Source organism: Streptomyces cyaneofuscatus (genome assembly GCF_033109485.1).
Lineage (GTDB): Bacteria > Actinomycetota > Actinomycetes > Streptomycetales > Streptomycetaceae > Streptomyces > Streptomyces cyaneofuscatus.
In genome coordinates, this window is the sequence record NZ_CP137002.1 from 5,140,001 (window position 1) to 5,197,671 (window position 57,671).

General features: G+C 71.6%; 36 protein-coding genes and 2 rRNA genes (2 of these 38 running past the window's edge). 20 read left to right on the forward strand and 18 right to left on the reverse strand.

Annotation, left to right across the window (positions count from 1 at the left end; translation table 11 throughout):
- Together R2B67_RS22700 and rrf are read left to right on the forward strand one after the other, a co-directional pair.
- Positions 1-2,298, forward strand: a 23S ribosomal RNA gene (locus R2B67_RS22700) (it extends 827 nt beyond the left edge of the window).
- Positions 2,299-2,376: 78 nt separating this feature from the next.
- Positions 2,377-2,493: ribosomal RNA gene (gene rrf / locus R2B67_RS22705) — 5S ribosomal RNA — on the forward strand.
- A gap of 136 nt (positions 2,494-2,629) precedes the next feature.
- Here rrf and R2B67_RS22710 read toward each other — a convergent pair.
- From R2B67_RS22710 to R2B67_RS22730, 5 genes are read right to left on the reverse strand one after another with little or no spacing between them, the layout of a single operon-like run.
- Entirely contained in the window at positions 2,630-3,943 is a 1,314-nt protein-coding gene (locus R2B67_RS22710; protein ID WP_317820628.1) for a DUF58 domain-containing protein, read from the reverse strand.
- Between the two features lie 10 nt (positions 3,944-3,953).
- Complete coding sequence (locus tag R2B67_RS22715; RefSeq protein ID WP_317820630.1) at positions 3,954-4,973, reverse strand: AAA family ATPase; 1,020 nt, start codon at positions 4,971-4,973, stop codon at positions 3,954-3,956.
- Positions 4,970-6,220, reverse strand: a complete 1,251-nt coding sequence (locus R2B67_RS22720; RefSeq protein ID WP_317820631.1) for a DUF4350 domain-containing protein — start codon at positions 6,218-6,220, stop codon at positions 4,970-4,972. The genes R2B67_RS22715 and R2B67_RS22720 overlap by 4 nt, the downstream gene beginning before the upstream one ends.
- Positions 6,217-6,906 carry a DUF4129 domain-containing protein gene (locus tag R2B67_RS22725; RefSeq protein ID WP_317820632.1) on the reverse strand — a complete coding sequence of 230 codons (690 nt, stop codon included), beginning with the start codon at positions 6,904-6,906 and terminating at the stop codon, positions 6,217-6,219. Before R2B67_RS22725 ends, R2B67_RS22720 begins: the two co-directional genes overlap by 4 nt.
- 4 nt (positions 6,907-6,910) lie before the next feature.
- Complete coding sequence (locus R2B67_RS22730) at positions 6,911-8,110, reverse strand: DUF7847 domain-containing protein (RefSeq protein WP_317820633.1); 1,200 nt, start codon at positions 8,108-8,110, stop codon at positions 6,911-6,913.
- Positions 8,111-8,250: 140 nt separating this feature from the next.
- On the opposite strand from R2B67_RS22730, the gene mtnA reads away from it, so the two are divergent.
- From mtnA to R2B67_RS22765, 7 genes are all read left to right on the forward strand, one after another.
- Positions 8,251-9,393 carry an S-methyl-5-thioribose-1-phosphate isomerase gene (gene mtnA / locus R2B67_RS22735; RefSeq protein ID WP_317820634.1) on the forward strand — a complete coding sequence of 381 codons (1,143 nt, stop codon included), beginning with the start codon at positions 8,251-8,253 and terminating at the stop codon, positions 9,391-9,393.
- A 4-nt stretch (positions 9,394-9,397) separates the two neighbouring features.
- A complete protein-coding gene (mtrA, locus tag R2B67_RS22740) occupies positions 9,398-10,087 on the forward strand; it encodes a two-component system response regulator MtrA (RefSeq protein WP_007448372.1) in 690 nt (229 codons plus the stop codon).
- A 1-nt stretch (position 10,088) separates the two neighbouring features.
- Positions 10,089-12,116 carry an MtrAB system histidine kinase MtrB gene (gene mtrB / locus R2B67_RS22745; protein ID WP_043185134.1) on the forward strand — a complete coding sequence of 676 codons (2,028 nt, stop codon included), beginning with the start codon at positions 10,089-10,091 and terminating at the stop codon, positions 12,114-12,116.
- 34 nt (positions 12,117-12,150) lie between these two features.
- Positions 12,151-13,980 carry an LpqB family beta-propeller domain-containing protein gene (locus tag R2B67_RS22750; protein WP_317824937.1) on the forward strand — a complete coding sequence of 610 codons (1,830 nt, stop codon included), beginning with the start codon at positions 12,151-12,153 and terminating at the stop codon, positions 13,978-13,980.
- A gap of 84 nt (positions 13,981-14,064) precedes the next feature.
- Positions 14,065-14,793 (forward strand): ComF family protein, encoded by a 729-nt coding sequence (locus R2B67_RS22755; RefSeq protein WP_317820638.1) that lies wholly within the window; start codon positions 14,065-14,067, stop codon positions 14,791-14,793.
- A gap of 330 nt (positions 14,794-15,123) precedes the next feature.
- Positions 15,124-15,813, forward strand: a complete 690-nt coding sequence (gene hpf / locus R2B67_RS22760) for a ribosome hibernation-promoting factor, HPF/YfiA family (protein WP_018512285.1) — start codon at positions 15,124-15,126, stop codon at positions 15,811-15,813.
- A 186-nt stretch (positions 15,814-15,999) separates the two neighbouring features.
- The gene (locus tag R2B67_RS22765) at positions 16,000-16,752 is read left to right on the forward strand and encodes a response regulator (protein WP_237326196.1); all 753 of its coding nucleotides are present in this window, start codon (positions 16,000-16,002) and stop codon (positions 16,750-16,752) included.
- Between the two features lie 24 nt (positions 16,753-16,776).
- Here R2B67_RS22765 and R2B67_RS22770 read toward each other — a convergent pair whose 3' ends face one another.
- Together R2B67_RS22770 and R2B67_RS22775 are read right to left on the reverse strand one after the other, a co-directional pair.
- On the reverse strand, positions 16,777-17,964 hold the full coding sequence (locus R2B67_RS22770) for a winged helix-turn-helix domain-containing protein (RefSeq protein ID WP_317820642.1): 1,188 nt from the start codon (positions 17,962-17,964) through the stop codon (positions 16,777-16,779).
- A 78-nt stretch (positions 17,965-18,042) separates the two neighbouring features.
- On the reverse strand, positions 18,043-18,654 hold the full coding sequence (locus tag R2B67_RS22775; protein WP_317820643.1) for a GNAT family N-acetyltransferase: 612 nt from the start codon (positions 18,652-18,654) through the stop codon (positions 18,043-18,045).
- A gap of 239 nt (positions 18,655-18,893) precedes the next feature.
- On the opposite strand from R2B67_RS22775, the gene secA reads away from it, so the two are divergent.
- Entirely contained in the window at positions 18,894-21,710 is a 2,817-nt protein-coding gene (gene secA / locus R2B67_RS22780; protein ID WP_317820645.1) for a preprotein translocase subunit SecA, read from the forward strand.
- Between the two features lie 110 nt (positions 21,711-21,820).
- On the opposite strand, the gene R2B67_RS22785 is transcribed toward secA, so the two are convergent.
- Positions 21,821-22,276, reverse strand: a complete 456-nt coding sequence (locus tag R2B67_RS22785) for an Rv3235 family protein (RefSeq protein WP_317820646.1) — start codon at positions 22,274-22,276, stop codon at positions 21,821-21,823.
- Positions 22,277-22,551: 275 nt separating this feature from the next.
- Between R2B67_RS22785 and R2B67_RS22790 the strand changes: the two genes are divergently transcribed.
- Together R2B67_RS22790 and R2B67_RS22795 are read left to right on the forward strand one after the other, a co-directional pair.
- Complete coding sequence (locus tag R2B67_RS22790) at positions 22,552-23,058, forward strand: DUF6912 family protein (protein ID WP_317820647.1); 507 nt, start codon at positions 22,552-22,554, stop codon at positions 23,056-23,058.
- Between the two features lie 53 nt (positions 23,059-23,111).
- A complete protein-coding gene (locus R2B67_RS22795; protein ID WP_317820648.1) occupies positions 23,112-23,789 on the forward strand; it encodes an HAD family hydrolase in 678 nt (225 codons plus the stop codon).
- Positions 23,790-23,918: 129 nt separating this feature from the next.
- Here the strand turns inward: R2B67_RS22795 and R2B67_RS22800 are convergent, their stop codons facing one another.
- On the reverse strand, positions 23,919-24,494 hold the full coding sequence (locus tag R2B67_RS22800) for a DJ-1/PfpI family protein (protein WP_317820649.1): 576 nt from the start codon (positions 24,492-24,494) through the stop codon (positions 23,919-23,921).
- Positions 24,495-24,908: 414 nt separating this feature from the next.
- Between R2B67_RS22800 and R2B67_RS22805 the strand changes: the two genes are divergently transcribed.
- On the forward strand, positions 24,909-29,921 hold the full coding sequence (locus R2B67_RS22805; RefSeq protein ID WP_317820651.1) for an NAD-glutamate dehydrogenase: 5,013 nt from the start codon (positions 24,909-24,911) through the stop codon (positions 29,919-29,921).
- A 73-nt stretch (positions 29,922-29,994) separates the two neighbouring features.
- On the opposite strand, the gene R2B67_RS22810 is transcribed toward R2B67_RS22805, so the two are convergent.
- On the reverse strand, positions 29,995-30,798 hold the full coding sequence (locus R2B67_RS22810) for an ABC transporter ATP-binding protein (RefSeq protein ID WP_317820653.1): 804 nt from the start codon (positions 30,796-30,798) through the stop codon (positions 29,995-29,997).
- Positions 30,791-31,696 (reverse strand): ABC transporter permease, encoded by a 906-nt coding sequence (locus tag R2B67_RS22815; protein ID WP_317824938.1) that lies wholly within the window; start codon positions 31,694-31,696, stop codon positions 30,791-30,793. The genes R2B67_RS22810 and R2B67_RS22815 overlap by 8 nt, the downstream gene beginning before the upstream one ends.
- A gap of 187 nt (positions 31,697-31,883) precedes the next feature.
- Between R2B67_RS22815 and R2B67_RS22820 the strand changes: the two genes are divergently transcribed.
- Positions 31,884-32,495: a TetR/AcrR family transcriptional regulator gene (locus tag R2B67_RS22820; RefSeq protein ID WP_018512297.1), complete on the forward strand. Its 612-nt coding sequence runs from the start codon at positions 31,884-31,886 to the stop codon at positions 32,493-32,495.
- Between the two features lie 46 nt (positions 32,496-32,541).
- Here R2B67_RS22820 and R2B67_RS22825 read toward each other — a convergent pair whose 3' ends face one another.
- Positions 32,542-33,774, reverse strand: coding sequence for a hypothetical protein (locus R2B67_RS22825; protein WP_317820655.1), 1,233 nt, complete (start codon positions 33,772-33,774; stop codon positions 32,542-32,544).
- Between the two features lie 92 nt (positions 33,775-33,866).
- Positions 33,867-37,334: a bifunctional glycosyltransferase/CDP-glycerol:glycerophosphate glycerophosphotransferase gene (locus tag R2B67_RS22830; RefSeq protein ID WP_317820656.1), complete on the reverse strand. Its 3,468-nt coding sequence runs from the start codon at positions 37,332-37,334 to the stop codon at positions 33,867-33,869.
- Positions 37,335-37,456: 122 nt separating this feature from the next.
- On the opposite strand from R2B67_RS22830, the gene R2B67_RS22835 reads away from it, so the two are divergent.
- From R2B67_RS22835 to R2B67_RS22860, 6 genes are all read left to right on the forward strand, one after another.
- Complete coding sequence (locus tag R2B67_RS22835) at positions 37,457-38,644, forward strand: CDP-glycerol glycerophosphotransferase family protein (protein WP_317824939.1); 1,188 nt, start codon at positions 37,457-37,459, stop codon at positions 38,642-38,644.
- Positions 38,645-38,684: 40 nt separating this feature from the next.
- Entirely contained in the window at positions 38,685-39,449 is a 765-nt protein-coding gene (locus R2B67_RS22840; protein WP_018512301.1) for a methyltransferase domain-containing protein, read from the forward strand.
- An 11-nt stretch (positions 39,450-39,460) separates the two neighbouring features.
- A complete protein-coding gene (locus R2B67_RS22845; RefSeq protein WP_237326184.1) occupies positions 39,461-40,345 on the forward strand; it encodes a TylF/MycF/NovP-related O-methyltransferase in 885 nt (294 codons plus the stop codon).
- A gap of 235 nt (positions 40,346-40,580) precedes the next feature.
- Positions 40,581-44,066, forward strand: coding sequence for a bifunctional glycosyltransferase/CDP-glycerol:glycerophosphate glycerophosphotransferase (locus tag R2B67_RS22850; protein ID WP_317820659.1), 3,486 nt, complete (start codon positions 40,581-40,583; stop codon positions 44,064-44,066).
- Positions 44,063-46,912, forward strand: coding sequence for a bifunctional glycosyltransferase/CDP-glycerol:glycerophosphate glycerophosphotransferase (locus tag R2B67_RS22855; protein WP_317820661.1), 2,850 nt, complete (start codon positions 44,063-44,065; stop codon positions 46,910-46,912). Before R2B67_RS22850 ends, R2B67_RS22855 begins: the two co-directional genes overlap by 4 nt.
- Positions 46,909-48,051: a glycosyltransferase gene (locus tag R2B67_RS22860; protein WP_317820662.1), complete on the forward strand. Its 1,143-nt coding sequence runs from the start codon at positions 46,909-46,911 to the stop codon at positions 48,049-48,051. The genes R2B67_RS22855 and R2B67_RS22860 overlap by 4 nt, the downstream gene beginning before the upstream one ends.
- A 59-nt stretch (positions 48,052-48,110) precedes the next feature.
- On the opposite strand, the gene R2B67_RS22865 is transcribed toward R2B67_RS22860, so the two are convergent.
- The 5 genes from R2B67_RS22865 to R2B67_RS22885 form a co-directional block, all read right to left on the reverse strand.
- Positions 48,111-50,333 (reverse strand): bifunctional glycosyltransferase/CDP-glycerol:glycerophosphate glycerophosphotransferase, encoded by a 2,223-nt coding sequence (locus R2B67_RS22865; protein WP_317820663.1) that lies wholly within the window; start codon positions 50,331-50,333, stop codon positions 48,111-48,113.
- A 218-nt stretch (positions 50,334-50,551) separates the two neighbouring features.
- Positions 50,552-51,451 carry a carbohydrate ABC transporter permease gene (locus R2B67_RS22870; protein ID WP_317820664.1) on the reverse strand — a complete coding sequence of 300 codons (900 nt, stop codon included), beginning with the start codon at positions 51,449-51,451 and terminating at the stop codon, positions 50,552-50,554.
- Positions 51,448-52,833: a carbohydrate ABC transporter permease gene (locus tag R2B67_RS22875; RefSeq protein ID WP_317820665.1), complete on the reverse strand. Its 1,386-nt coding sequence runs from the start codon at positions 52,831-52,833 to the stop codon at positions 51,448-51,450. The genes R2B67_RS22870 and R2B67_RS22875 overlap by 4 nt, the downstream gene beginning before the upstream one ends.
- Positions 52,834-52,837: 4 nt before the next feature.
- Complete coding sequence (locus tag R2B67_RS22880) at positions 52,838-54,208, reverse strand: ABC transporter substrate-binding protein (RefSeq protein ID WP_317820666.1); 1,371 nt, start codon at positions 54,206-54,208, stop codon at positions 52,838-52,840.
- Positions 54,209-54,475: 267 nt separating this feature from the next.
- Positions 54,476-57,671, reverse strand: the 3' portion of a protein-coding gene (locus R2B67_RS22885; RefSeq protein ID WP_317820667.1) for an FHA domain-containing protein. The gene runs 698 nt beyond the window's last position; the window shows 3,196 of its 3,894 coding nt (coding positions 699-3,894); the start codon falls outside the window, past its right edge; the stop codon is at positions 54,476-54,478.

Sequence of the window (57,671 nt, forward strand, 5' to 3'; positions counted from 1 at the left end):
GTGGAGGACCGAACCCACCAGGGTTGAAAACCTGGGGGATGACCTGTGGTTAGGGGTGAAAGGCCAATCAAACTCCGTGATAGCTGGTTCTCCCCGAAATGCATTTAGGTGCAGCGTCGTGTGTTTCTTGCCGGAGGTAGAGCACTGGATAGGCGATGGGCCCTACCGGGTTACTGACCTTAGCCAAACTCCGAATGCCGGTAAGTGAGAGCGCGGCAGTGAGACTGTGGGGGATAAGCTCCATGGTCGAGAGGGAAACAGCCCAGAGCATCGACTAAGGCCCCTAAGCGTACGCTAAGTGGGAAAGGATGTGGAGTCGCAGAGACAACCAGGAGGTTGGCTTAGAAGCAGCCACCCTTGAAAGAGTGCGTAATAGCTCACTGGTCAAGTGATTCCGCGCCGACAATGTAGCGGGGCTCAAGCGTACCGCCGAAGTCGTGTCATTCATACACATATCCCCAACGGGAGTATGGATGGGTAGGGGAGCGTCGTGTGCCGGGTGAAGCAGCCGCGGAAGCGAGTTGTGGACGGTTCACGAGTGAGAATGCAGGCATGAGTAGCGATACACACGTGAGAAACGTGTGCGCCGATTGACTAAGGGTTCCTGGGTCAAGCTGATCTGCCCAGGGTAAGTCGGGACCTAAGGCGAGGCCGACAGGCGTAGTCGATGGACAACCGGTTGATATTCCGGTACCCGCTTTGAAACGCCCAGTACTGAATCAGGCGATGCTAAGTCCGTGAAGCCGGCCCGATCTCTTCGGAGTTGAGGGTAGTGGTGGAGCCGATGAACCAGACTTGTAGTAGGTAAGCGATGGGGTGACGCAGGAAGGTAGTCCAGCCCGGGCGGTGGTTGTCCCGGGGTAAGGGTGTAGGACGCACGGTAGGCAAATCCGTCGTGCATATAAGTCTGAGACCTGATGCCGAGCCGATTGTGGTGAAGTGGATGATCCTATGCTGTCGAGAAAAGCCTCTAGCGAGTTTCATGGCGGCCCGTACCCTAAACCGACTCAGGTGGTCAGGTAGAGAATACCGAGGCGTTCGGGTGAACTATGGTTAAGGAACTCGGCAAAATGCCCCCGGGGGGGGGGGGGGGGGGGGCCATCACTGGTGATCCGATTTACTCGGTGAGCTGGGGGTGGCCGCAGAGACCAGCGAGAAGCGACTGTTTACTAAAAACACAGGTCCGTGCGAAGCCGTAAGGCGATGTATACGGACTGACGCCTGCCCGGTGCTGGAACGTTAAGGGGACCGGTTAGTGCACTTTCGGGTGTGCGAAGCTGAGAACTTAAGCGCCAGTAAACGGCGGTGGTAACTATAACCATCCTAAGGTAGCGAAATTCCTTGTCGGGTAAGTTCCGACCTGCACGAATGGCGTAACGACTTCTCGACTGTCTCAACCATAGGCCCGGTGAAATTGCACTACGAGTAAAGATGCTCGTTTCGCGCAGCAGGACGGAAAGACCCCGGGACCTTTACTATAGTTTGATATTGGTGTTCGGTTCGGCTTGTGTAGGATAGGTGGGAGACTTTGAAGCGGCCACGCCAGTGGTTGTGGAGTCGTCGTTGAAATACCACTCTGGTCGTGCTGGATGTCTAACCTGGGTCCGTGATCCGGATCAGGGACAGTGTCTGATGGGTAGTTTAACTGGGGCGGTTGCCTCCTAAAGAGTAACGGAGGCGCCCAAAGGTTCCCTCAGCCTGGTTGGCAATCAGGTGTTGAGTGTAAGTGCACAAGGGAGCTTGACTGTGAGACCGACGGGTCGAGCAGGGACGAAAGTCGGGACTAGTGATCCGGCAGTGGCTTGTGGAAGCGCTGTCGCTCAACGGATAAAAGGTACCCCGGGGATAACAGGCTGATCTTCCCCAAGAGTCCATATCGACGGGATGGTTTGGCACCTCGATGTCGGCTCGTCGCATCCTGGGGCTGGAGTCGGTCCCAAGGGTTGGGCTGTTCGCCCATTAAAGCGGTACGCGAGCTGGGTTTAGAACGTCGTGAGACAGTTCGGTCCCTATCCGCTGCGCGCGTAGGAATATTGAGAAGGGCTGTCCCTAGTACGAGAGGACCGGGACGGACGAACCTCTGGTGTGCCAGTTGTCCTGCCAAGGGCATGGCTGGTTGGCTACGTTCGGAAAGGATAACCGCTGAAAGCATCTAAGCGGGAAGCCTGCTTCGAGATGAGTATTCCCACCAACTTGATTGGTTAAGGCTCCCAGTAGACGACTGGGTTGATAGGCCAGATGTGGAAGCCCTGTAAGGGGTGGAGCTGACTGGTACTAATAGGCCGAGGGCTTGTCCTCAGTTGCTCGCGTCCACTGTGTTAGTTCTGAAATAACGAACAGCTGTGATTGCACCGGTTGTTCAGAATTTCATAGTGTTTCGGTGGTCATTGCGTTAGGGAAACGCCCGGTTACATTCCGAACCCGGAAGCTAAGCCTTTCAGCGCCGATGGTACTGCAGGGGGGACCCTGTGGGAGAGTAGGACGCCGCCGAACAATTTTTGTGGGAAAGCCCCGCACCCTTGTGGTGCGGGGCTTTTCTGCGTTCTGGAGATGTCCGAAGCCTTGGGCCTCTGGTGAGCGAGTGACAAGCGTGGTCCATTCGCTCACCAGAGGCCGACCTCGAAGAGCCTCAGAGGCGGCCTGCGGCCTTGAGGGCCAGATAGGCGTCGGCGAGGGCGGGGGCGATGGTGTCCGGGGTGGCGTCCACGACGACGACGCCATGGCGCTGGAGTTTCTCCGCCGTGCTGCGGCGTTCTGCCTGGGCCTGGGTGCCGGCGGCGGCGTCGTACACCGCGTCCACCGTTCCCCGGGCCTTCGCCATCTCCTCGATCCGTGGATCGGACACGGCGGCCAGCAGAACCGTGTGGCGCTGGGTGAGCTGAGGGAGCAGCGGGAGGAGGCCCTCTTCGGTAGGCGCGGCCTCCAGGGATGTCAGGAGAACGATCAGGGAGCCGCGGGGGGCGGCGGAGAGTGCTGCGGTGCTGAGACCCCTGGCGTCCGTCTCGACGAGCTCGGGCTCCAGTGAGGCGAGGGTGTCGACGACCGTCGCCAGGACGTCGCCTGCGGAGGTCCGGCCCTGTACACGGGCTCGGACACGGCGGTCGTAGGCGAGGAGGTCCACGCGATCGCCGGCGCGCGTCGCGAGCGCGGTGAGGAGCAGGGTGGCGTCCATCGCCGCATCGAGGCGGGGGACGTCGCCCACGCGGCCTGCGGAGGTGCGCCCGGTGTCCAGGACGATGAGGATGTGGCGGTCGCGCTCGGGGCGCCATGTTCGGACCGCGACGGCCGACTGGCGTGCCGTTGCCCGCCAGTCGATGGAACGGGTGTCGTCTCCCGGCACATACGCCCGCAGGCTGTCGAACTCCGTGCCCTCGCCCCGCGTCAGAACGCTGGTGCGGCCGTCGAGTTCGCGGAGGCGGGCGAGCCTGGACGGCAGGTGCTTCCGGCTGGTGAACGGGGGCAGCACCCGCACGGTCCAGGGGACGCGGTGGTTGCCCTGGCGGGCGGCGAGGCCGAGCGGGCCGTACGAGCGGACCGTGATGCGCTCGGCTTGGCGGTCGCCGCGGCGGGTGGGGCGCAGAACGGTGGTCAGGCGCCGCTGTTCGCCGGGAGGGACCGTCAATGTGTGGCGGGACGCGGCCTGTTCGGTGCCGGTGGGCCAGCTGCTCGGCGGCCAGGCATCGCGGAGCTGGGCCCGGAGCCGCCGCCGCGAGCTGTTGGTCACGGTGAGTTGCACATCGGCCGCGTCACCAAGTCGAACAGATGTATCACCGGATCGGGTGAATCGGAGCGTTCGCACTGGCGCTGCCAGGGCGTAGTCGCACAGAATCGCTAGTGAGAGCGGTGCATTGACCGCGAGCATCCCGGTCCAGCTCGGAGCGAGGATGCCTACGGGGAGTGATCCCAGCGCGGCCAGCAGTGCGGTACGTCCGGTGAGGGCCATGGTCACCGCCTCATCGGGGTACGGGGACGTGGGCGAGCACCGAGGTGATGACGGAGTCGGGGGTGACTCCCTCCATTTCTGCCTCGGGCCGCAGGTGGATGCGATGACGGAGTGTGGGGAGCGCCAAGGCCTTCACGTCGTCCGGGGTGACGTAGTCCCGGCCGGTGAGCCAGGCCCAGGCGCGTGCGGTCGAGAGCAGTGCGGTGGCGCCTCGGGGGGAGACGCCCAGAGCGAGCGAGGGGGATTCGCGCGTGGCACGACAGATATCCACCACATAGCCGGCGATCTCGGGGGAGACCGTGGTCTTCGCGACGGCCGCGCGGGCCGCTTCCAGATCGGCGGGGCCTGCGACGGGCCGTATGCCTGCTGCCTTGAGGTCGCGGGGGTTGAAGCCGTCGGCGTGACGGGTGAGGACGTTGATCTCGTCCTGGCGGGAGGGCAGAGGCACGGTCAGCTTGAGCAGGAAGCGGTCCAGCTGGGCTTCCGGCAGCGGGTAGGTGCCCTCGTATTCGACAGGGTTCTGGGTCGCGGCGACGAGGAAGGGGTCCGGCAGCGGGCGGGGGGTGCCGTCGACGGTGACCTGACGCTCTTCCATCGCTTCCAGGAGGGAGGCCTGCGTTTTGGGAGGGGTGCGGTTGATCTCGTCGGCGAGCAGCAGATTGGTGAAGACCGGGCCGGGCTGGAAGGAGAACTCGGCGGTACGGGCGTCGTAGACGAGGGAGCCGGTCACGTCGCTCGGCATCAGATCGGGGGTGAACTGGACGCGCTTGGTGTCGAGTTCGAGCGAGGCGGCGAGGGCCCGGACCAGGAGGGTCTTGGCGACGCCGGGGACGCCTTCGAGAAGTACGTGTCCGCGGCAGAGCAGCGCGACGACGAGTCCGGTGACAGCCGGGTCCTGGCCGACCACGGCCTTGGCGATCTCGGAGCGGAGGGCTTCCAAGGACGCGCGGGCGCCGTCGGCGGGCTCCGGAGCCGCAGGGGTCGCGGGGACCGCTGTGGGGTCGGTCGGCTCGGGGGTCGGGGCGCTCATGAAGTGCGTACCTCTCTTTCGAGGGCGTCGAGGTGCTCGGCCAGCAGGACAAGGGCCGCGTCGTCGGCGGGGGCCGGGCCGAAGAGCAGGGTGCTCAGGTCGTCGCCAGTGGTGGTGGTGCGGGCGGACACGGCAGGGAGGAGAACGTCGGAGGTGTGCGCCTCGCGGGCGGTTACGCCAGCGAGGCGGGCGATGCGGGTCCGGGCGGCGGCCCGGAGTGATTCGGCTGCTCGTTCACGGGCGTTGGCCTTGCGGTAGAGGCCGGCGCGGCCTTCGGCGGACTCCGATGCGCGGATGGAGACCGGCAGCCGCTCCACGACCAGGGGGCCGAGGCGGCGGCCTCGCCAGATCGCGGCGAGGACTGCGGCGAGCGTGAGTTGGAGCGTTCCCCAGAGCCAGCCGGAGGGGATCAGGTCGAGGAAGTCGCTCTCCTCGCCCGCAGCCTCCCCGCCGTTGCCGCCGCCGTTGGTGTCGTTGTTGTTGTCGGGGGAGCCGTCGTCGCTGGTGGCGGACGGATCGGCCAGAGAGGGGAGGTACCAGACGAGATGGGGTCGCGAACCGAGGAGTTGCAGGGCGAGAGAGGCGTTTCCCTGTTGGTCGAGACGCTCGTTGTGGAGGAAGTCGGGGGAGCCGAGGAGGACGGTGTCACTGTCTCCGCGGCCCTTGAGGATCAGCAGGCTGGGGGTGCCGTCGCTGGGGTAGCAGGCGGTGGCGGTGGAGTCCGGTGCCGTGTAGCGGACGCCGCCCATGTCCGCTGTTCCGGCGCTGCGGGCGGCGGGGAAGGCGCACGACGGGGGAAGGGGGATCACCAGGCGGTGGGGCTCGGTGCGTACGCCGGGGGAGAGGCGAGACGCGGCTGCCGGGCCCGGGGCGATCAGGACGGTGCGGCCGGTGGAGGCGCTGGTTGCCTCGTGGAGCCGGCGCTGTTGTGCGGGGGTGAGGAGGTTGGGGCCGGTGACCAGGAGGGTGGTGTCGGGTCCTGCCGCGGTGGTGGCTTCGTCGAGGGTCGTCGCCACGGTGACGGATATTCCGCGTGCCTTGAGGAGCTCGGCTGCGGCGCGGCTGCCCTTCGCGTCGGCGGAGCGGGGGTCGAGGTGCCCGTAGTTGGTGCCGGAGCGGACGGCGGCGAACGTGACGCCTGCGATCACGAGGATGAGCAGGGCGATCAGCAGTCCTCGTGCGCGCTTCCAGACCTGGTGCGGGGTGGGCGCCGTCGAGGTGGGGGAAGGGGCGGTGGCCGTGGTCATCCGGCGGCTCCTCGGGAGGCTCCGGGCAGTACGGGCTTCGCCTCGTCGAGTTCGGTGTCCAGGGTGCGCAGGGCCAGGTATGTGGGTTGGCCCGCGGTGCGGCCGCCGTATGTGACGTCGTCGAAGTCCCGGGCGGCGGAGCGCAGCCGGGTGGCGTGGCCGGGCAGGGCGCGGCCCGCTTCCGTCGCGGCTTCGTCGGCCGTGCGGCCGGGGCGGGGGTCGAGCAGGGCGCGTTCCTCCAGCGACCGGACGATGGCCCGCATGCGTTCCTGGACGGCTTCGGTCCAGCGGAGAGCGGCGGCGTGCGCGTCGGCTGCGGCACGGTGCTGGGCGGCACTGCGGGGGCCGTCGCTCTCGAAGAGGGCGTCCGGGGTCCGGGAGGAGCGTTGGGGGGTGCCTAGCCGCCACCAGAGGGCGGCGGCTAGGCCGATGAGGATGAGGGCCAGGACGGCGAGCCCGGCCGGGCCGCCGGGGGCGGCGCCCGCAGCGGCGTCGAACACGCCGGCGACCCAGTCCCAGAAGCGGTTCAGGCCGCGTTGGAGAATGTTCGGATCGTTCTCGTGGTACATCGGCTTCGACAGCTCGCTCTCAGCCGCCTCCCGGGCGGGGACACGTGGAGTGTCCACGGGTATGTCCCCCGCGCCGGTCGCCTGCCGTGCTGCTGCGGTGCCCCCCGCCCCCGACACCGCATCAGCTCCTGGGGGTGTCGGCGTCGTGGCCGGGGAGGCCTGCGGCCCGGGCGAGGTCGAGGTCGAGCGCCTCGCGGCGGATGCGCTGGTCCACGTAGAGCAGTGCCATCACACCGGCGACGAAGGGGTACAGCAGCGTGGAGACGACCACTTCGCCGATGCCCGTGATGATCAGGAAGGGCCAGCCGAGGGAGGGACCGCCGCTTTCGAAGAACTCGCTGATGTCGGTCCCGTCGGCGATGACCCCGACGACGCCGAAGGGGATGGAGACGAGGAAGCTCACCAGGAAGACGAGCAGGTAGGTCAGCGCGAGGATGCCGAACGTGCGCCACCAGGCACCGCGGACCAGCTTCGCCGACCTGCGCAGCGCGGCAAGGATGCCCTGCCGTTCGAGCATCAGGGCGGGGGCGGCGAGGGCGAGGCTGACCTGGAGCCAGAGGATCACGACGCAGGCGGCGGTGAAGCCGAGGAGCGCCAGCGCCGCGCCGGCCTCGGCGCCCACCAGCAGTCCGGGACCGACACCGACGGTCATGACCGTGGCGGCGATCAGGGCCACCAGCAGGGTCAGCCCGATCAGGGGGAGGATCCGCGGACGGGCTTCGGCCCAGGCGTCGGAGAGCGTGACGGGGCGGCCCAGTACCGAGCGGCTGATCACCACGGTGACGATGGACGCGGTGAAGAGCGTGGCGATCATCGTGAGGAGGGACGCCGGGGCGAGGGAGAGCAGCGTTGTCCGGGCGGATTCGGAGGCCTGGCGAAGGGCTTCGGTGCCCTCGGCGTTCGGGTCGACGGTGGTCGGCTTGGGCAGGAGGTAGCGCTGCATGAGGGTGACGGCGATCTGGACGACCACGGAGACCGCGAGGCTGAAGCCGAGTGCCGTGCGCCAGTGGGCGCGCAGGGCCGAGACCGAGCCGTCGAGGATTTCGCCGAGGCCCAGGGGGCGCAGCGGGATGACGCCGGGCTTCGCCGCCGGTGGCCTCATGCCCCAGTCCGGTCGCTGCGGACCGCCGCCCCAGCCGGGGGCGGGCGGGCGGTTGCCGGGGTTGCTCGGCGGGGACCACTGCCCGGGAGGCGGCTGCTCGGGGGACCACTGTCCCGTCGGTGCGCCTCCGTCCTGGGGGGCGGAGGGGCGGGGAATGGCCGCCTCCTGGCCGTCCGAGGGGGCAGATCCGGGCGTCGCCCAGCCCGGAGAGTCGTTCATTCTCGCTCCTTCACCGTCCTGTCCGCTCATCGGGGCGGCAGGTTGGCAGCCATCGTGCCACGGGCCGGTGCGGTGCGGGCCGGGAGCCTTCTCTCCTTCGTGCCTTCATTTGTGGGCGGCTCACCGGGCAGACTGGGTGGATGGCTGATCAGGACGTGCAAACGCCGGTGGGCAGCGAGCCTTCCGCGCTTTCCGTACTTCGTTGGGACGAGCTTCCGGAAGGTCCCGTACTGGTGCTCCTCGACCAGACGCGGCTGCCCGCGGAGGAGGTCGAGCTGGTCTGTACGGATGTGCCCGCGCTGGTGCGGGCGATCCGGGCGCTGGCGGTACGGGGGGCACCGCTGCTCGGGATCGCCGGGGGGTACGGGGTGGCGCTCGCGGCGGCGCGGGGCTACGACGTGGCGGAGGCGGCCGGGCTGCTGGAGGGGGCGCGGCCCACCGCGGTGAATCTCGGTTACGGGGTGCGACGGGTGGCCACGGCCTACTGGGCGGCCGCCGAGAGGGGGGCGGGGGTCGCCGAGGCCGCGGCTGTGGCCTTGGCCGAGGCCCGGGCGCTGCACCGGGAGGACGCCCGGGCCAGCGAGCGGATGGCGGAGTACGGGACGGCGCTGCTGGAGGAGCTGCTGCCGGGGCAGGGCTATCAGCTGCTGACCCACTGCAACACCGGGGCGCTGGTCTCCGGGGGCGAGGGGACGGCGTTCGCGGTGGCTCTGCGGGTGCACCGGCAGGGGCGGCTGCGCCGGCTCTGGGTGGACGAGACCCGGCCGCTGCTCCAGGGGGCGAGGCTGACGGCGTACGAGGCGGCGCGCAACGGGATGGCGTACAGCCTGCTCACGGACAGTGCGGCGGGCTCCCTGTTCGCCGCGGGGGAGGTGGATGCCGTACTCATCGGGGCGGACCGCATTGCCGCAGACGGCTCGGTGGCCAACAAAGTGGGGAGCTATCCGTTGGCTGTGCTCGCGAAGTACCACCATGTGCCGTTCATCGTGGTGGCGCCGACGACGACCGTGGACATGGAGACGGCCGAAGGCACATCGATCATCGTCGAGCAGCGTTCCGGGCAAGAAGTGACGGAGGTCACATCGCCAGGAGGCGCATCGGAGGGCGCCGGGGGTGGGAAGGTCGTCGCACCCCTCGGGGCCCCGGTGTACAACCCGGCTTTCGACATCACGCCGTCCGAATTGATCACGGCGATCGTCACCGAGGAGGGCGTCATTTCCCCGGTCACGGGGGTCGGACTGGCAGAGCTGTGTGCCAGGTCATCGCAGGTAACGATTAGCTAATGGGATGATGTCGATTATGAAGGGACGCGTCCTTGTCGTCGACGACGACACCGCACTGGCCGAGATGCTCGGGATTGTGCTGCGTGGAGAAGGTTTCGAGCCGTCGTTCGTAGCGGACGGCGACAAGGCACTGGCCGCATTTCGTGAGGCCAAGCCGGACCTGGTGCTGCTCGACCTCATGCTGCCCGGAAGGGACGGCATCGAGGTGTGCAGGCTGATCAGGGCCGAGTCCGGTGTGCCGATCGTCATGCTCACTGCCAAGAGCGACACCGTCGATGTCGTGGTCGGCCTGGAATCAGGGGCCGACGACTACATCGTCAAGCCGTTCAAACCTAAGGAGTTGGTCGCCCGGATCAGGGCCCGCCTGCGGCGGTCCGAAGAGCCCGCGCCGGAGCAGTTGACCATCGGTGACCTGGTCATCGACGTGGCTGGTCACTCCGTGAAGCGGGAGGGGCAGTCCATCGCCCTGACGCCGCTGGAGTTCGACCTGCTGGTCGCCCTCGCCCGCAAGCCGTGGCAGGTCTTCACCCGTGAGGTCCTGCTGGAGCAGGTCTGGGGCTACCGGCACGCGGCCGACACCCGGCTGGTGAACGTGCACGTCCAGCGGCTGCGCTCCAAGGTCGAGAAGGACCCGGAGCGGCCGGAGATCGTCGTGACCGTCCGAGGGGTCGGTTACAAGGCCGGGCCGAGCTGATATGGCCGAGGGCAGCGCTGCTCCGAACCCCGGGGAGCCGGGAGTCCGTGCGGAGCGGGCTGCCGGTCCGGGACGGAAGGCTTCTCGTATGAGCCGTTTCCTGCAGGGCGGCCGGTTGTTCCAGGACCGGACGCCCGGCGGGCCCGTACCGCGTCTGCTGATGCGGTGGGTCCGCCGTCCGTTGCTGCCCGCCGTGCGGTTGTGGCGCCGCAATCTGCAGCTCCGCGTCGTCGCGGGCACGCTGCTGATGTCGATCGGCGTGGTGCTGCTGCTCGGCTTCGTCGTGATCGGGCAGGTCCGCAACGGTCTGCTCGACGCGAAGGGCAAGGCCGCCCAGACCCAGGCCGCCGGTGGTTTCGCCGCGGCCCAGGAGAAGGCGAACGCTTCCCTGGCGCCGGGCGGACAGGGCACCGAGGGGCCCGACGGGATGACCGCCAACACCTCGTGGCGCACCGAGCTCGTCGACCAGCTGGCCAGTGGCGGGAAGAACGCCTTCAACGTGGTCGCGCTCAGCGCGGACTCGGTGGGCGAGGGGGCGGGCAGCCGTGCCCCGCGTGGTTCGGGCAGCGTCGAGGCCGCCAGCGTGCCCGAGCGCCTGCGCCAGGACGTGGGCAAGGGGCAGGGCGCCTTCCAGACGTACTCCCTGATCCGCTACTCCAACGGCAACGAGTCCCAGCCGGGCCTCGTCGTGGGCAAGCGGCTCTACGACATCGACCAGCAGGCCTACGAGCTCTACTACCTCTTCCCGCTCACGCAGGAGGAGAAGTCCCTGACACTGGTCAAGACGACCCTGGCGACCGCCGGACTCTTCGTCGTCGTGCTGCTCGGAGCCATCGCCTGGTTCGTGGTGCGGCAGGTCGTCACACCGGTGCGGATGGCGGCCGGTATCGCCGAGCGGCTCTCCGCCGGGAAGCTCCAGGAACGCATGAAGGTCACCGGCGAGGACGACATCGCCCGGCTCGGTGAGGCCTTCAACAAGATGGCGCAGAACCTTCAGCTGAAGATCCAGCAGCTGGAGGAGCTCTCCCGGATGCAGCGGCGTTTCGTCTCCGATGTCTCCCACGAGCTGCGGACCCCGCTCACGACCGTACGGATGGCCGCCGACGTCATCCATGAGGCGCGTGCCGACTTCGATCCGGTCACCGCGCGCTCCGCCGAGCTGCTCGGCGACCAGCTCGACCGCTTCGAGTCGCTGCTCTCGGACCTGCTGGAGATCAGCCGGTTCGACGCGGGCGCGGCCGCGCTGGAGGCCGAGCCGATAGACCTGCGGACCGTGGTGCACCGGGTGATCGGCGGTGCCGAACCGCTCGCCGAGCGCAAGGGCAGCCGGATCCTGGTCATCGGCGACGACCAGCCGGTGATCGCCGAGGCCGATGCCCGGCGCGTCGAGCGGGTGCTGCGCAACCTCGTGGTCAACGCCGTCGAGCACGGCGAGGGCCGGGACGTCATCGTGCGGATGGGCGTGGCCCAGGGCGCCGTCGCCGTGGCCGTACGGGACTACGGGGTCGGGCTCAAGCCCGGCGAGGCGACCCGCGTCTTCAACCGGTTCTGGCGCGCCGACCCGGCGCGGGCCCGGACGACCGGCGGGACCGGCCTCGGACTCTCCATCGCCGTCGAGGACGCCCGGCTGCACGGCGGCTGGCTCCAGGCGTGGGGCGAGCCGGGCGGCGGCTCCCAGTTCCGGCTGACCCTGCCGCGTACGGCGGACGAGCCGCTGCGCGGTTCGCCGATACCGCTGGAGCCCGAGGACTCCCGGCGCAACCGGGAGAGCCGGGAGCGCGACGAGGCGTCGGCGGGCGACAACCGGCTGGTGTCCGTGCCGAACCAGTCCGGTGCGGCGAAGCGCTCGCCGCTGCCCGTGCCGGCCCGCTCCTCCACGGTTCCGCACCCGGCCCCCGCCTCGGTGCACCCGGCGGCGCTGCCCGGCAACGGGGCCCGGGTGGTGGCACGCCCGGCACCGGAGCGTTCCGGCGGTGCCGGTTCCCCGGCGCCCCATTCCGACCAGGAGGACACCACTCGTGGGTACTGACCGCCGTCGTGGTGGCCCCGGACGCGGCGTGCGGATGTCCGCGCTGCTCGGCTGCTCCGTCATCGTCCTCGCCGGCTGCGGGTCGATGCCGATGACCGGTGACGTCAAGGCGGTCGACGCCTCGCAGCCGGGTGACTCCCAGGTGCAGGTGTACGCGGTCGAGCCCCGTGAGGGCGCGGCGCCCAGCGAGATCGTCGACGGGTTCCTGGAGTCGATGACCAGCGACGACCCCGGTTTCCGGACCACGCGCAAGTACCTGAGCAAGGACGCGGCCGATACCTGGCAGCCGGGCGAGGGCACCACGGTGCTCACCCAGGCCCCCAACCGCAGCGGTCCCTCGCTCCAGGACGAGGAGCGCCGGGACTCCGAGACCTCCTACACGCTGACCGGCGAGAAGGTGGCGGCGGTCGACGCCCAGAGCTCCTACCAGCCGCTCGCCCCCACCGACTACTCCCAGGTGCTGCACCTGGTGCGGGAGAAGGTGGCGGACGGGAAGACCGAGTGGCGCATCGACACCGTGCCGGACGGTCTGGTCCTCGGGCAGTCCGACTTCAAGCGGCTCTACCGCTCGGTGAACAAGTACTACTACGCCACCGGGCGGACGACCGGACAGCCGACGCTCGTCGCTGACCCCGTCTACGTACGTACCGGCACCGATCCGGTCACGCGGATGAGCACGGCGACGCAGACGGTCAGGACGCTGCTGGAGGGGCCGACGAACTGGCTGCGGCCCGTGGTCGACTCCCGGTTCCCCACCGGGACCGCCCTGCGCAAGGACGTCGTCGCGCTGGCCCCCGACGACCAGAACGTGCTGAAGGTGCCGCTCAACGGCAAGGCCGACAAGGCGGGCCGGGCGGCCTGCCGGATGATGGCCGCCCAGGTGCTCTTCACCCTGCGGGATCTGACCTCCGCGCGGGTCGAGCAGGTGGAGCTGGAGGGCGGGCGTGGCCGGCTCTGTGCGCTGGACGCGGACGAGGCGGCGAAGTTCTCCTCCGACAGCAGCTCCGACGGGCCTGACAGCCAGTACTTCATCGACGCCAAGGGGCGCCTCCAGCGGCTCCCCGGCGCGCAGGAGGGCAACGGCACACCCGAGGTGGTGCGCGGCCCGCTGGGCGTCGGCACGGTCGCGATGGGTGCCGTCGGGGTGGCCCGGGACGAACGGCGGGCCGCCGCGGTCTCGGCCACCGGGCAGAACCTGTACGTCGCGTCCCTGGACGAGGAAGGTGAGCTGGCCGCTCCCGCGGTGACCAGCGCCGGCAAGAAGACCGCCGACCGGCTGTCCTCGCCGAGCTGGGACGGGCGGGGTGACCTGTGGGTCGCCGACCGCGACAGGGCGCGCCCGAGGCTGCTGCGGCTGGTCGAGGGTGAGGGCGAGCCGCAGGAGGTCCGGGTCCCGGGCCTGGACGGCGGGCGGATCGAGGAGCTGCGGCTGTCGGCCGACGGGGTGCGGATCGCCCTGCTGGTGACGGAGGACGGGCATACGACGCTCAAGATCGGCCGGGTCGAGCGGCGCGGGACCGACGAGGCGCCCGAGCTCTCGGTCGAGGACCTGCGCCAGGCCGCGCCCCAGCTCACGGACGTCACGGCGATCTCCTGGTCGGGCCGCAGCCGTCTCGTGGTGGTCGGCAAGGAGGCGGGCGGTGTCCAGCAGGTGCGGTACGTGCAGGCGGACGGTTCCACGCCGTCCTCCGGGGCCTCCGGGGTGCTGCCCGGGGTGAACCAGGTCCAGGCGGTCGCCGCGGCGGACGACGAGCTGCTCCCGCTCATGGCGGAGACCGAGGGCGACGGCATAGTGAAGCTCTCGCCGGGTGACAACTGGCAGACGGTGCTGGAGGAAGGCACCTCGCTGGTCTACCCGGGCTGATGCCGGTGCCGGTCGGGGGCTGGCGCGTCACGGCGGTTTTCCACAGGGGTGGACCGTTGCCCGGCGGCCGGGCACGGTGGATCCATGCGGGATTGGTGGCGGGAGTTCTCCGGACTGGTCCTGCCGGTGGCCTGTGCGGGCTGCGGCAGGCCGCGTACGGAGCTGTGCCCGGTGTGCGGGGCCGCACTGAACGGGGTGGAGGCCCGCAGGGTGCGGCCCTCGCCCCGGCCCGCGGGGCTTCCGGCGGTGCACGCGGTGGCGCCCTACGAGAACGCCGTACGCGCGGTGCTGCTGGCCCACAAGGAGCGCGGGGCACTCGGGCTCGCCGGACCCCTCGGACGGGCCCTGGCGGCGTCCGTACGGGCCGGGACGGGGCAGACGGGAGCCGTGGGGCCCCTGCTGCTGGTGCCCATCCCCTCCGCGCGCTCCGCGACCGCGGCACGCGGCCATGATCCGGTGCTGCGGATCGCCCGGGCGGCCGCCGGTGAGCTGCGCCAGACGGGGCGGCCGGCCCGGGTGATCCCGGTGCTGCGGCAGCGCCGCGCGGTCGCCGATCAGTCGGGGCTCGGGGCCCACCGGCGGCGGGTGAATCTCGCCGGGGCGCTGGGAGTGGCCGGAGGCGGAGCGCGGCTGCTCGCCCCCGGGAGGGTGGTCCTGGTGGACGACCTGTTGACGACGGGATCGACGCTGGCCGAGGCGGCGCGGGCCGTCACCGAGGCGCTCGGGAGCGACGGGAGACCCTCCGGCCGCAGGGTGTGCGCGGCGGCGGTCGTCTCTGCTTCTCCGTCCGCCTTCGAAATAAACCGGAACTGACCGAGAACTTGCATCGTTGCAGGTAATGGCAGGGCAAAAGCCCCTGAACGGAGGTAAGTGCCGGTAGCGGGTGCCGATACCCCGGTGCGCAGGCTATGTTCAGTTGTGAGGAGCGGTGAAGGCCGAACCTCGATGAATGCACCGTGAGGTTTCGGGCAGGTAACTCACCGATGGACCGGAAGCGATGAAGCCGGTGGGGTAGTGACCTCTCCGACGGGGGAGGAGGAGGCGAAAGTCACCGAGTCCGAGGCCCCTGGGGATCACCGGGGGCTGGTGCAAAAGGGAGATGCCCCGCCGCCGAAGCGGGGCGATCCGGGAACGGAGTTCTGCGTGGACATCGTCGTCAAGGGCCGCAAGACCGAGGTGCCCGAGCGGTTCCGCAAGCACGTGGCCGAAAAGCTGAAGCTGGACAAGATCCAGAAGTTCGACGGCAAGGTGATCAGCCTCGACGTCGAGGTGTCCAAGGAGCCGAATCCCCGTCAGGCCGACCGTTCCGACCGGGTGGAGATCACGCTCCGTTCGCGCGGCCCGGTCATCCGGGCGGAAGCGGCGGCGGGCGACCCTTACGCAGCGCTCGACCTGGCCACCGGCAAGCTGGAGGCCCGGCTGCGCAAGCAGCACGACAAGCGCTACAGCCGCCGGGGCAACGGCCGTCTGTCGGCCGCCGAGGTCGGGGACGTGGTGCCGGGTGTCGCCTCGTTCGACGAGGACGGCGAACTGGTCGGCGAGCAGCCGTCGGAGCCCGTACCGACCACGAAGGTCGGATCGATCGAGGTGCAGGGCGAAGGGCCTCTCGTGATGCGCGAGAAGACCCACACCGCCGCACCCATGGCGCTCGACCAGGCGCTCTACGAGATGGAACTGGTCGGGCACGACTTCTACTTGTTCGTCGACTCCGAGACGAAGGAGCCCAGTGTCGTCTACCGGCGGCACGCCTACGACTACGGCGTCATCCACCTGAGGACCGACCCGCTCGCCGCTGATGAGGCAGGCGGCGCGGGTGGTGCGCTCGGCGGCTGACGCCACACCGTCACCGGTGCCCCTGGAGCGTTTTCACGCCACCAGGGGCACCTGCGCGCGATCACAGGATCACCGCTCGGGCGGCCCGGCATGGAATCATGGCGTTCCGAGCCAATCGGGGTTCGGTGAAACGCCGTTGGCGGACGACTGATGACTATCAGGCCGTGGCCTTCAGGGGGAGGAACGATGGTGGACACCTTCGGGCCCGTGCGCGGTGCGAGTGGTTCCGACGACGCCGGTGCCCGCACCGACGACGACCCGGACGGCCCCTCGCGCAAGGAGCCCATCCGGGTCCTCGTGGTCGACGACCACGCGCTCTTCCGCAGGGGTCTGGAGATCGTCCTCGCGCAGGAGGAGGACATCCAGGTCGTCGGTGAGGCCGGGGACGGCTCGGAGGCGGTCGACAAGGCCGCCGACCTGCTGCCCGACATCATTCTGATGGATGTGCGGATGCCCAAACGCGGGGGCATCGAGGCCTGTACCGCCATCAAGGAGGTGGCCCCCAGCGCGAAGATCATCATGCTGACGATCAGCGACGAGGAGGCCGACCTCTACGACGCGATCAAGGCGGGCGCCACCGGATACCTCCTCAAGGAGATCTCCACCGACGAGGTGGCGACGGCCATTCGCGCTGTCGCGGACGGGCAGTCGCAGATCAGCCCGTCCATGGCCTCCAAGCTGCTCACCGAGTTCAAATCGATGATCCAGCGCACGGACGAGCGCCGGCTCGTCCCCGCCCCCCGGCTCACCGAACGGGAACTGGAAGTCCTCAAGCTCGTGGCGACCGGCATGAACAACCGGGATATCGCCAAGGAGTTGTTCATTTCCGAGAACACGGTGAAGAACCACGTCCGCAATATTCTGGAGAAGCTCCAGCTGCACTCCCGCATGGAGGCCGTGGTCTATGCCATGCGGGAGAAGATCCTGGAGATCAGGTAGGCGCCGTCGCGCCTGCCCGGCCCCTCAGCGGTAGGCCCGTTGCAGCGCCCGGCCGATCTCGTCCCTGAGCGGGTCGCGCAGCTCCGGGGCGTCGATCCGCTCCAGCCGGATGTCCGTACAGCCCACCCAGGCCGTCGCCTCCACCAGGGCCTCGGCCATCGGGACCACCGCCTTCGGACCGGCCAGGGACGCCTGCCGGGCGATCAGCGTGGTGCCCTCGCGCGCCGGGTCGACGCGGCCCTGGAGCTTCCCGCCCGCCAGCAACGGCATCGCGAAGTAGCCGTGGATCCGCTTCGGCTTGGGGACGTACGCCTCCAGCCGGTGCGTGAAGCCGAAGATCCGCTCGGTGCGCGCCCGCTCCCAGACCAGCGAGTCGAACGGCGACAGCAGCGTCGTACGGTGACGGCCGCGCGGCTCCGTCGCCAGCGCCTCGGGGTCCGCCCAGGCGGGCTTGGCCCAGCCCTCCACCGCCACGGGGACCAGGCCCGAGTCCGCCACCACCTCGTCGAACTCCTCGCCCCGCAGCCGGTGGTAGTCCGCGATGTCGCTGCGGGTGCCGACCCCCAGGGACTTGCCCGCCAGCGCGACCAGCCGCCGCCGGCACTCGGTATCGCTCAGGTCGTCGTGGAGCACGGCGTCCGGGATGGCGCGCTCGGCGAGGTCGTAGACCCGCTTCCAGCCGCGCCGCTCGGTGCAGACCACCTCGCCGTACATCAGGGCCCGTTCGACGGCGACCTTGGAGGCCGACCAGTCCCACCACTCCCCGCCGTTTTTCGCGCCGCCGAGCTCGGTCGCCGTCAACGGGCCCTCGGCGCTCAGCTGCTTGATCACCGTGTCGTAGGCGCCGTCGGGCAGATCGTGGTGCCAGTGCGGGCGGGCGCGGTAGGCGCGGCGGCGGAACGCGAAGTGGGGCCACTCCTCGACGGGCAGGATGCACGCGGCGTGCGACCAGTACTCGAAGGACCGGCCGCCCGACCAGTACGCCTCCTCCACCGTGCGCCGGCCGACCGCACCGAGCCGGGCGTAGGGGATCAGCTCGTGCGAGCGGGCCAGCACCGAGATGGTGTCCAGCTGGACGGCGCCGAGGTGGCGCAGCACCCCCGGCACCCCTGCCCTGCGGTCCGGCGCCCCCAGGAAGCCCTGGGCGCGCAGCGCTATGCGGCGGGCCTGGTCGGCGGAGAGTTCGACTGCGGGAGGAGGCACAGGCGTCATACGTGGAACCCTAGACGGCACCACTGACAACGGGTGAGGGGATCCGGCCACGGCCGCACCCTCCACCCTCGCCCCGCCTCACCGCCCGGAGTCCGGGACTCCACCGGGCCGTTCGGCGTGCCGCTCGGGCAGATACGGGTGGGCGCCGGGCAGCCCCAGGTCGGACGGGAGCAGCGCCGCCGTCCAGGCGTCGCGCCGCACCCCCTTGTTGAGCAGCCCGGACCGCTGGTCGCCCTCCAGATGGAACCCCGCGCGCAGGGCGACGGCACGGGAGGCCAGGTTGCCGATCTCGGCCCGCCACTCCAGCCGGTCCGCCCGGAGCGCGCTGAAGGCCCAGCGGGCGGAGCCGAGCACCGCCTCGGTGACGTACCCGCGACCGCGGTGCTCCTTGGTGGACCAGTAGCCCACCTCGTACGTCCCCGGACGGCTGCGGCGGTCGATGGAGAGCGCCCCGACGAGGGTCCCGGTCTCCGGCAGCACCAGGGCGAAGCTGTACGCGGAGTCGTCCCGCCACCCGGCCGGGGCGAGCTGGGCGATGAACAGTTCCGCGTCGGTGAGCCGGTACGGGGAGGGGATCACCGTCCAGCGCTGGATGTCCGGGTCCTGGCAGGCCGCGTGCACCTTGTAGGTGTCCTGCGGGCCGAACGGCCGCAGGAGAAGGCGTCGCGTGGTGAGAGTGGTCGGCTCCATACAGTGATTCTCATGAGCCGGGAGCCGCGATGCGAGCACTTTCGGGGCTTCCCGGCACCTTCCGAGCCTCTCAGCCGTTGTCCCTGGAGGGTGCGGCGAGGTCCACGCGGCGGCAGCCCTCCCGGCGCGGTGGGGTCCTCGCTTACGATGGCCGTTGCGGTGGGGCCCACCTGCCGTGCCCGCGCCAGCGTCCATCACACGACCAGTGCCAGGCCCGACCGGCAAGGAGACCAGCCTCAGTGTCCGTCTTCAACAAGCTCATGCGTGCAGGCGAAGGCAAGATCCTGCGCAAACTGCACCGCATCGCGGACCAGGTCAGCTCCATCGAAGAGGACTTCGTCAACCTCTCCGACGCCGAGCTGCGGGCGCTCACCGACGAGTACAAGGAACGGTACGCGGACGGCGAGAGCCTGGACGACCTGCTCCCCGAGGCGTTCGCCACGGTCCGCGAGGCCGCGAAGCGCGTCCTCGGACAGCGCCACTACGACGTACAGATCATGGGCGGAACCGCCCTGCACCTCGGCTATGTGGCCGAGATGAAGACCGGTGAGGGCAAGACCCTCGTCGGTACCCTGCCCGCGTATCTCAACGCGCTCTCCGGCAAGGGCGTGCACCTGATCACGGTCAACGACTACCTCGCCCAGCGCGACTCCGAGATGATGGGCCGGGTCCACAAGTTCCTGGGCCTGACCATCGGCTGCATCGTCTCCAACATGACGCCGGCGCAGCGCCGCGAGCAGTACGCCTGCGACATCACGTACGGCACGAACAACGAGTTCGGTTTCGACTACCTCCGCGACAACATGGCGTGGTCCAAGGACGAGCTCGTCCAGCGCGGCCACAACTTCGCCGTGGTCGACGAGGTCGACTCGATCCTGGTCGACGAGGCCCGTACGCCGCTGATCATCTCCGGCCCGGCCGACCAGGCCACCAAGTGGTACGGCGACTTCGCCAAGCTGGTCACGCGTCTCACCAAGGGTGAGGCGGGCAACCAGCTCAAGGGCATCGAGGAGACCGGCGACTACGAGGTCGACGAGAAGAAGCGGACCGTGGCCATCCACGAGGCCGGTGTCGCCAAGGTCGAGGACTGGCTCGGCATCGACAACCTCTACGAGTCGGTCAACACCCCGCTCGTCGGCTACCTGAACAACGCCATCAAGGCGAAGGAACTGTTCAAGAAGGACAAGGACTACGTCGTCATCGACGGCGAAGTCATGATCGTCGACGAGCACACCGGCCGTATCCTCGCCGGCCGCCGCTACAACGAGGGCATGCACCAGGCGATCGAGGCGAAGGAAGGGGTGGACATCAAGGACGAGAACCAGACCCTCGCCACGATCACCCTGCAGAACTTCTTCCGCCTCTACGACAAGCTCTCCGGCATGACCGGTACGGCGATGACCGAGGCCGCCGAGTTCCAGCAGATCTACAAGCTCGGCGTGGTGCCGATCCCGACGAACCGGCCGATGGTCCGGGCCGACCAGTCGGACCTGATCTACCGCACCGAGGTCGCCAAGTTCGCGGCCGTCGTCGACGACATCGCGGAGAAGCACGAGAAGGGCCAGCCGATCCTGGTCGGCACCACCTCGGTCGAGAAGTCCGAGTACCTCTCGCAGCAGCTCTCCAAGCGCGGTGTCCAGCACGAGGTCCTCAACGCCAAGCAGCACGACCGGGAGGCGACGATCGTCGCCCAGGCCGGCCGCAAGGGCGCCGTCACGGTCGCCACGAACATGGCCGGCCGAGGCACCGACATCAAGCTCGGTGGCAACCCGGACGACCTCGCCGAGGCGGAGCTGCGCCAGCGCGGACTCGACCCGGTGGAGAACGTCGAGGAGTGGGCGGCGGCTCTGCCCGCCGCGCTGGAGTCGGCCGAGCTGGCCGTGAAGGCGGAGTTCGAAGAGGTCAAGGAGCTCGGCGGGCTGTACGTGCTCGGCACGGAGCGGCACGAGTCGCGCCGTATCGACAACCAGCTGCGCGGTCGTTCCGGCCGTCAGGGCGACCCGGGCGAGTCCCGCTTCTACCTGTCGCTGGGCGACGACCTGATGCGCCTGTTCAAGGCCCAGATGGTCGAGCGCGTGATGTCGATGGCGAACGTCCCGGACGATGTGCCGATCGAGAACAAGATGGTCACCCGTGCCATCGCCTCCGCCCAGTCGCAGGTCGAGCAGCAGAACTTCGAGACGCGTAAGAACGTCCTGAAGTACGACGAGGTGCTCAACCGGCAGCGCGAGGTCATCTACGGCGAGCGCCGCCGCGTTCTGGAGGGCGAGGACCTCCAGGACCAGATCCGGCACTTCATGGACGACACGATCGACGACTACATCGCGCAGGAGACCGCCGAGGGCTTCGCCGAGGAGTGGGACCTGGACCGGCTGTGGGGCGCCTTCAAGCAGCTCTACCCGGTGAAGGTCACCGTCGACGAGCTGGAGGAGGCGGCCGGCGACCTGGCGGGCGTCACCGCCGAGTTCATCGCCGAGTCGGTCAAGAACGACATCCACGAGCAGTACGAGGAGCGCGAGAAGACCCTCGGCTCCGACATCATGCGTGAGCTGGAGCGGCGCGTGGTCCTCTCCGTGCTGGACCGCAAGTGGCGCGAGCACCTCTACGAGATGGACTATCTCCAGGAGGGCATCGGCCTGCGGGCCATGGCGCAGAAGGACCCGCTGGTCGAGTACCAGCGCGAGGGCTTCGACATGTTCAACGCCATGATGGAGGGCATCAAGGAGGAGTCCGTCGGCTACCTGTTCAACCTGGAGGTCCAGGTCGAGCAGCAGGTCGAAGAGGTTCCCGTGCACGACGCGGCCGAGCGCACCTCGCTCTCCAAGGAGGGTGCTCCCGCCGCGCGTCCGGAGATCCGCGCCAAGGGCCTGGAGGCCCCGCAGCGTCCGGACCGGCTGCACTTCTCCGCCCCCACGGTGGACGGCGAGGGCGGTGTCGTCGAGGGCGACTTCGCCACCGACGGTGCGCAGTCCGGTTCCTCGGACGGGCTGACGCGTGCCGAGCGCCGCAAGGCGCAGAAGAGCGGTGGCGGCGGCGGTCGCCGTCGCAAGAAGTAGCACCAGCAGCGCCGCATCGGCCGGGGCCGGACACCGCAGGGTGTCCGGCCCCGGCCGCTTTGTGGGCGCCACCTGCCGCTTTGTGGGTTCCACCGGCCGCGTTGTGGGCGTCACCGCGGCCCCGGACCGGTGTTTCCGGCCGGGACGAGGCGTTCGCCGCCCAGCTCCACGGCCGCGCAGCGCCAGCGCTGGTCGGGGCCCTGCTCCAGGCGGAAGGCCATGGCCTGGACCCGGTCGCCCGCCGCGATGCTGGCGAACGCCTCCACCACCCCGGTGGCGGGCTGGGCGCCGTGGCAGTGGCGCAGGACCGGGCGGTGGCCCCGGGTGGCCCCGAGCGGGGTGCTGGGGGCCAGTTCGGCGAGCTGGTCGTAGGCGTCGCCGATGGTGTGGCCGAGCATCCAGTGGACCGGGCGCTGGCCGCTGAGGACCGCGAGCAGCCGTTCGGCGAACCACTGGTGGGGCCGCGGCGGGCGGTGCGGCTGGAGCCGTCGGGACCGCTGCGGAGGTACGGCCTGGGGCCGGCGCTGGTCGCGGCGGTTGGTAGGCCTTGTGCTGTTCATGCTCATGTTCGACGCCCCCGTGAACCGGGCCCGGAAATACCGGGCGGTAACTTGTGCTGGGGATCTTCTACGGGGACGGCCGACAACACCGCAAGGGGCTCCCGTGCCCGGTCAGGGGCTCGGCGGGATTCACCTATCCGGGGTGCGGGCCAGGTGCCGCAAGGGCCGGCGCGGGGGTGACGGAGCGTCGTGGGTGGACGTGGGCCCCCGGTTGCCGAAACCCGAAAGGGGACGGTCCCCACGTATCCTGAAGGCGTTTCCGACTACGAAAGCGGCCTGCCATGCGCGTGTACGTCCCCCTGACCCTCTCCGGTCTCGCAGCGGCACACGCGTCCGGTGAGGTCGGCCCGGGGCCGCTGACGGCCTACGCGGTCACCCCCGGGCTACGCGAGTGGTACGTCTCCGACGACATCGAGGAGCTGGAGTACGCGGCGCTCAACCGGGCCGCCGCCGCCTCTCTCCGGCTGATCGCCGGGGCCCCGGACGAGGCCCGGCGCCGGATCGTCGTCGCCGTCGACGTCCCCGACGGGGCCGCCACCGCCGACCCCGACCACGGGCTGAGCGCGGCCTCGCTCGGCGAGGTGCGCCTCGCCGCCGCCCTGCCGCTGGCCAAGGCCGCCGCGGTGCACGTGGACGCCGACGAGGCCGAGAAGGACGTGGCGGCGGCCGCGGCGGCCCTGGGGGCGGCGGACCTCGGCGACGACGACGCGCAGTTCACGGTGGACGGGGCGGAGGACCACGAGCTGCTCTGGTTCGGTGTCCAGGAGATTCCGCAGCTCATCGGCTGAAGCTCACAGGCCGAGGCCTCGGCGTTGTCAGACCCGGCGGGTACTTTTTCTGTATGACACCCGGGAAGACACGCACGCATCTGGTCTGGGACTGGAACGGCACACTGCTCGACGACATCCACGCCGTCATCCACGCGACGAACGCCGCGTTCGCCGAGGTGGAGCTGGCGCCGCTCACGCTGGAGCAGTACCGGGAGATGTACTGCGTGCCCATACCCCGCTTCTACGAGCGGCTCCTGGGCCGGCTGCCCACGGAGGCCGAGTGGGAGCGGATGGACGACATCTTCCACCGGTACTACGCGGAGCGCCGGGTCGCCTGCGGGCTGACCGCCGGGGCGGAGGACCTGCTGGCGCAGTGGAAGCTGGCCGGGCACAGCCAGTCGCTGCTGAGCATGTACGGGCACGAGCACCTCGTGCCGGTCGTGCGCGGGTACGGGATCGAGTCGCACTTCGTCCGCGTGGACGGGCGGACGGGGCCGTCGGGCGGGAGCAAGGCGCTCCACATGGAGCGCCACTTCGAGGCGCTGGCCGGGGTGGGCGGGATATCCCCGGAGAACTCGGTGGTCATCGGGGACGCGGTGGACGACGCGGTGGCGGCGGCGCATGTGGGGGCGCGGGCGGTGCTGTACACCGGGGGGTCGCACAGCCGGAGCAGTCTGCTGGCGGCGGGGGTGCCGGTGGTGGACAGCCTGGGGGAGGCGGTTGCCCTGGCGGAGACGTTCTCCGCGTGACGGCCTGAAGGACGTCCTCAAGCGCCGGACAGGCTGAAAAGATGTCCTCAAACGCCGGACGGGCTGGATCTTGCCGGGCGAGCTGGTTCGGTTCGGTGGCTGGGCAACTGGGCGCGTGAAAAGACGTCCTCAAGCGCCGGACGGGCTGGATGAGCGCAGCACCTTCAGGAACTCGCGCATCCAGGCCGGGTGGTCCGGCCAGGCCCTTGACGAGATCAGGGGGCCGTCCACCACCGCCTCCGTGTCCTGGAACGTCGCGCCCGCGCTCTGCATGTCCGGCTCCAGGGCGGGGTACGCCGTGACGCGGCGGCCGCTCAGGTTGCCGGTGGCGGCGGTGATCAGGGGGCCGTGGCAGATCTGGGCGACCGGGCGGTCGGCGGAGAAGAAGGCGCCGATGATCTTGCGCAGTTCGGCGTTGTTCCGGAGGTACTCGGGGGCCCGGCCGCCGGGGATCACCAGGGCGATGTACGCCCCGGGGTCCACCTCGGAGAAGGCCAGGTCGGCGGGGAAGGTGTAGCCGGGCTTCTCCGTGTACGTGTCGTAGCCGGGCTCGAAGTCGTGGACCACGAAGCGCAGCGTCTTGCGTTCGGGGGCCGCGATGTGGACGTCGTACCCCTCCTCCAGCAGCCGCTGGTAGGGGTAGAGCACTTCGAGGGACTCGGCGGCGTCGCCGGTGACGATGAGGATCTTCTCGGGCTCAGGCATGGTGCGCTCCTCGGGGCTCTCGGGACCTGCTCGCGTCCCCCGGTATCAGGTTGCCCCCGTTCCGTGCATGCGCCAAGGCGATACGCCGCACTGTCCGAAGTGTCAAAGTTCGATGTCTTCTTTTGTACACATGCGGCTCATGACGGGGTGGGGTGCGGGGGCGATAGCCTGGTGCCGTGATCAGCGCGATACGCCTCGGGGGCAGCGAAGCCCCCGGCCGCCGCCCGGAGTGCCACCGCACCCGGGCGATCCGCGATCTCCCGACCCCGGACCGGCCGTCACAAACGGCCCATGTGGTCCCGGGTGACTCTCGAAGCGGCATAGCGTCGACCCAGACCGGAAACCCCGTGTCGTGGCGGTACGTCGTTTTTCTCACCTACGTCACGCAACGGCGCGCGACAGGAGCCAGAGGACATGCAGACCAAGCTGGACGAAGCCAAGGCCGAGCAGCTCGCACGGGCCGCCCAGGTAGCTGACCACAGCCCGGGCGGTGGTGTCGGTGGCCCGGGCGGTATTCCCCGGGTGCGGGTCGCCGCCTCCGGGGCCGACGAGGACGCCCGTCCGGGTCAGGACGCGGTGCTCGCCTACCTTCAGCGCTACTACCTGCATACGGCTCCCGAAGACCTCGGCGGCCGGGACCCGGTCGATGTCTACGGCGCCGCCGCCTCGCACTACCGGCTGGCCGAGAACCGCCCGCAGGGCACCGCCAACGTCCGCGTGCACACCCCGACCGTCGAGGAGAACGGCTGGACCTGCAGCCACTCCGTCGTCGAGGTCGTCACCGACGACATGCCGTTCCTGGTGGACTCCGTCACCAACGAGCTGTCCCGGCAGGGCCGCGGCATCCATGTCGTGATCCACCCGCAGGTCACCGTCCGCCGCGACGTCACCGGCAAGCTCATCGAGGTCCTCTCCGGCGGCCCCGGCACCCCGAAGACCTCCAAGGGCCGCAAGGACAAGGGCGGCAAGGACGCCCCGGCCGAGCTGCCGCACGACGCGCTCGTCGAGTCCTGGATCCACGTCGAGATCGACCGCGAGACCGACCGCGCCGACCTCCAGCAGATCACCGCCGACCTGCGCCGCGTCCTGTCCGACGTACGGGAGACCGTCGAGGACTGGGGGAAGATGCGCGACGCCGCCCTCCGGATCGCCGACGACCTGCCGGGCGAGCCGCTGGACGACCTCGCCGACGAGGAGGTCGAGGAGGCCCGCGAGCTGCTGCGCTGGCTGGCCGCCGACCACTTCACCTTCCTCGGCTACCGCGAGTACGAGCTCAAGGACAGCGACGCGCTCGCCGCCGTACCCGGCACCGGGCTCGGCATCCTGCGCTCCGACCCGCAGCACAGCGAGAGCGAGGACCACCCGGTCAGCCCGTCCTTCGACCGGCTCCCCGCCGACGCCCGCGCCAAGGCCCGCGAGCACAAGCTCCTCGTCCTGACGAAGGCCAACAGCCGGGCCACCGTGCACCGGCCCAGCTACCTCGACTACGTCGGCGTGAAGAAGTTCGACGCCAAGGGCAACGTCGTCGGCGAGCGCCGCTTCCTCGGCCTCTTCTCCTCCGCCGCCTACACCGAGTCCGTGCGCCGGGTGCCCGTCATCCGCCGCAAGGTCGCCGAAGTGGTGGAGGGCGCCGGGTTCTCGTACAACAGCCACGACGGCCGCGACCTGCTCCAGATCCTGGAGACCTACCCGCGCGACGAGCTGTTCCAGACGCCCGTCGATCAGCTCCGCGACGTCGTGACCTCCGTCCTCTACCTCCAGGAGCGCCGCCGGCTGCGGCTCTACCTGCGCCAGGACGAGTACGGGCGCTACTACTCGGCGATCGTCTACCTTCCGCGCGACCGGTACACCACCGGCGTACGCCTGCGGTTGATCGACATCCTCAAGGAGGAACTCGGCGGCACCAGCGTCGACTTCACCGCCTGGAACACCGAGTCGATCCTCTCCCGGCTGCACTTCGTCGTCCGGGTCCCCCCGGGCACCGAGCTGCCGCACCTCACCGACGCCGACGCCGACCGCATCGAGGCCCGCCTCGTCGAGGCCGCCCGCTCCTGGGCCGACGGCTTCGGCGAGGCGCTCAACGCCGAGCTGGGCGAGGAGCGCGCCGCCGAACTCAACCGCCAGTACGGCCACTCCTTCCCCGAGGGCTACAAGGCCGACCACTCGCCGCGCTCCGCCGTGGCCGACCTGGTCCACCTGGAGACCCTGAAGGAGGGCGAGAGGGACTTCGCCCTCAGCCTGTACGAGCCGGTCGGCGCGGGCCCCGGCGAGCGCCGCTTCAAGATCTACCGGACCGGCGAGCAGGTCTCCCTCTCCGCGGTCCTCCCGGCGCTCCAGCAGCTCGGTGTCGAGGTCGTCGACGAGCGTCCGTACGAGCTGCGCTGCGCGGACCGTACGCACGCCTGGATCTACGACTTCGGGCTGCGGATGCCGCAGACCAACGGCCACACCGGCCACCTCGCCGACGACGCCCGCGCCCGCTTCCAGGAGGCGTTCGCGGCGGTCTGGAAGGGCGAGGCGGAGAACGACGGCTTCAACGCGCTGGTGCTGGGCGCCGGGCTGAACTGGCGCCAGGCCGTGGTGCTGCGCGCCTACGCGAAGTACCTGCGGCAGGCCGGATCCACGTTCAGCCAGGACTACATGGAGTCCACCCTCCGCAACAACGTCCACACCACCCGGCTGCTCGTCTCGCTCTTCGAGGCCCGGATGTCGCCCGGCCGCCAGAGCGCGGGCACGGAGCTCACCGACGGGCTCCTGGAGGAGCTGGACGGGGCCCTGGACCAGGTCGCCTCGCTCGACGAGGACCGGATCCTGCGGTCCTTCCTCACCGTCATCAAGGCGACCCTGCGCACCAACTTCTTCCAGAACGCGGAGGACGGCACCCCGCACTCCTACGTTTCGATGAAGTTCGACCCGCAGGCCATCCCGGATCTGCCCGCGCCCCGCCCGGCGTTCGAGATCTGGGTCTACTCGCCGCGCGTGGAGGGTGTCCACCTGCGCTTCGGCAAGGTCGCCCGCGGCGGGCTGCGCTGGTCGGACCGGCGCGAGGACTTCCGTACGGAGGTGCTCGGCCTGGTCAAGGCACAGATGGTGAAGAACACCGTCATCGTCCCCGTCGGCGCCAAGGGCGGCTTCGTCGCCAAGCAGCTCCCGGACCCGTCCGTGGACCGGGACGCCTGGTTCGCCGAGGGCATCGCCGCCTACCGCACGTTCATCTCGGCGCTGCTGGACATCACCGACAACATGGTGGCCGGCGAGGTCGTGCCGCCCGCCGGCGTCGTCCGTCACGACGAGGACGACACCTACCTCGTCGTCGCCGCCGACAAGGGCACCGCGAGCTTCTCGGACATCGCCAACGAGGTCGCCGTCGCGTACGGCTTCTGGCTCGGCGACGCGTTCGCCTCCGGCGGCTCGGCCGGCTACGACCACAAGGGCATGGGCATCACGGCGCGCGGTGCCTGGGAGTCCGTCAAGCGGCACTTCCGGGAGCTGGGCCACGACACCCAGACCGAGGACTTCACCGTCGTCGGCGTCGGCGACATGTCCGGTGACGTGTTCGGCAACGGCATGCTGCTCTCCGAGCACATCCGCCTGGTCGCCGCCTTCGACCACCGGCACATCTTCATCGACCCCACCCCGGACGCGGCGACCTCGTACGCCGAGCGCCGCCGCCTCTTCGACCTGCCGCGCAGCTCCTGGGCCGACTACGACACCGACCTGCTCTCCGCGGGCGGCGGCATCCACCCGCGCAGCGCCAAGTCGATCCCGCTGAACAACCACATCCGCGAGGCGCTCGGCATCGACGCGTCGGTGAGCAAGATGACGCCCGCCGACCTGATGCAGACCATCCTCAAGGCCCCCGTCGACCTGCTGTGGAACGGCGGCATCGGCACGTACATCAAGGCCGTCTCCGAGTCGAACGCCGACGTCGGCGACAAGGCCAACGACGCGATCCGCGTCAACGGCGAGGAGCTGCGGGCCAAGGTCGTCGGCGAGGGCGGCAACCTCGGCGCCACCCAGCTCGGCCGCATCGAGTTCGCCCGCAACGGCGGCCGGATCAACACCGACGCGATCGACAACAGCGCCGGTGTGGACACCTCCGACCACGAGGTGAACATCAAGATCCTGCTCAACGGACTCGTCCGGGACGGCGACATGACCGTCAAGCAGCGCAACAAGCTGCTCGCCGACATGACCGACGAGGTCGGCGCGCTCGTCCTGCGCAACAACTACGCGCAGAACGTCGCCCTCTCCAACGCCTCCGCCCAGGCGCCCTCCCTGCTCCACGCCCAGCAGCGCTTCATGCGGCGGCTGGAGAAGGACGGGGCGCTGGACCGGGCGCTGGAGTTTCTGCCCGCCGACCGGCAGATCCGTGAGCTGCTCAGCAACGAGACGGGGCTCAGCCAGCCCGAGCTGGCGGTGCTGATCGCCTACACGAAGATCACGACGGCGGACGAGCTGATCTCGACCGTCCTGCCCGATGACCCGCACCTCCAGAAGCTGGTGCACGCCTACTTCCCGAGCCAGCTGCGCGAGCGGTTCCCCGAGGCGGTCGACGGGCACGCGCTGCGCCGCGAGATCATCACGACGGTGCTGGTCAACGACACGGTGAACACCGCCGGTTCGACCTTCCTGCACCGGCTGCGGGAGGAGACCGGGGCGTCGATCGAGGAGATCGTACGGGCGCAGTTCACGGCCCGGGAGATCTTCGGCCTCGCCCAGGTGTGGGACGCGGTCGAGGCCCTGGACAACCAGGTCGCTGCCGATGTCCAGACCCGGATCCGGCTGCACTCGCGGCGACTGGTGGAGCGCGGTTCGCGCTGGCTGCTGGGCAACCGGCCGCAGCCCGTCGCCATCGCGGAGACCATCGCGATGTTCCGGGACGGGGTCGAGCAGGTCTGGAACGAGCTGCCCAAGCTGGTGCGCGGTGCCGACCTGGACTGGTACCACTCGATCCTGGACGAGCTGACCGCCGCCGGGGTGCCGAGCGAGCTGGCGGGCCGGGTCGCCGGGTTCTCCTCCGCCTTCCCGGCGCTGGACATCGTCGCGATCGCGGACCGGACGGGCAAGGACCCGCTGGAGGTCGCCGAGGTCTACTACGACCTGGCGGACCGGCTGCGGATCACCCAGCTGATGGACCGGATCATCGACCTGCCGCGGGCCGACCGCTGGCAGTCCATGGCCCGCGCCTCCATCCGCGAGGACCTGTACGCGGCGCACGCCGCGCTCACCTCGGACGTGCTGAGCGTGGGCGACGACTCGGCCACGCCGGAGGAGCGGTTCGGGGCGTGGGAGGAGAAGAACGCGGCGATCCTGGCGCGGTCGCGGTCGACGCTGGAGGAGATCCAGGGGTCGGACGCGTTCGATCTGGCGAATCTGTCGGTGGCCATGCGGACGATGCGGACGTTGTTGCGTACGCACGCTTAGGCGGTGGCCGTACGGGGGTGAGGGGGCCGGGGCCTGTTGAGGGCGCCGGCCCCCTCGGCGTGGGGGTCCGTCCTCAAACGCCGGACGGGCTGGATTTGGTGAACTTCTCGTATTCCGCCACCACTTCCTTCGCCGGGCCGTCCATTCTCAGCGTGCCCGCCTCCAGCCACAGTGCCCGGTCGCACGTCTCGGTGATGGACTTGTTGCTGTGGCTGACCAGGAAGACCGTGCCCGCCTCGGCGCGGAGTTCCTGGATGCGGTCCTTGCTGCGGCGCTGGAACTTCGCGTCGCCCGTGGAGAGCGCCTCGTCGATCAGCAGGACGTCGTGGCTCTTGGCGGCCGCGATGGAGAAGCGGAGCCGGGCGCCCATGCCGGAGGAGTACGTGCGCATCGGCAGCGTGATGAAGTCGCCCTTCTCGTTGATGCCGGAGAAGGCGACGATGTCGTCGTAGCGTTCGCGGATCTGCGCGCGCGTCATGCCCATCGCGAGTCCGCCCAGCACCACGTTGCGCTCGCCGGTGAGGTCGCTCATCAGGGCCGCGTTCACCCCGAGCAGCGACGGCTGGCCCTGGGTGTGGACCTTGCCGTGGGACGGCGGGAGCAGGCCCGCGATCGCCTTGAGCAGGGTCGACTTGCCGGAGCCGTTGGAGCCGATCAGGCCGATCGCCTCGCCCTTGTACGCGGCGAAGCTGACGCCTTTCACGGCGTGCACCTGGCGTGCGCCGGGGGTGCGGCGGCGCGAGGTGATCCGGCTGAGCGCCGAGGTCGCGCTGCCCTTGCCCGTACGGGCGCCGTTGACGGTGTACGTGATGTGGACGTCGTCCACCACGACGGTCGGTACCCGGTGGTCCCCGGAGGGATCGGTGATGTCAGCCACGTCCGTACGTCTCCTCGGCCTTCCAGAAGTACACGAATCCCGCCACCCCGCACAGCAGCGCCCAGCCGGCCGCCGCCGCCCACACGTGCGGCGGCAGCTGCGCCGCGCTGTAGCTGTCGATGAGCGCGAACCGCATGAGGTTGATGAAGATCGCCGCCGGGTTGTACTCCAGCGCCACGATCACCGCGTGCGGCACCCGCTCGCCCTGGAGCAGGTGGTCCAGGCTCCACATCACGCCGGAGGAGTACATCCAGGTCCGCAGCACGAACGGCATCAGCTGCGCGATGTCCGGCGTCTTCGCCGTCAGCCGGGCCACGGCCATCGACACGCCGGTGTTGAACACCGCCTGGAGGGCGAGCGCCGGGATCGCCAGCAGCCAGGACGGGCGCGGGAACTGGCCGAACACCAGCAGGATCAGGGTCAGCGCCCCCAGCGAGAACAGCAGCTGCTGCAACTGCTGGAGCGCGAGTGCCACCGGCAGCGAGGCGCGGGGGAAGTGCAGGGCCCGCACCAGCCCGATGTTGCCGCTGATGGCGCGTGTCCCCGCGGTGATCGAACTGCTGGTGAAGGTCCAGATGAAGACCCCGGTGACCAGGAACGGAACGAAGTCCTCCACCCCGCGCTTGGTGTCCAGCAGGACGCCGAAGATGAAGTAGTAGACCGCCGCGTTCAGCAGCGGCGTCGCGATCTGCCAGATCTGGCCGAGCTTCGCCTGGCTGTACTGGGCCGTCAGCTTGGCCGTCGCGAACGCGGCGATGAAATGCCGCCGCCCCCAGAGCTGCCGGATGTAGGCGGGCAGCGAGGGCCGGGCGCCGCTGACCGTCAGACCGTGCCGGGCGGCGAGGGCGGCCAGCTCGCCGGCGGCGTATGTGGGGGCGCTCGGCGCGGGTGTGCTCACCGGGGGCGGCGGGGCTGCTGTCTGGCTCACCACGAACGGTCACTTTCGGTGAAGGGGAGAGGAGGGGGCGATACGGTCCCGTGGGGACGCCCTCGTTGGGACGGGACCGTACCGTCGTAACGCCGAGAGTAGGACGCTTGTACGTCGTAACGCAACCGTTCCGTCGTCGCCGACTATCATTCGGGCCATGACCACCGAACGGGGAACCCGCCGCCGCGCCCCCGCAGGCGCCGCCGTCCTGCGCGAGGACGTCACCGACGCCATCCGCGCGGCCGTCTTCGAAGAACTGGCCGCGGTGGGGTTCGCCCGGATGTCCATCGAGGGCATCGCGCGGCGTGCCGGGGTCGGCAAGACCGCTGTCTACCGCCGCTGGAAGTCCAAGCTCGCCCTCGTCCTCGACCTGGTCGCGGCCGTCGCCTCGCAGGGGATGCCCGCACCGGCCACCGGTTCGCTGTACGGGGATGTGCGCGCCGTCCTCGAACTCGCCGCCTACGCCCTGCGCCACCCGGTCGCCTCGCAGGTCATCCCCGACCTGCTGGTGGAGGCCGCCCGCAACCCGGAGATCTCCGAGGCGATCAAGGCCGCCCTCCTCGACCAGCAGCAGGGCGTCGCCGCCGTGGTGGTGCGGGAGGCGGTGGCCCGGGGGGAGCTGCCGGAGGGGAGCGATCCGGACCGGGCCCTCGACCTGATCGTGGGGCCGCTGTACTGGCGCCTCGTCGTGGTCCGCAGCGAGCTGCCCAAGGGCTACCTGGACGACCTGGCCGCATCGGCGGTCGCCGCGCTGCGCAACGGCGCCTGAGGCGGCCTGAAGCGGCCCCAGGGGTCACCGCTCCGGCCCGCGGACCTCACCGCTCCGGTACGCGCGCCAGGACCTCGCCCGTACGCGGGCTGTACGCCAGCACCGACGCGTCCCCCGGCAGCTTCTGGAACCGGGTCAGCAGCACCCACCGCACCCCGTACCGCCCGGCGATCCGGTCCCGCTCCTCCTGGGGCGTCGCCGCGTCCAGATACGTGGCCACCGCCCTGCTCCGCGCCCGCCGCTCCGCCGCCGGAAGCCCCACGTCCGGCACCTGGTCCGCGAGCAGGAACGCCCCGTGCCCGGCCAGGGCGTACATCGCCGGGGCGCTGTCCGTCAGCACCACCTCCCCGGGCGGGACGTGCGCGGTCGCCCAGGTGTACGGCTCCCCGGTCACCGGCTTCCCGCCGGTCTCCGGGCGGTCCGAGGCCGCGGTGGACGCGGGGGGCTGCGCGGCCGTGAGCCCGTTGTAGTACGGCCACACCGCCGCCACGCCCACCGCGCACAGCCCGGCCACCGCCCACCGCCGCAACGTCGGTCTGATCCGGGTCCGCTGCTTCACCGCGACCAGCGCGACCACGCCCAGCGCCGCACCCACCGCCGTCGGGCGATGGACCAGCAGGACGAGCCCGAGCAGGACGCCGATCCCCGCCGCCTCCACCCACCGGGGCGCCCGGCCCGGCGGCCGCCCGGAGCCGGGGCGGGGGAGCCGGGTGACCGCGTGACCGGTCCACGCCCACAGATGGAGGGTGACCGCGACGGCGAACGTGCCCGGCGCGCTCCACCGCCCCGGATCCGCCCAGTGGATCAGGCCCAGCGGGACCAGCGCGAGGACCGGCACCCAGCGGTTCGGGGTCAGCTGCCGGGCCAGCCGGCCGATCCCGGTCAGCAGCAGCGCCAGGTTCACGGCTGCGGACAGCGCGAGCACGGTCTGCCCGGAGAGCCCGCTGGCCCGCGCGGTCAGGCCTTGGACGAGGGCGTACGGGGAGTAGTGCGCGCTGGCCACGGCGGGCAGGTCCGTCATCGGGAACGCCGGGTGCAGCAGACTGCTCCGCAGCCGTTCGACGACGGCCGCGTTGAGCCCGGCCTCGCAGCACATCGGCACCCGCCAGGCCGCCGCCGACAGCACCGCCCACAGCAGGCCGCCCAGCAGGACGTAGGGCGAGGGCAGCCACCGGGGCGCTACGGCAAGTCCGTCGTCCTCGGCCGCCGTGGGGGGAGGGGCGGAGGTGGCGGAGGTGGGGGTCTCGGGCGAGGCGGGGGTGGGAGAGGAGAGGGACACACGTCATGGGTTCCGTGCGCGGGGCCGTCCCTCCCGGCTGCCACTCTTCCGGGGGACGGGGCGGGCTTCTTCCGCAGGCAGCGCGCGAAGCCCTACGCGCGGTCCGCGAGCAGCCGGTCCGCCACCCGTCCCGCCGCCCCGCCGTCGTCCAGGTCGCAGTAGTCGCGGCGGAAGCTCTCGTACGCGTCGGCGTGCCGAGCCGCCACCGCTCCGAGGCCGTGCAACGCCTGCGCCACCTCGTCCGTCGTGACCAGCAGCGGACCGGGCGCCCGGGTCTCGAAGTCCAGGCAGAAGCCGCGCACGGTGTCGCGGTAGTGCTCCAGGTCGTACGTGTGGAAGAGCATCGGGCGGCCCGTCAGTGCGAAGTCGAACATCAGCCCCGCGTAGTCCGTGACCAGCACGTCGGCGATGAGGAGCAGTCCGGCCGCGCTGGGGTGGCCCGAGACGTCGAGGACGCCGGGCCCGTTCCGGACCCCGCCCGTGACCCGGGGGTGCCGGCGCACCAGCACCGTGTGGCCGGGGCCCAGCGAGCGGGCCAGCGCGTGCGGGTCGAGCGCCGGATCCCAGCGGTACGGGCCGGGCGACGTGCGGTCGGGGGCGTCGCGGGACGCGGACGGGGGATGGGCCAGGTGGTCGCGGTAGGTCGGCGCGTACAGGACGACGCGGTGGTCCTCCGGTACGCCGAGCGTGCGCCGGATCTCCTCGGCGGCCTTCTCCCGGTCGGGCGCGCACAGCACGTCGTTGGCCGGCGATCCGGCCTCCAGCACCTCGCCCCCGTACGCCAGTGACCTGCGCAGCAAGGGGGTGGCGAAGCGGCTCGGGGAGACCAGTACCGACCATTGGGCCGACCGGTGCGCCAAGGTGGCGAGATGCTGGTGGTCGGCGTAGAGGGTCTCGGCCAGGCCGGTGCCGAAGCGGCCGAGCGGGGTGCCGTGCCAGGTCTGGACGACCACCTGCCCGGGGCGCCGCTCGAACCACGCGGGCAGCTGCTCGTCCGTGACGATCCGGCGGGAGCGGGCCAGCGCCTCGTACCAGGCGGCGCTGTGCACGGGGACGGCCCGCGCGCCGGGCGGTACGGGGGTCGTACGGCCGGGAGTCCCACCCGTGACCCACAGGTGCTCGGTCTCCGTGCCCCGGCGCACGAGCTCGGCGTGCACGGCGCGCGGGGAGTCGCCGCCCGAGCCGCCCGCGTAGAGGACGGTGTCCAGGAGCGGGAGGTGCGCGGTGGTGCGCCGTGCGGGGTGGTGCGCGTCGCGCAGGAGCCGTCTGCTGTACGCGCTCCGCTCGGCGGCCGGGAGCGCCGGAGCCGCCAGGACGGTCAGCCGGTCGCCGTTGCGCCGCTCCAGGGCGAGGGCGGAGTCGCCGCAGGGGAGGTGTCCGGCGAGGGAGGTGAGGACGCGCACGGGGTGACCGTCCAGGTGGAGGGCCCAGCGGCCTTGGGGGAGGGGCGGGGCGATCCGGGCGGAGAAGCGGCCGGTGGGGAGGCCCTCGACGGTGACCTCGGTGACCGGGACCGTCTCGTCCAGGGTCTCGTGACGGAGAAGAAGACGTGCGTCGGCGCAGGCCCCCGGGGCGTACGTCCCCGCGATCCGCAGCGACCCGTCCGCCGACCGCTCCACCCGGTCCACCACCGGCAGCCCTCCCAGGTCCACGACCAGGTTCCCCGCCGCGTCCGCACACGCGGGCGGCGGCAGGTCCGGGGCGGCGGGCAGCGGGGCGCGGGTCCCGTCGGCGAGCAGCAGCCGGGCCCGCCAGCGCGCGCCGGCCCCCGCCTCGACCTCACGGGGGGCCCGGTGCGGGGCGGGCGGCACTGCGGCGAGGCCGTCGAGAGACACGCGTACCGTGAACGCCGTCCCACGATCCCCGCCGCACCCCCACTCCACCGGGAGGGAACGCTCCTCCCCGTCGCGCGTCAGAAGGAGAGCGGTCGGCTCCGTGCCCCCGATCCACCGCCCCCTCAGCTCCAGCGGCCCCCCTTCCGCACCGCCGCTCCCCTCCACCACCGCACCCAGCCGCTCCACCCGCACCCGCAGCCGCCCGCCCCGGTGGTCGAGCACCGCCCGCCGGCCGTCGCCCAGGTCGTGCACGAGCGGCTGGTCCGCGCCCGCGTCCAGAGCGCGCACCGCCACCCGCCGGACCGCCCCGCGCGCCACGACGACCAGCCCGACCAGCCAGCCACCGCCGCCCCCACCCCCGGCCCCCGTCACGGGCAGCCGGTCCGGGTCGAGGACCATCTCGAAGCCGGCGTGGTCGTAACCGTGCAGCTCCTGACCGGAGTTCACCGTCGCCTCGGGCCCACTCACGGACCGCACCGGAACCGCCCGCATCCGACGCCCCGCCTCCGCCCGGAGCACCCCCACCTTCAGCTGCCGTCGCGCCGACCCGGCGGGAAAGTTGCGCAGATAGGCGTACCCGCGCAGCCGGAGCTTCCCGTCCGTGCCCCACCGCGCCTCCACGAGCCGTGCGACCGCCGGTACGTCGGTGCGCGCGAGCCGGGCGCTCACGCCGCGCACACCGGGGTACACCGCCCGCCGCCGCCCCGGCAGCCCCTCCACCGCGAACGTGCCCGCGCCATTGGCCCGTTCGAAGGCGAGGACGGTCAGCAGCTCCTCCAGCCGCCGCTCCCGCACCAGCCGCCACTTGATGCGCAGCTCCGCCGGCAGCCCTACCAGCACCCCGTCCCCCGCCCGGTCGACGAACGCCCCGGCACCCTCCAGGAACGCCGTCCGGTACGCGTCGCCGCCCATCGGCAGGCCGTCCAGGAAGTACCCGAAGTCGTCGCGCAGACAGGACGCGTCGTACGCCCGCCGCCGCTCCGCGCCCCCGTGCCCGCCCTCGCCCAGGAACGCGCTGACCTGCTCGCACGCGGCGATCCGGTCCCGTACGCCGGTGACGTCCGTACGCCGCCGGGTGATCGACCCCTCCCGCACCCGCCAGTAGTAGACGTGCTCGTGCAGGACGTCGACCGTGCCCGCGAGATAGTGCGCGGGGATCATCACCGGGGTGTCCTCGTACAGCTTCCCCTCCGGGAACGTGAAGGCGTGCCCGTCCCAGAAGGAGCGCCGGAACACCTTGTTCCACGCCACCCGGTCGGCGAGCAGGCGCGGGTCCCGGATGATGTGGGTGCGGGAGCGCGAGGCGGTCAGCCAGCGGTACTGCCACGCCTGCTGCCGCCCCTGCCCGGTCAGCCGCCACACGTTGCCGGTCACCAGATCGGAGCCGGTCGACTCCAGCGAGGCCACCATCCGCTCGTACGCGTCGTGGACGACGAAGTCGTCGCTGTCCGCGAACGCCAGGTAGGGCACGGTCGGGGTGGTGTGCCGGACGCCGGTGTTGCGGGCCGCGCTCAGCCCGGCGTTCTCCTGCCGCACCAGCCGGAACCGGCGGTCCCGGGCGGCGAACGCGGCGGCGATCCGCCCGCTGCCGTCCGTGGAGCCGTCGTCGACCATCACCACCTCGATGGCGTCGAGACTCTGGTCCGCCACCGAGCGCAGGCAGTCCTCCAGGTAGTCCTCGACGTTGTGGACGGGGATGACGACGCTGAGGAGCGGTGGCTTCATGTCCTGGTCAACAGAGGCCGGGTCCCGGGGTCACCACCGCTGACCCGAACGGGTGAACGCGGGCCGTCCGTTCCCCGCTGCCGGGATTACGCTCGGCTGCCATGCCCCGCCGTGCCCCCGCCATGCCCACCCGAGCTTCCGTGAAGCGGTACGTCCGCAGGCAGGCCATGCGGGCCGCCTACCGCACCGACCTCCATCGTCCGCTCGACCCGGACCTCGCCGTCTACGGCGCGTACTGGAATCGGGGCGCCGCCTGCAACCCGGCCGCCATCCACGCCAAGGCCCGTGAACTCGCCCCGCACATCAGGGGCGTGTGGGCCGTCTCCTCCCGGCACCGCGACCGGATGCCCCCGGGTGTGCCGTACGTCATCGAGGGCTCGCGCCCCTACTGGCGGGCGATGGCCACCGCCACGTACCTGGTCAACAACTCCAGCTTCCCCGGCGGTTTCACCAAACGCCCCGGTCAGCGCTACCTCCAGACCCACCACGGCACCCCGCTCAAGACGATGGGCCTCGACCAGCGGGCCTACCCCGAACTGGCCCGGAAGGCGGACTTCGCCAAGATCCTTGCCCACGTGGGCCAGTGGGACTTCAGCCTCTCCGCCAACCCGCACAGCACCGAGGTCTGGGACCGCGTCTACCCGGGCTCGTACCAGCGGCTCGACCTCGGCTACCCCCGTAACGACGTCTACTTCACCGCCACCGCCGAGGACATCGCGAAGATCCGCGCCGAACTCGGCATCCACACCGACCAGACGGCGATCCTCTACGCCCCGACCCACCGCGACTACCGCGAGGGCTTCGCCCCCGACCTCGACCCCGAGCACCTGACCCGCGAACTGGGCCCGGATTACGTGGTGTTGGTGCGCGCCCACTACTTCTACGGCCGGTCCGCAGGACTTGGGAGCGCGCCGACCGGACGCGTCCTGGACGTCACCGCACACCCCCGGGTCGAAGAACTCTGCCTGGCCGCCGACGCGTTGATCACCGACTACTCGTCCCTGACCTTCGACTACGCCTGCCTGGACCGCCCGATCGTCGTCCACGCCCCCGACTGGGACGCCTACCGGACCACGCGCGGCACCTACTTCGACCTGCTCTCCGGCCGGCCCGGCGACACCCCGGGCGCCGTCACCGCCACCTCGGACGAACTGGTCGAGGTGTTCCGTACGGGGGAGTGGCGCTCGCCCGCGTCGGCCGCGCTGCGCACCGCGTTCCGGGAGCGGTTCTGCCTGTACGACGACGGGCACGCGGCGGAACGGGTCGTACGGCGGTTCTTCGCCGTCCCCTTTGCCCCGTCCAGTCGTTGATTCCGACAGCTCACGCACACCGCCAGGTTGGGAGACGTCCATGCACCGGTCCGCCTACGAGCAGATGGAACTCTGCATCCAGGAGTACCTGCCCGTCGAAGGGCCCGCCTCCGGCAAGGGCACGTACCGGGTCGTCGACCTCGGGTCGCGCATCTCCGGCAAGCAGACCCGCACCCACCGGGCGCTGCTCGCCGGGCACTCCATCGACTACTTCGGGGTCGACGTCCAGGACGGGCCCAATGTGGACGCCGTCATGAAGAAGCCGTACCGCATCCCCGCCCGCTCCAACAGCGCCGATGTCGTGCTCTCCGGGCAGGCGTTCGAGCACATCCCGTTCTTCTGGGCCTCCATGCTGGAGATCGCCCGGGTCCTGAAGCCCGGCGGCCACGCCTTCATCACCGCGCCCTCGCGCGGCCATGTCCACGATGCCCAGGACTGCTGGCGCTACTACCCCGACGGGTTCCGCGCGCTGGCCGCTCACTCCCGGCTCGAACTCCGCGAGGCCTACACCGACTTCCCGCCGCGGAAGGGCATCTGGCACGACTACCGGGCCATCGACAAGAAGGCCGCCTACTGGGGCGACTCGGTCGGTGTCTTCCGCAAGCCGCAGCGGTATCCGCGGCTGACGATGTTCGCCGTAAGGGAGTTGGCGGTCTGGTGGGCCAACCGGGTCGGCGGTGTCGACGCCGTCCCGCTGCCCGCGCCGCTGGACGGCCGCGAGCAGTGCGGACGCCCGAAAACCGTCCCCGTACAGGCAGCCTCACTCTCACTCGAACAGGAATCGGCCCGATCAATGACAGGTTGACGAAAGGTGACATGCGCCATAAAGCGCGCGTACTGTCCCGGTCCATGGCTTGGCGCAACGCCGTCAACGGCGTCCTTCAGCAGCTCACCGGATACCAGCTCAGGCGCGTGACGGTGCCCGCCGCCCGCACGGCCCCGGCCCAGTCCCTGGCGGCCTCGACCCCGGCCCCCGCCCCCGTGGCGGCGCCGGCCCCGAAGCCGGCCGCGAAGAAGTCCGCCCTCACCTTCCCGGCGGACTACGACGACGAGGCCAGGGACATCATCCGGGCGGTCAAGCCGTACTCGATGACCTCGCCGGAGCGGCTCAACGCCTTCATCCTCGCCACCCGGTACATCGCCCGGCACAACATCCCGGGTGACATCGTCGAGTGCGGCGTCTGGCGCGGCGGTTCCATGCAGGCCTGCGCCAGGACCCTGCTCTCCGTCGGGGAGGACGAGCGCGAGCTGTATCTCTTCGACACGTACGAGGGCATGACCCCGCCCACCGCCGAGGACCTGCGGCGCGACGGGCGCCCGGCCCAGGAGTTGCTGGACGCCCAGGGCAAGGACCGGCCGATCTGGGCGGTCGCCTCGCTGGAGGACGTACAGGCCGGGTTCGAGAACGTGCCGTACCCGAAGGAGCGCGTCCACTACGTGCAGGGACGGGTCGAGGACACGGTCCCCGCCCAGGCGCCCGAGCAGATCGCGATCCTGCGGCTCGACACCGACTGGTACGCCTCCACCAAGCACGAGTTGGAGCACCTGTACTCCCGGCTGGTCAGCGGCGGGGTGCTGCTGATCGACGACTACGGGTACTGGCAGGGGTCGCGGCAGGCCGTCGACGAGTTCCTCGACAAGACCGGTGAGCGGCTGCTGCTGCTCCGCATGGACGAGGGCCGGATCGCCGTCAAGCCCTGATCCGCCGGACCTGATCCGCCGGATCTGACCCGAACCGAGCCCCGTGCCCTTGCCCGGCACGGGGCTCGACCGCGTCGCGGGCGCGCCCCCGGACGCGCGAACCCGCCCTCCCCGTCACCCGAATGGCTTCCCTCGGGTGACCGGTCCCCGCGGCGCGGGTTGTACACCGTGGCCCCCTCATACCGCTTGATGGCCGTCCCCCGATGTCGTCCGCCCGGAAGGATCGTGCGCTGCGATGGCACCCCGTCTCACCGTCGTCGTCCCCCTCTACAACGTCGAGGAGTACCTCGGTGCCTGCTTGACCTCGCTCGCCGAACAGACCATGGCTGACCTGGAGGTCGTCCTCGTCGACGACGGCTCCACGGACAACGGGCCTGCCCTGGCACAGGAGTTCGTGGACCGCGACCCGCGCTTCCGGCTGATCCGACAGGAGAACGCCGGGCTCGGCGCGGCCCGTAACGCCGGGGTCCGCGCGGCCGACCCGAGGGCTGAGTTCCTCACGTTCGTCGACAGCGACGACGTCGTGCCCCCCGGCGCGTATGCACGGATGCTCGCCGAACTCGACAGCTCCGGCTCCGACTTCGCGACCGGCAACGTGCTGCGGCTGCGGGCGAACGGGGCGCTCGAACAGTCCCCGATGTTCCGCAAGCCGATGGAGAAGGCCCGCCCCGCCACCCACGTCACCCGGGACTGGATCCTGCTGGGCGACCGCATCGCCTGCAACAAGGTGTTCCGCCGCACCTTCTGGGACGAGCACGCCTTCGCCTTCCCGACGGGCGTGCTGTACGAGGACATCGCCGTCGTCCTGCCCGCCCACTTCCTGGCCCGCTCGGTCGACGTCGTCGAGGAGCCCGTCTACCACTGGCGCGACCGCGACGGCTCCATCACCACCCGGCGGGCCGTCCCGAAGGGCATCCGCGACCGGGTCACCGCCGTCACCACCGTCAGCCGCTTCCTCGCGGGCCGGGAGGGTATGGCCGAGGCCAAACGGCGCTACGACGCGCACGCGCTCTCCGGCGACCTGTGGCTGTTCATCGAGGCGCTGCCGGACGGCGACGAGGAGTTCCACACGGCCTTCCTCGATCACGCGGGAGCCTTCGCGGCCACCGTCGAGCCCGCCGTTCTCGCCGGTCTGCCGCTGGACCTGCGGGTCAAGTGGCAGCTCATCCGGGAGCGCCGGTCCGCCGAACTCCTCGCGCTGCTCGCGGAGGAGAAGACGGACCGGGACGCCTTCCACGTACGCGGACTCCTCCGCCCCCGCGCCCACCTCCCCGCCCTCCGGGATCCGCTGCCACCCGCCACCACCGTGCTCGCCCCCGCCGACCTCCCGGTCCACGCCCACCTCACCGAGGCCGTGTGGCGGGACGGGATGCTGCGGCTGACCGGGTACGCGTACGTGCGCAACGTCCCCGGCGGGCCGCCGCCCCGGCTCGGCTGGCTGCGGGCAGGGAAGCGGCTGATCCCGCTGCGGCTGCGCCCCACCGGAGGCTCCCGGGGCTCCGGCGGCTCCGGCGGGGACGAGGCCACCGCCCGGTCCGGGCGCTCCCTGCACCGGTACGAGCGCGCGGGGTTCGAGGCCGTCGTGGACCCGCGCACGATCGCCGCCCGGGGCAAGGGGATTCGTACGACCTGGAAGCTGGAGGCCGCCCTCTTCGGCGCCGGCCGCCTCCGCCGGGGCCCGATGCGGCTCACCGGCACCCCCGCCCCGCCCGCCCCCCTGTACACCGACGAGCGGACCAGGGTCGTCCCCGTCCTCTCCGGCAACAAGCTGGAGCTGCGCACCGAACGCGTCGCCGCCGTCCTCACCGGACAGTCGGCCGTCGACGACGACACCCTGCGCCTCGAAGTGAAGGTCCTCGAAGACGACGGGCCCGTCGCCCTGCGGCTGACCGAGTGGCGCACCAAGGAGACCCAGGAGTTCGCCCTGCGCGGCTCGCTGGGGTCCCGCGCCGCTGACATCCCGCTGAGCGCGTTCCGGGGTCAGGACGAGATCTGGGGCGCACAACTGGTCGGTGGCAAGGAGCGTTTGACTGTCGCCGCCCGGACCGACACCGAGGCCGGCCGCTACCCGCTCCCCGGCATCCCCGGCGGCCGTGAGGTGTACGTGGCTCCCAACCCGTCCGGCGACCTCGTCCTCACCGACCGGGCCGTGCAGCCCGTCGTCACCTCCGTGCAGTGGGCCGATAGCGGGGAGCTGGTCCTCGAAGGCGCCTTCCCGGAGCCGTCCGGCACCATCGGTGAGCTGGTGCTGCGGCACAGCGGGCACCACGAAGAGGGGACGGCCGACGTGGAGTTGGCGGGGGGCGGCCGCTTCCGGGCCGTCGTCCGCCCGGCCGCCGTCGACGGGCCGGGTGGTCCCCTGCCGCTCGCCGAGGGGCGCTGGTACCTCTTCCTCCGCGAGCCCGGCGAGCGCGACCCCGAAGCGTACCGGCCGGTGCGCCTGGCCCCACCGCTGCACGCCACGTTCCCCCTCCAACAGGCATCCGGCGGAAGGCCCTTCACCCTTCAGCGGCGCTACCACGACCGGCTCGTCCTGGAGTCGGGCAGCGCCCTGCCGGTCACCGAGCAGGGCCCGTACGGGCAGCGGATCCAGCGCGAGCGGTACGCCGCACTCCGCACCGGCGACCGGGACCAGCTGCGTCAGGCCGTCCTCTACTCCAGCTTCGACGGCCGACAGTTCTCCGACTCGCCCCGCGCGATCCACCGTGAACTGGTCTCCCGCGAACCGGACATCGAGCACCTCTGGGTCGTCCGCGACCAGCAGGCGGCCGTGCCCGAGGGGGTCCGCGCCATCGCCCTGCACAGCGCCGAGTGGTACGAGGCGCTCGCCCGGAGCCGCTGGCTCGTCACCAACACCCACCTGCCGCAGTGGTTCGAGCGGGCCGAGGGGCAGTGCGTCGTCCAGACCTGGCACGGCACCCCGCTCAAGCGCATCGGCCGCGACCTCGCGGGCACCCCGCACGCGGACGCCGCCTACATGGCCTCCATGGAGCGCCGGTCCGCCCAGTGGAGCGTGCTCGTCTCCCCGAACAGCTTCTCCACCCCCGTCCTGCGCCGCGCCTTCGGCTACTCGGGCGAGGTGCTGGAGTCCGGTTACCCGCGCAACGACCTGCTGTACGCGCCCGACCGGGCGAAGGTCGCCGCCGCCGTACGGGAGCGGCTCGCGATCCCCGAGGGGCGGCGGGTCGTCCTGTACGCCCCCACCTGGCGCGAGGACCGGCCCCGGCAGGGCGGTCGGTACGACCCCGGCCACCAACTCGACCTGGAACAGGCCCGCGAGGCGCTGGGTGACGACCACGTCCTCCTGGTGCGCCGCCACTACCTCGTCGGCGGCAGCGTCCCTGACACCGACGTCGTACGGGACGTCTCGCGCCACCCGGACGTCGCCGAACTCCTCCTGATCAGCGACGTGTTGGTCACCGACTACTCCTCGATCATGTTCGACTTCGCGCAGACCGGCCGCCCGATGCTCTTCCACACCCACGACCTGGCCCACTACCGGGACACCCTGCGCGGCTTCTGCTTCGACTTCGAGCACCGGGCCCCCGGGCCCCTGATCCCCGACTCAGAGGGCATCGTGGCCGCCCTGCGCGACCCGGAGGCCGCCGTCGCCGGGCACCGGGAGGCGTACGAGCGGTGCCGGGAGGCGTTCTGCGATCTCGACGACGGGAGCGCGGCCGTGAAGGTCGTCGACCGGATGCTCAAGGAGGTGCGGGCATGACCGACTTCAGCTGTGTGATCACCGCTGGCGGGGAGAACGGCGGCAGCGAGGGCCCCGACGCCCTGCGCGCCTCCGTCGCGTCCGTCCTCGGCCAGTCGCTGCGCGGCTCCGAGGCTGTCGTCGTCCTCGCCGCCCGCGCCGACGGGCCCACCCGCACCGCCGCCCGCGCCCTGGCCGACAGCTCCCCCGACCGGGTCCGCCTGATCCACCCCGACCCGGCGGCCCGCACCACCGGCGCCCTGCGTAACGCGGGCCTGGACGCGGCGACCGGGCGGTACGTCCTGGTGCTCACCCCCGGCGAGCGCCTCCACCGCCACGCCTGCCGCAACCTCTGGCAGGCGGGCGAGCGCAGCCGGGCCGACCTGGTCGCCGGGAGGTGGAGCCGGACCACGGAGGAGGGCGGCAAGGAGCAGGAGCCGCCGTGGCAGGGCGAGCTGTACGCCCGCTCCCGTACCGTCGCCGGGTTCGCCGACGCACCCCAACTCGTCGTCCGGGACGCCCTGGTGACCGGGTTCTGCCTGCGCCGGGAGGCCGCCCGGCGCCACGGGCTGCGGTACGAGGAGGACCTGGCGCACGGCGAGATCCTCTTCGGCCCCCTCGCCGCCGCGGCCGTCGGCCGGATCGCCCTGGTGCGGCGGCTGATCGTGACCGGCCGTGCCGTACCCGACCGGGCCCGCGACCTCGCCGCCCTGGTGGAGGCCCACCGCCGGGTCGCCGCCACCCTGGACGCCCACGGGCTGCCCGCTCTGCGCGAGGAGCGGGAGCGGGCCTTCGTACGGGATCATCTGGTGCCGCTGGCCCGCTCCTTCCCCCGGCTCCCCGCCGCCCGCCGTACGCGGGCCGCCGCCACGGCCGCCCGCGTCCTGACCGCCCCCGTACCGCACGAGCTGCCGCCGCTGGAGCGGGTCGCGGCCACCCTGCTGGCCCGGGGCGACGCGGAGGGTGTCCTGACGGCGGCGTACGCGCTGAGCCGGCCCGCCACCGTCTGCGCCCCGGTCGCCGCGGGCGAGGGCGGGCGGGTGGAGTGGGACGAGCACTGTCCCGTCGACGTCACCGAACTCGGCCATCAGTACCGGCAGTTCGGTGGGGCCCGGCTGATGAACCGGCTCACCCGCTGCACCGCAGAGGAGGGCCGGCTGCTGCTGGAGGGCCGCCTCGTGCTGCCCTCGCACCTGACACCCGACGCCCCCTTCACCGCCACCCTGGAGTTCCGGGCCCGGGGTGGGGCGCGCGCCGTCGCGTTCCCGGTGGACGACGTACGCCACGACGGGAACGGGGTCACATGGGGGGCGCGCGCCGACGTCTCACGCCTCCTGCGCCCGGTCGGCGTCCGCGACACCGCCTGGGACGCGCGGCTGATCGTGGAGGCGGGAGGAGTGCGGTCCGTCAGCGATCTCTTCGGCCCGCAGGACCTCGTGGAAGGGGCGGGCCGGTTCGCCGCCCGGCCCCGGCTCGGGCAGCTCGCCGGGGACACCTGGGAGCCCTACATCACCCTCAAGGACCACCTGGCCCTCCGCCTCACCGCCCGCCGCCGCCCCGCCCGGACCACCCGCCGCCTGGTGCGGTACGCCACCCACTTCCGCCCCGCCCGCAAGGCGAAGCTCCTCGCCCGCGCCCTGCGCAAGCGGCTGGACCGCTACCGCTCCCGGGGTTTCAAGGCGACCACGTACAACAGCTGGCTCATCCGCCTCCCCGTATGCCGGGGCTCCGTCGTCTTCGAGAGCCACATGGGCCGCTGCTACGGCGACAGCCCGCGCGCCCTCCACGAGGAGATCCGCCGCCAAGGGCTGAAGCTCCGCGCGACATGGTCCTACGACACCTCCCCGGCCGGCTTCCCGGACGACGCCCGCCTCGTACGCCGCTGGTCCTGGCGCTACCTCTGGGCGCTGGCCCGCGCCGAGTACTGGGTCGACAACCAGGGCTTCCCCCAGCACCTCCGTAAGCCCGCCCGCACCACCTACCTCCAGACCTGGCACGGCTCCGCGTACAAGAGGATGGGCTTCGACGAGACCCGCGTACGGCTTCAGAACGCCCCCCAGCGCGAACGCCTCCAGCAGGCCGTCCACCGCTTCGACCACTTCCTCGTCCGCTCCGAGCACGACGTGGCCACCCTCGCCCGCGCCTACCGCCTCCCCGAGGACCGGCTGCTGCGCACCGGCTACCCGCGCAACGACGCCCTGATCGCGGAGCGCACCCGCACCGAGACCGAGGGACGGCTGCCGCGCCCGCCACTGGCCGGGGCGCTCGGGATCGACGACCACAAGAAGGTGGTCCTCTACGCGCCGACGTTCCGGGGCGGCCCGGCGGCGGGCGGGAGACAGGCCAGGCGTCGACTGCTGCTGGACGTAAGGGAGTTCGCCGAGCGCTTCGGGGACTCGTACACCCTCCTCGTCCGGGCGCACTACCTGGAGGCCGCCCGGCTCCCGCTCTGCCCGCCCGGCACGGTGATCGACGTCTCGCGCCACCACGACGTCAGCGAGCTCCTCGCCCTGGCCGACGTCCTGGTCACCGACTACTCCTCGATCATGTTCGACTTCGCGCTGCTGGACCGGCCCGTCCTCCTGTACGCCCCCGACCTCGACACGTACGCCGCCGAGCGCGGCAGCTACTTCGACCTGCGGGAGAAGGCGCCGGGCCCGGTGACCGCGACCCAGGAAGAACTCTTCGGGCAGCTGGCCGAGTTGAAGAAGTCCGATATCCGTCATGCGTCCCACCGGGCCGCGTTCGCCGCGGAGTTCGGGGCCTACGACCGGGGAGACGCGGCTCGCCAGGTCGTCGCCGCGGTGTTCTCGCCGCAGGGTGCCTCCCGTACCACCGACCACCACGACCGGGGGGCCGGCCGATGAGCCGCGACATCTTCATCGTCTCCAACAGCACCGACGAACTCGGCGGTGTCACCGCCTGGACGCACCAGACCGCCCGCCTCTTCACCGAGCAGGGCCACCGTGTCCACGTCATCGGTATCCACGCCTCCGACCGGAAGATGGCCCTGCCCGCCGAGCCCGGTCACGCCGTCACCGCCCTCTACCCGGCCCACCCGCCGACCCCATGGACGCCCCGGGGCGTCCGGGACCGCTTCCGCATCCCCACCCGGCGCCGGGAGGCGGCCCGGGTGGCGGAGAAGCGGCGGGCGGTCGCGCGGCTCTCGGAGCTCTTCGCCGCCGCCCGGCCCGGCGCGGTCGTCGTCGTCACCCAGGTCTGGGCGATGGAGTGGGTCGGCGAGGCCGACACCACCGGGCTGCGGGTCATCGGGATGAGCCACGAGTCCTACGACTACTCCCGCGCGAGCCACCGCTACCGCTGGATCAAGAACCACTACCGGGACATCGACCACTGGCTCGTCCTCACCGAGGAGGACGCCGACCGGTGGGCGGGCGACGGCTTCGACAACGTCGGCTTCCTCCCCAACGCCCTCGCCCGCCTGCCCCACGTCCCCTCCCCGCGCACCGCCCGGACCGTGGCCGCCATCGGCCGCCTCACCGACCAGAAGGGCATCGACCTCCTCCTCGACACCTGGGCCCTGGTCGCCCCGCAGCGCCCCGACTGGCGGCTGCGCCTGTACGGGACGGGCGAGGACGAGGCCGCGCTGAAGGCGCAGTGCACCGGGCTCGGGCTGGACGGGTCCGTGGAGTGGATGGGCCGTACGGACGACGTGGAGGCGGCCCTCGCGGGCGCCTCCGTCTTCGTCCAGTCCTCCCGGGGCGAGGGCTTCCCGCTGGCGCTCCTGGAGGCGATGGCCAGCGGGGTGCCGTGCGCCGCCTTCGACTGCGCGCCCGGGGTCCGCGAGATCGTCCGGGACGGCGAGGACGGGCTCCTCGCCCCCGCCGGGGACACCGCCGCCCTCGCCGACCGGCTGCTCCGGCTGACCGGCAACCCCCGGCTGCGCGACGCGTTGGGGGCCCGGGCACGGTCGGGCGCCCAGCGGTTCTCGGAGCCGGAGGTGGGGCGGCGCTGGGAGGAGCTGTTCGCGTTCCTGGAGCGGTGAGCTCCGTGTTCCTGGAGCGGTGAGCTCCGTGTTCCTGGAGCGGTGAGCGGGGCCCCGGCTCAGCCCTGGCCCACCCGCGTCTCCGCCGTGTTCTGCTGCGCCGGGAGAACCGCCCGCCGGGCCGAGGGCGGGACGGGCAGCGGCAGCCCGTCCGTCTCGCCGAGGAAGACCCGCCGCACCACACGCTCGGCCGCGTTCCCGTCGTCGTACGGACAGAACCGGGCCCGGAACGCCGCCCGCAGCTGGGCCGAGCGCGAGCCACGCCAGTGGTCGGTGGCGAAGATGTCGAACATCTCGTCCTGACTGCGCGCGACGACGCCGGGCGGGAACGACGTGATGTCGAAGTAGGTTCCCCGGGCCGCCTCGTACGCCTCGATGTCGTCCAGATGCAGGACCACCGGGCGGTCCAGGTTGACGTAGTCGAACATCAGCGACGCGTAGTCCGTGATCAGCGCGTCCGAGGCGAGCGCCAGCGTCTCCGGGGAGGGGTGGCCGGTGACGTCGATGATCCGGGGATGCGTCACCGTACGCGTACCGCTGCTGCCGGGCGCGCGATCGAGGATCACGAACTGCGGGCCCAGCACCCGGATGAGCTGCTCCAGATCCAGGGCGGGCCGCTGCACGCGGCGGTAGTCGCGGGGGGCCGGCGCGTACAGGAGGGCCGTGGCGCCCGCCGGGATGGCGAGCGTCTCGCGCAGCCGGGCCACCTCGGCGGGCCCGGCGCGGTGGTAGACGTCGTTGCGCGGGGAGCCGTACTCCAGCGTCGTGTACCCGGACGGGTAGGCCCGCTCCCGTACGAGGGTGGAGTGCGGGTTGGCGGAGAGGGCGAAGTCCCAGCGGTCGACGTCGCGCAGCAGCTGCTCGAAGTCGGTGTCCCGGGCGGCGGCGGGCCGGTCCAGGAGATCGGTGCCGACGGTCCTGAGCGGGGTGCCGCGGTGGGTCTGGAGGAGGACCTGGCCGCGCCGCTTCACCAGCCGGCGGTCAAAGGCGGCGTCGTTCACGAGGTACGTGGAGCGGGCGAGGGCGCTCCCGTACGCGAAGGTGCCGGGCGTGAGGGTGCGGGTGGCGGGCGGCACGGTGCGGGCGTGGCGGGGGTCGCAGATCCACGTGGTCCGCAGCCCCGGGACCAGGTCGCGCGCCTTCGCCTCGATCGCGGCCGGGCTGCCCGCGTACGCCCCGCTCCCGGAGACGGCGAAGACCGCGTCCCGGGGGCGCAGCGGCAGCCGGAGCTGGACGCGGTAGTGCGCCTGGAGCGCCGCGCCCCGCACCGCCCGGCGCAGGGCGGCCACGCCGCGCCGCAGCCCGTCGCCGATCCGCCGGGCCACCGCCAGGGCCCGGTAGGTGCGGCGCGCGCCGAAGCGCAGCAGGCCGTGGCGGAGCCGGGCGCGGCGGGGGGCCGGGGCGCCGGGGGTGCGGTAGCGGCGGCAGGAGGCGGTGGCCCGGCGGAAGAAGGCGGCGCGGCTGGGGCGGGGCAGCCGGTCGGGGGAGGCGTGGACGGCGCAGAAGTGGTCGAGCATCCGGCGGAACAGCACGGGCCGCCAGACGTCGAGTTCGGGGCGCGCGTCGAGGAAGGCGAAGACCCGGTCGTACTGGTCGAAGATGTCGAAGTGCTTCTCGCTGGTGGTGGAGAGGATGTTGCCGCGCCGCCGCTGCCGGTAGGAGACGCAGACCGCGTCCAGGACCGCGATCGACCCGGCGGACATCAGCACCGGGTAGGTCCAGGGGGTGTCCTCGTAGTAGCCGGGCGGGAAGGTGAACCCTTCGGCCTCGACGAAGGATCGGCGGTACGCCTTGTTCCAGACGACCATGAGGAGGTGGAGCAGTTCGGGGCGGTCGGCCAGCCGGAAGGAGGCGGGGCCGCGCTCGTCGAGCCGGTCCGCGAGGACGTTGCGTACGCTCCGGCCCGACCAGTACGTCCGGGCGTAGTCGTACATCAGGACGTCCGGGTCGCCGGTCGCCCCGATCCGGTCGGCGATGGCCTGGAGGGACTCCGGGAGGAGGGTGTCGTCGCCGTCCAGGAAGATCAGGTAGTCGCCGGTCGCCCGTTCCATACCCGCGTTGCGGGCCGGGCCGAGGCCGGCGTTGCGGGGGAGGTGGAGGGCGGTGACGCGGGGGTCGCGGCGGGCGTACTCGTCGGCGATCGGGCCGCAGGCGTCCGGGGAGCAGTCGTCGACCACGACGATCTCGAAGTCCTTGAAGGACTGGCTCAGCACGGAATCCAGACACGCGTGCAGATACGCCTGGACCCGGAATGCGGGCACGATGACAGTGAACCGGGGCACTACACATCCATGGGTCGTTCGCGGGAACCAGGTGGCCCGCAAACGTCGGATGGAATGACAGGGTTACGCCGGGCGTGGCATTCGGGGGAACTTCATGCCGAAGCGGCCCGGTTCCGGGGAACCTGGCCGCTTCGGGTTGACGTACAGCTGTACGTGTGGTCGCACGTGCCCTCGTACGTGAGGGCGTTGCTGCGTAGGTGAGGGCGTTGCTACGGGGGCTACTTGACCGCCCCCGCCATGACGCCCGAGACGAACTGCCGCTGGAAGGCGAAGAACACCACCAGCGGGATGATCATCGACACGAAGGCGCCGGGCGCCAGGACGTCGATGTTGTTGCCGAACTGGCGTACCTGCTGCTGGAGCGCCACGGTGATCGGCGGCGAGTCGGAGCCCGCGAAGATCAGCGCCACCAGCATGTCGTTCCACACCCACAGGAACTGGAAGATCCCGAGCGAGGCGATCGCCGGACCGCCCAGCGGCATCACGACCCGGGTGAAGAGACGGATCTCGCCCGCCCCGTCGAGCCGTGCGGCCTCCAGCAGTTCGCGCGGGATCTCCGCGAAGAAGTTCCGCAGCAGGAAGATCGCGAACGGCAGCCCGAAGGCCGTGTGGAAGAGGACCACCCCGAGCGTCGTCTCGAAGATCCCGATGGTGCCGAAGAGTTCGGAGACCGGGATCAGGGCGACCTGGACGGGCACCACGAGCAACCCGACGACCAGCAGGAACCACCAGTCGCGGCCGGGGAAGTCCATCCAGGCGAAGGCGTACCCGGCGAGCGAGCCGATCACCACCACCAGGACGGTGGACGGCACGGTGATCATGATGGTGGAGAGGAGGGATCCGGTGATCGTCGAATTGTCCAGCAGCCGCTGGTAGTTGTCGAAGGTCAGCTCGGAGGGGGCGGTGAAGATCTTCCACCAGCCGGTGGCCGCGATGTCCTCGGGGCCGCGGAGCGAGGAGAGGAACAGGCCGATCGTCGGCATGATCCAGAACAGGGCGACCAGGATCAGGAAGACCCGCATCACCCCGCCGCCGAGGCGCGCCGCGATCCGGGCGCCGAGGGACTGCTCGGCTTTGCGGGCCTCGAGTGTCGTGGTCTTACTCGTGGGCGTGCTCATCGCCGCGCCTCCTTCCGCATCCGCCGGATGTTGAACAGCATCACCGGCAGCACCAGCAACAGCAGAAGCACCGCGATGGCGCTGCCGATGCCCAGGTCGGCGTCCGTGCCGAACGAGGACCGGTACAGCTGGAGGGCCAGGACGTTGGCGTCGTCCTGGCTGGAGCCCGGCGCGATGATGAAGACCAGGTCGAAGACCTTCAGCACGTTGATCATCAGCGTCACCAGCACCACCGCCAGGACCGGGGCCAGCATCGGCACGGTGATCCGGCGGAACACCTGCCACTCGTTGGCGCCGTCCACCCGGGCCGCCTCCAGGAGCTCGCGCGGCAGACCGGCCAGACCGGCCGCGATCAGCACCATCGCGAACCCGGCCCACATCCACACGTAACTCCCGATGATCCCGGGGGTCACCAGGGACGGGCCGAGCCAGTCGACGCCGTTGTAGGGCTCGCGGAAGTTGTCGGCGGGCAGGCGGAGTTGGGCTCCTTCCGCCGACGCGGGCAGGGTGAAGACCCCGTCGGCCCCGGCGGTCGCGGTGGCGACGACCCTGCCGTCCTTGACCGCCTCGACCTTCAGGCCCTTCAGGCCCAGCTCCTCCGGGTCGACGACATTGGGCTTCCCGCCGCCGCCCCGGGTGAAGTCCAGCCAGGCCGTGCCGGTGATCCGGTCACCGTCCGCCGCCGGGGCCGCCTTCGCCGGGCGGGCGTCGCCGGGCATCTTCGCCGGAGCGACGCCGACCAGCGGCACCTGGACGGCTTCGCCGGCCCGTACCGGCTCCTTGGAGACGTACGACCCGCCCTCACCCTTCTCCAGCGGGTGCACGGGCAGCGGGCGCGCCTTGGGGAAGCCGGCCGACTCGTTGAACGTGTCGTGCACGCTCACCGCGACGGCGTTGGCCACCCCGCGCTCGGGCGCCTGGTCGTAGACGAGGCGGAAGATGATGCCCGCCGCCAGCATCGAGATCGCCATCGGCATGAAGACGATCAGCTTGAACGCCGTACCCCAGCGGATCCGTTCGGTCAGGACGGCGAAGATCAGGCCGAGCGCGGTGGCGACGGTCGGGGCGAACACCACCCAGATCGCGTTGTTCTTCACCGCGGTGAGGATCGTGTCGTCGGTGAACAGCGCCTTGTAGTTGTCGATCCCGGCGAAGCCCGTGCCCGCCTGGTCGAAGAACGACCGGTAGACCGAGTAGCCGATCGGATAGAGCACCAGGGCGCCGAGCAGCACCAGCGCGGGCAGCAGGAACGCCGCCGCGATGGCTTTACGGGTGCCGGTGACGCTCTTGCCCTTGGCCTTCGGTGACGGGCGCGGGTCCGGGGCTGCGGAGGGGGAGGCGGAGGGCGCCGGACCGGCGCCCTCCGCGTTCGTGGTGGCCACCGCGTCAGCTCTTGTACGCCTTGGCCGCCTCGGACTCCAGCTTCCGCTGGGCCCCCGCGACATCCTTCGGGTTCTTCAGGAAGTCCTGGAGGATCTTCCACTCGCCCTTGCCGGGCGTCCCGCCGAACGACTGCGGGGCCTGGTCCGACATGTCGAAGCGGACGTCGTCACCGGCCGCGACGAGCGCCTCGGCCATCGTGCGCTGCACGTCGTTGGGGTACGCGGCGGTGTCCAGGGACTTGTTCGGCGAGATGAACCCGCCCGCCTCGGCCCAGATCTTCGCCGCGTCCGCCGAGGCCAGCCAGGTCAGCAGCGCCTGGGCGCCCTTGGAGTCCTTCAGCGCCACGGCCGCGTCGCCACCGGTCACCACGGGGGAGTCCGCGCCGACCGCCGGGAACGGGAAGACCTTCGCGTCCGTACCGATCTTCGCCTCGGTCTGCGCGATGTTGATGGAGACGAAGTCGCCCTCGAAGACCATGGCGCCCTTGGGCTGGTCGCCACCGGTGAACGTCTGCGTCACCGAGGCCGGGAACTCCGTCTGGAGCGCCCCGTCGGCGCCGCCCGCGATCAGCTCCGGCTTGCCGAACAGCTCGGCGAGCGTGGTCAGCGCGTCCTTGACGGACGGGTCCGTCCACGGGATCTCGTGCTGTGCCAGCTGGTCGTACTTCTCCGGGCCCGCCTGGGAGAGGTAGACGTTCTCGAACCAGTCGGTGAGCGTCCAGCCGTCGGCGCCCGCGACGGAGACCGGGGTGACACCGGAGGCGGAGATGGTCTCCGCGGTGGTGATGAAGTCCTTCCAGGTCTTCGGCTCGGCCGCGCCCGCGTTGTCGAAGGCCGCCGCGTTGTACCAGATCAGGGACTTGTTGGCGGCCTTGAAGTACACGCCGTACTGGGTGCCGTCCACCGCGCCCAGGTCCTGCCACACCTTGGCGTAGTTCTTCGTCAGCTGGGCCTTCGCCTCCTCACCGACCGGCTTGGCCCACTTCTTGGCCACCGCCTGCTGGATGGCGCCGACCTGCGGGATCATCGCGACGTCCGGGGGCTGGCCGCCCGCGATCTTCGTACCGAGGAAGTTGACGATCGGATCCTGGGCCGGGACGAAGGTGACCTTCGCGCCCGTACGCTTCTCGAACTCGCCCAGCACCTTGGTGAAGTTGGCCTGCTCGGGCCCGGTCCAGACCGCGGCGACGGAGATGTTCTCCCCGTCCAGCTTCGGCAGGGTGACGGTGGGGGCGCTGTCCGTGCCCTTGTCCGTCCCGCCGCCCGACTTCTTCGACCCGCCGCCGTCGCCGCCGTCCCCGCAGCCGGTCAGCGCCAGAGCGCCGACCGCCGTGAAGACGAGTGCGGCCCTGCGTATGGAAAGGGTTGTACGCATTCCTGCCCCGTCTCTTCCGTACGCGCCCGACCACGCTGTCGTCGCCCGGGCTGCGTCGTCCGTGCGCACAGTCCTACGCCCGGTGCACGGGCCCCGCAATACCGCCGTCCGGCCCAACACGGTGATCGTGATGGCCTCGTGACGTCGTATCAGCAGATGCGGCGCGGATGCGGCGGAATGAGGTGAGGGACGGGCGGGCAGGGGCAGGAGTGACAGGTCGGGCGCGTGCCTCCAGGGGGTGGAGCGGCGGATTCCGGCGGGGTCGGCTCAGGTCGGGAACGGAATCAGCGGGGGCAGGCGTTCGGCGTTCACCGAGCGGGCCGCGCGCTCCAGGGCGCTGGCGAGCAGGGCCAGGTCCGTCGGCCCGTTGCCGAGCTCCCTGACCGGGCGCCGGGTCGGCGGATCGCCCATCCGCTCCCACTCCAGCGGGACGACGGTGGGCCGCAGCGTCGCCGTACGCGGGATGCGGCCGGTGACCCGGCCCCCCTGGAACGGGGTCACCCGGCCGTCCGGGTGGCCCAGCCTGCCCCGGCCCGGGGCCGGTTCGTCGGGGGAGGGCGGCAGGACCGGCGCGTCCAGCACGATGCGCAGCCTCGCCCCCCGGGCCAGCTCGGTGTCCTCCGTGCGGTCCGGGCGCGCCGAGGTGGCGACCAGGTGCACCCCGAGCCGGCCGCCGTCCCGCGCCACGGCCTCCAGCGCCCGCACCACGGAACCGGCGGCGGGGCGGCCGGGGCTGCCGAGCCCCGGAGCGACCAGTGCGTCGAAGTCGTCGGCGAGCACGACCAGGCGTGGCAGGGGCGAGGGGCCCGGGTCCGACGCCCGCGGCGCGACCTGGCGCAGCCGCAGGGTGCCGCTGGCCGGGGAGTCCAGGTCGCCCCGGCGCTCGGCGCCGCTCGGCGGACGCTGGCCCACGACCCGCCGGGACTCCTCCTGCTGGGCCGCTTCCGCGTGCCGGGCGTGCCAGGCGGCGAAGTCCAGCGGGCCGAGCAGCTCGGCGCGGCGCTTCAGCTCGCCGCCGAGGGCCTGCGCGAACTCCCGCATCCGGACCGGGTCGGAGGCGACGAGATGGGTGGATACGTGCGGCAGCTCCGTACAGGGGAGCAGCCCCGGTGCTGAACTGCCGTGCTCCTCGGTCTTTCCGCCGGAGCCGTCGACCAGCAGGATGCCGAGGCGGTCGGGCCGGGCGGAGGAGGCGAGGGAGGCGGCGATGGCCCGCAGCAGCTCGGTACGCCCGCTGCCGGCGGGCCCTTCGATGAGGAGGTGCGGGCCCTCGTCGGCGAGATCGACACTGAGGGCACCCCGGGGCCCGGCCCCGAGCACGAGCACGGGCCGCCCGGCGTCCACGGCCTCCGCCGCCCGCCCCGCCTCGGCCTCACCCCCCTGCGGGCCGACCCGGGGGGCGGTGCGGGAGGGGTACGGGGTGCGCTCGGAGTCGCGGGCGTCCGCCCCGGGGTGGGGCGTACGGCCGGAGTCGCGGGCGTCGGTGCCCGGGTACGGGGTACGGCCCGAGCCGTGAGCTTCGGCCGGGGGGTAGGGCGTACGGCCCGAGTGCCGGCTGTCCGCGGCCGGGTACGGCCTACGGGCCGAGTCCCTGGCTTCGGCATCCGGGTACGGCGTGCGGCCGGAGCCCCGGGTTTCGGCGGCCGGGTACGGCGTGCGGCCGGAATCCCCGCCCCCTGCTCGCGGGTACGGCGTGCGGCCGGAGTCCTGGCGGTCCGCTCCCGGGTGCGGCGTGCGGCCCGAGCCCGGCGTCTCCTGGGAGCGGTGGCCGTCGCCCGACGAGCGCTGGGGGCCGACGCGGGGGCCGGTGCTCAGCGTGCGGCCCGAGCCGGGGGTCTCCCGGTCCGACCGGGACGGGGGGACGGCGGCGGCGCGGGGCACCGATGCGCCCGGCTGGTGCTCCGCCGTGGAGGCCCAGCGGGCCATCAGCGACGCGGGGGTGGCCCGGGCCAGGCCCAGCTCGTCCAGCAGGCGGGCCGAGGGCGGCAGCGCCGCCGTCGTCGGGCGGCCCGCCAGTGCGGCCGAGCCCTCGTCGCGCAGGGGCGCCAGCGCCCGCCCGAACCGCTCGGCCCAGGCCGCCGACACCGCGTCCACCGCGGCCACCGTGCCGTGGCCCGCCGCCTGACCGCCCGCCGTACGCAGCAGGCGCAGCGCCGTCGCCACATCGCCGCTGAGCATCGCGACCGCCCCGCACTCGCGGAAGGCGATGGAGGCCCGGCAGGCGGCGTCGTACGTCGCGGCCACCGGGGAGGTGGGGGAGGCCGCCGGGGTCTCGGCCAGGCAGATCAGGTGGATGCCCGCCGCCGCCCCCGCACCGGCCAGCCGGGCCGTGGTCTCGCGCAGCGCCGCCGTACCCGGGTCGCCGTCCAGGATGACCACCGTGTGCGGGCCCGTGTGCGCGCGGGCGGCGTCGGCCACCCCGGTGCGGTCCAGGTTGGGCCAGCCGGGACCGAGCGGGCCCTCGTCCAGGCGGCGGACCAGCTCGGCCGTGCGGGCGGCCGCCTGCTCACGGTCGTACGCGAGGAGGAGCCGGCAGTCCTGCCCGTGCATCGGGCGCAGATGCGGCAGCCACCCCAGCCAGGACCACTCGCGCCGCCGCTCCTCCAGGGAGCGGGCGCGGTCCGTGGAGATGAGCACGATCTCCAGGTCGAAGGGGGAGTGCAGGGCGGCGAGCTGTGCCACCGTGGCGCGGGCGAGCCCCGCCAGCCGGGCGCGCGGCCCGGCGAGGCCCAGCGAACCGGCCTCCCGCAGCCCCACCGTCACCGGCACCGAAGGCACATCGGCCCGGTCGGTCGTCCCGAGCCGCACGACCAGGGCCTCCGGGTGCCCGTCGTGGCGCTCCCACAGCCGGGGCCCGGGGCCCAGCGCGGTCAGGAGCACGGCCGCCGGGTCCGGCCAGGTGCCCTCGGGCGCGGACGGCACGGCGGAGAAGGGGGAGAGCGGCGAGGCGGGGGTGGCGAGGTGGCCCCCCGCGTCGCCGAAGGAACCGGCGGAGGCGAAGGAGGAGGCGTACGGGTCGGAGCCCGGGGCCTGCGGGGTGTGACCGGACGGGGCATGGGCGTGACCGGACGGGGCCGCGCCCGCCTCCGGCCATGAGCCCCGGCCCGGCCGCTCGGCGCCCTGCGCCTGCTCGCCCCTGCTGCCGCCACCGCCCTTGAGCCGCCGGGCCCAGGCGCCTATGCCCCCGCGCCGGGGCGTTTCACCGGCGCCGAAGGAGTCCTGGCCGCCCGAACCGAACGAATCCTGGCCGCCGCCACCGAACGATTCCGCACCGCCGCCACCGAACGGCTCACGCCCACCCGCGCCGCCTGCCGGGAACGGCTCCCGGCCGCCATGGGTGCGCTGCCGCGCGGCCGCCTCGGGGGAGCCATGTTCGGGGCCGGAAGCCTGGCCCGCGTACCCCACCGGCCCCTCCCGCCTCGTCGCCTCCGGGCGGTGGGCGTAGGGGGAGTAGGGGGAAGGC

Coding starts and splice junctions, on each gene's coding strand:
- R2B67_RS22710 (WP_317820628.1), bottom strand. CDS start 3,943: ATGGCCCTCACCGGACGTACCGCACTGCTGGCCGCGCTGGGATCACTC.
- R2B67_RS22715 (WP_317820630.1), bottom strand. CDS start 4,973: ATGAGCGCCCCGACCCCCGAGCCGACCGACCCCACAGCGGTCCCCGCG.
- R2B67_RS22720 (WP_317820631.1), bottom strand. CDS start 6,220: ATGACCACGGCCACCGCCCCTTCCCCCACCTCGACGGCGCCCACCCCG.
- R2B67_RS22730 (WP_317820633.1), bottom strand. CDS start 8,110: ATGAACGACTCTCCGGGCTGGGCGACGCCCGGATCTGCCCCCTCGGAC.
- mtnA (WP_317820634.1), top strand. CDS start 8,251: ATGGCTGATCAGGACGTGCAAACGCCGGTGGGCAGCGAGCCTTCCGCG.
- mtrA (WP_007448372.1), top strand. CDS start 9,398: ATGATGTCGATTATGAAGGGACGCGTCCTTGTCGTCGACGACGACACC.
- mtrB (WP_043185134.1), top strand. CDS start 10,089: ATGGCCGAGGGCAGCGCTGCTCCGAACCCCGGGGAGCCGGGAGTCCGT.
- R2B67_RS22750 (WP_317824937.1), top strand. CDS start 12,151: ATGTCCGCGCTGCTCGGCTGCTCCGTCATCGTCCTCGCCGGCTGCGGG.
- R2B67_RS22755 (WP_317820638.1), top strand. CDS start 14,065: ATGCGGGATTGGTGGCGGGAGTTCTCCGGACTGGTCCTGCCGGTGGCC.
- R2B67_RS22765 (WP_237326196.1), top strand. CDS start 16,000: ATGGTGGACACCTTCGGGCCCGTGCGCGGTGCGAGTGGTTCCGACGAC.
- R2B67_RS22770 (WP_317820642.1), bottom strand. CDS start 17,964: ATGACGCCTGTGCCTCCTCCCGCAGTCGAACTCTCCGCCGACCAGGCC.
- R2B67_RS22775 (WP_317820643.1), bottom strand. CDS start 18,654: ATGGAGCCGACCACTCTCACCACGCGACGCCTTCTCCTGCGGCCGTTC.
- R2B67_RS22785 (WP_317820646.1), bottom strand. CDS start 22,276: ATGAGCATGAACAGCACAAGGCCTACCAACCGCCGCGACCAGCGCCGG.
- R2B67_RS22790 (WP_317820647.1), top strand. CDS start 22,552: ATGCGCGTGTACGTCCCCCTGACCCTCTCCGGTCTCGCAGCGGCACAC.
- R2B67_RS22795 (WP_317820648.1), top strand. CDS start 23,112: ATGACACCCGGGAAGACACGCACGCATCTGGTCTGGGACTGGAACGGC.
- R2B67_RS22800 (WP_317820649.1), bottom strand. CDS start 24,494: ATGCCTGAGCCCGAGAAGATCCTCATCGTCACCGGCGACGCCGCCGAG.
- R2B67_RS22805 (WP_317820651.1), top strand. CDS start 24,909: ATGCAGACCAAGCTGGACGAAGCCAAGGCCGAGCAGCTCGCACGGGCC.
- R2B67_RS22820 (WP_018512297.1), top strand. CDS start 31,884: ATGACCACCGAACGGGGAACCCGCCGCCGCGCCCCCGCAGGCGCCGCC.
- R2B67_RS22830 (WP_317820656.1), bottom strand. CDS start 37,334: ATGAAGCCACCGCTCCTCAGCGTCGTCATCCCCGTCCACAACGTCGAG.
- R2B67_RS22835 (WP_317824939.1), top strand. CDS start 37,457: ATGCCCACCCGAGCTTCCGTGAAGCGGTACGTCCGCAGGCAGGCCATG.
- R2B67_RS22840 (WP_018512301.1), top strand. CDS start 38,685: ATGCACCGGTCCGCCTACGAGCAGATGGAACTCTGCATCCAGGAGTAC.
- R2B67_RS22845 (WP_237326184.1), top strand. CDS start 39,461: ATGCGCCATAAAGCGCGCGTACTGTCCCGGTCCATGGCTTGGCGCAAC.
- R2B67_RS22850 (WP_317820659.1), top strand. CDS start 40,581: ATGGCACCCCGTCTCACCGTCGTCGTCCCCCTCTACAACGTCGAGGAG.
- R2B67_RS22855 (WP_317820661.1), top strand. CDS start 44,063: ATGACCGACTTCAGCTGTGTGATCACCGCTGGCGGGGAGAACGGCGGC.
- R2B67_RS22860 (WP_317820662.1), top strand. CDS start 46,909: ATGAGCCGCGACATCTTCATCGTCTCCAACAGCACCGACGAACTCGGC.
- R2B67_RS22870 (WP_317820664.1), bottom strand. CDS start 51,451: ATGAGCACGCCCACGAGTAAGACCACGACACTCGAGGCCCGCAAAGCC.
- R2B67_RS22880 (WP_317820666.1), bottom strand. CDS start 54,208: ATGCGTACAACCCTTTCCATACGCAGGGCCGCACTCGTCTTCACGGCG.